This window comes from Streptomyces hyaluromycini (assembly GCF_002217755.1).
GTDB classification, from domain to species: Bacteria; Actinomycetota; Actinomycetes; order Streptomycetales; family Streptomycetaceae; genus Streptomyces; species Streptomyces hyaluromycini.
The window spans coordinates 115,344-173,014 of record NZ_BCFL01000023.1 but is presented as its reverse complement, the minus strand read 5'-3'; the positions used below and the strand labels follow the sequence as shown (position 1 = coordinate 173,014).

Sequence of the window (57,671 nt, the reverse complement as noted above, 5' to 3'; positions counted from 1 at the left end):
CTCGACCGTGGCCACCTCGACGGTGCGGTCGTCGCGACGCTCACGGGACTGCGCCAGCAGCAGCGCCTGGTCGTCCTCCAGTACCTTCGGCAGGACCTCGGACAGTACCCCGATCGGCGTCGGCTCCTTGCTTCCCGCTACGCGGCGGACCAGCACGACCGTACCGTTCTCCACGTCGCGTGGTCCGACCTCGACGCGTACGGGCACCCCTTTCAGCTCCCAGTCGACCGCGCGGCGGCCGAAGGGCGTGTCAACGCGGTCGTCGACGTGTACGCGGATGCCGGCCGTCCTCAGCCGGTCACCGATCTCGCGGACCGTGGCCAGGACCGCGTCGTCGTCCTTGACGGCCACGACGACCACCTGGACCGGGGCCAGGCGCGGCGGGATGCGCAGGCCGTCGTCGTCGCCGTGCATCATCACCAGCGCGCCGACAAGTCGGGTCGTGGAGCCCCAGGACGTCTGCCAGACGTACTCTTCACGGCCGTCCTTCGACAGGTACCGCGTCGCGAACGCCTTGGCGAAGTTCTGGCCCAGTTCGTGGCTGGTGGTCATCTGGAGGGCCTTGCCGTCGCCCATCATGCCCTCCAGGGTGAGCGTGTTGATCGCGCCGGCGAACCGCTCCCGGACCGTCTTGCGACCCGGTACGACATCCATGGCGAGGACGTTCTCCAAGAAGTCGGCGTACACCTCCCGGTGGATGCGTGCGGCGTAGTCCCGGGCGTCCTCGTAGGTGGCGTGTGCCGTGTGGCCTTCCTGCCACAGGAATTCCGTCGTACGAAGGAACACGCGCGGCCGGAGTTCCCAGCGGACCACGTTCGCCCACTGGTTGATCAGCAGCGGCAGGTCGCGGTAGCTCTGCACCCACTTGGAGAAGCAGTCGTTGACGATCGTCTCAGAGGTGGGGCGGACGACGACGGGCTCTTCCAGCTCCTTGCCGCCACCGTGGGTGACGACGGCCAGCTCGGGCGCGAAGCCCTCGACGTGCTCGGCCTCCTTGGTCAGGTACGACTGCGGGATGAAGAGCGGAAAGTACGCGTTCTGGGCGCCGGCCGCCTTGATCCGGGCGTCGAGTTCCTGCTGCATCCGTTCCCACAGGCCGTAGCCGTACGGTCGGATGACCATGGTGCCGCGCACCGGCCCGTTGTCGGCCAGTTCGGCCTTGCCGACCAGGTCCTGGTACCAGCGGGGGAAGTCGTCCGCCCGGGGGGTGAGAACGGGTGCCTTTGCCATGGCGCGCAGAGTAGAACGCGGCTCCACCGGGGCGCGAACCGATTACTTCCCACAGGTCAGGATGCCAGTCGGTCCAGTTCCTCACCGATGGCCTCGCGCAGTACGTCGTGCTGCGGGCCGAGGGCATGATGTCCGTCGCTCCATCGCTCGCGCGGATACAGCCACACCGGCATGCCCACGAGATCGGCCGGCTCCCAGCGGAACCGTGGCCACACATGCGCGTGCAGGAACGGATCGGTGTTCCCCAGGATCTCCAGATTGACTCGCAGAAAGGCCGGATCCAGCCGCTCACAGGCGCGTTCGACGGCCTCGCCCAGCTTGTCCATGTCGGACAGGAATGCCAGGCGCTTGTTCTTCGGAAGTTCCGACAGCCGATGCACCGAAGGATCGTCCACAAGGAGGACCGAGTAACCCGGAAGGAACTGGACGTCCCCGATCACCGCGAACCCGGCCTCCAGCCTTCGGAGCACGGTGGGATTCCCGCCGCGAAGCGCGCTGCCGATCCGGTCCTTCTGCCAGGCATCAGTCATGATCGACGACTCTACCGACCGCTGATCACCGACCGGGCGCGTTCCCGGACCGCCGGCTCGTGCTCGTCGTCCTTCCCCCAGCCCTGCGACCAGGCCGGCCACCGCCTCCGCCGGGGCGCGGCCCGGCCGTGCGAACGGACTGGCTCGCCGTCACTTGCCAGGCTGTACTCCACCTCGCCGCCGTGCCCGAAGCGTCTCCGGCAGCGCCTCGGGCGGCTCAGGAACCCCCTAGCCCCCTAGACCCCCCTAGACCGCGCTGCCGGCCTTCCAGTCCGCCCAGGACAGGTTCCAGCCGTTGAGGCCGTTGGAGGCCTCGACGGTCTTCTCGCCGGAGTTCTTGACGATCACCACGTCACCGATCATCGAGCTCTCGTAGAACTTGTAGCCCGCCACCGAGCTGTCGCTCGCGCCCTTGGCGTCGTGCAGGCCGACGCAGCCGTGGCTGGTGTTCTGGCTGCCGAAGACCGACGTCGACGCCCAGTAGTTGCCGTGCACGAAGGTGCCGGAGGTGGTCAGGCGCTGGGCGTGCGGGACGTCGGAGATGTCGTACTCGTCGCCGAGGCCGACCGTGGAGGACTCCATCCGGGTCTGCTTGAACCGCTCGCTGATCACCATGATCCCGGACCAGGTGGTGTGCTGGGCGTTGCCGCCGGAGACCGGGTAGGCGGCGTACGTGGCACCGTCCCGCTTCACGGTCATCTGCTTGGTCGACAGGTCGACGGTGCTGATCTGCTCGCGGCCGATGTGGAAGGTGACGTCCTTGGACTGCACGCCGTAGACGCCGTCCGAGCCCTCGACGTCCTTCAGCTTCAGGCTCAGCGTGATCTTGGTGCCCTTCGCCCAGTACGTCTCCGGGCGGAAGTCGAGGCGGGTGTCGCTGAACCAGTGCCCGACGATCTCGACCTCCGGCTCGGCGGTCACGGTGATCGCCTTCTGGACCGCCGCCCGGTCCTTGACCGCGTGCGTGAAGTTGATCGACACCGGCATGCCGACGCCGGACGTGGAGTCCGCCTCGGGCGTGAAGTAGCCGATGAACGTCTCGCCGGGGGACTTCGTGGTGAAGGTGGCCACCGTCTCGTCGGTCGCGCCCTGCGCCTTCGCCGTCACCGTGTACTTCGTGCCGGAGAACGGGTTCTTCGCCGACGTCCATTTCGTCTTCGCGCTGTCGAAGGTGCCCGACAGCGTCGCCCCGTCGTTGCCCGCGACGGTCACGGAGGCCAGCGTGCCGTCGGTCACCGTGACCTCGACCGGGGCGGTGAAGTCGGCCTTCTTCGTGCCGGAGACGGGACTGACCGTGATCGTCGCCTTCTTGGTCGCGGACTTCGCGGAGGCCGTGGCACCCTTGCCGCCGCCGGCGGCCGAGGCGTCCGCGGAGGAACTGCATCCGGCCAGCGCGGCCCCCGCGGGCACCGCGCCCAGAGCGGCGAGGATCCCGCGCCGGGACCACTTCCCCGACTGCCGTCCGGACCGGTTCGATATGTGCTGGACGCCCACGACACGCCTTCCTGACTTGTCCACCTGTGTCAGGGCATCCTGCGCTCGTTCTATGGGTGGTTCCTTTGAATCATGGGGGTGCACGCTGAGATTCCGATGAGGAGCGGGGAGGTCACCCTGCGGAGTCACGGTCAATTCCCTGCGGACCGGGGCGAGTCGGCCGGAACCCGGGTTGCCCCGCCCTCCGATCGTGAACAGAGTATGAACGCCCGACCGGCGGCCTGAGTTTCCGGTGAGTTCGCCCTCCCGGCCTGGCTTCCCCACCTGACCGATCGGAATAGTGAAGAACCAGCAAGCCGACCGCCGGAGGTATTCCGTGACCGACGTCCGCAAGCGGCACAACGTGGCCATCGTGGGAGCAGGCGCGGCGGGCACCCTCACCGCCGTCCAGCTCTGCGAGACGGCGCACCGCCGCCGGACTCCGCTCGACCTCTTCCTGATCGACCCGGCCCCGGAGGCGGGCCGGGGCACCGCCTACGCCACCCGTGACCCCCGGCACCGGCTCAACGTTCCCGTCGGCAACATGAGCGCCTACCCGGACGACCCCGGGCACTTCCTCCGCTGGCTCTGCCGGCACGGCGAACCCGCCGTCACCGGCGCCGACTTCGCCACCCGCTACCGCTACGGTGCCTACCTCGCCGACACCCTCGGCCAGGCCCTCGTCCGCGCCCACGGCACGGTCGCCGTACGCCGGCTGCGCACCCGCGCGGAGAGCTGTACCGGCACCCCCGACGGCCGGGTGGAACTCCGCCTCGCCGACGGGGGACCCCTGGCGGTGGACAGCGCGGTCCTGGCCACCGGCCCCGCCGGGGCGAGCGCCGGCTGGGCCCCGCCCGCCCTGCGCACCTCGCCCCGGTTCATCGCCACCCCGTGGGCGCCGGGCGCCGTGGACCCGGTACGGGACAGCCCCGAGGACGTCCTCCTGGTCGGCACCGGCCTGACCGCCGTCGACCTGGCCCTCACCCTCGACCGCCCCGGCCGCACCGTGCACGCACTCTCCCGCAGCGGACTGCTGCCCCAGCCGCACGCCCTCGGCCCGGCCGGCGCCATGCCCGCCCCCGACGGCCTCGACGGCCTCGACGACACCTCGCTGGGCCGGCTGCGCCGCGCGGTCTACCGCCAGGTGAGCCGCTCCGTGCGCACCCACGGCGACTGGCGGCCCGGCCTGGACAGCCTGCGCCCGCACACCGCCAGGCTGTGGCGCAGCCTCACCCCCGAGGAGCGCGAGGAGTTCCTGGCCCGCGAGGGCGCCCTGTGGAACACCCACCGCCACCGCATGGCCCCCGCCACCGCCGAACACGTCTCCCGCGCCCGCACCGCGCGGCGCCTGCACGTCCACACCGGCACGGTGGTGCGCGTCACGGAGGCCGAACAGGGCGCGCTCGCCGTCGAGTTGTCCGGCGACGCCACGCTGCCGGTGGGCTGGGTGGTCGACTGCACCGGGCCCGGCCGCCGCCTCGACGCCCCCCTGTGGCAGGACCTGTTCGCCTCCGGCACGGCGGTCCCGGGACCGCTCGCCATGGGCGCGGCCACCCGCGACGGACAGCTCCTCGACGCCGACGGCCGGGCCCGGCTGCCGCTGTTCACGCTGGGCGCCCCGCGCCGGGGCGAGCTCTGGGAGACCACGGCGATCCCCGAGATCCGCGTCCAGGCGGCCGAACTGGCCCACCGGCTGCTGCCGCTCCCGGAACGCCGGCGGGGCTCGCGGCGGCCGGTGGACGGCCACGGGCTGCCCCTCTCCACCCACGCCGAGGCGGCCGCCTCCTACCGCAGCGGCCTGGACCGGGTCCTCAAGGTGCGCTCCGGAGCCGAGGACGCCTTCGCCCGCGCGGTCGCCCTCGACCCCGGCTTCGCTCTCGGCCACGCGGCCCTCGCCCTGCTGGGCCACGAGTGTGCGGCCGCCGTCGACGTGCCGCGCGCCCTCGCCGACGCCCAGCGCAGCGCCCGCGAGCGCGCGGACGAACGCGAGCGGTCCTTCGTGGACGTGGTCACGCGCCGGGTGACCGGCGACGACGGGGACGAGGCGCTCGTACGGCATCTGCGGGAGCACCGGGGAGACGCGCTGGCGCTCGCGGCGGCCGTGCCGACCATCGCGTTCTCCGGGGTGAGCGATCTGCAGGACGACGACGCCCTCAGGCTGCTCGACCTGACCTCGCCCGCGTACGACGGACACTGGTTCCACACCTCGCTGCTGGCCTTCCTGCGCCAGGAGCAGGGGCGGCTGCACGAGGCCGGCGAACTCGCCCACCGGGCACTGGCCGCCGAGCCGGCCTCCGGGCACGCGGTGCATGCCCTGGCCCACGTCCACTACGAGTCCGGGGCGCACGAGGCGGGCCGGGACTGGCTCGACGGGTGGGTGTCCGGGCGCGGCCGGGGCGCGGTGCACCGGGCCCACTTCTCCTGGCACATCGCCCTGCACGAACTCGCCCTCGACGACCCGGCCGCCGTCCGCAAACGGTGGTTCGCGCAGCTCGCGCCGGGCCGGGTGGTGAGCGGGGTACGGGCTCTGGTCGACTCGGGGTCGTTGCTGTGGCGGGCGCGGGTGAGCGACAGCTGGCGGGGTGACTTCCCCGTCGCGGGGGTGCTGGAGGCGGTGGAACGCGACGTACTGGAGCGGCCGCAGACCGCGTTCACCGCCCTGCACGCGGCGGTCGCCCTCACCGCCGCCGGGGATCTGGCCGCGCTGCGCCGCCTGCGCGATCACGCCGCCGGCGCCGACGAGGTGCAGCGCGAGGTGGTGGCCCCGCTGTGCGAGGCGTTCGCCGCGCTCGTCGAGGAGCGCTTCCACGAGGCGGCCCGGGGGCTCGACGCGTTGCTGCCGGTGCTGCGCCGGGTCGGCGGCAGCGCGGCCCAGCGGGAGGTGGTGGAGGAGACCCTCCTGTACGCCCTGGTCTCGGACGGTCGTTGCGAGGCGGCACGGCGGCTGCTCGACGCCCGCCTCGACCGTACCGACGCCCCGCGCGACCGGCGGCTGCGTGCGGGGCTGCCCTCCTGAGCGGTCAGGAGGGGTGTGCGGCGGTCCGGGTCGGCCGGGAAGCGGCGCCGCTTCCCAGCCGACCCGGACGGGCCGACCCGGCCTGACCCGGACGGGCCGACCCGGCCTGACCCGGACGGGCCGGCCCCGCCGACCGGTGGGAACGGCCCGGGCGACGCCCGCTTCCACATGTGAGACGTGCACGTGTCACGGCGAAGTCCCGCCCGGATCAGTGCCGCGCCCCGCGCCGGCCGATGCCGTGGGCGGTGCCGCGGCCGATGTCCTGGGCGGTGCCGCGGCGGACTCCGGCCGAAGGCCCCTCAGCGTTCGGCGCCCTGGGTCTCCTGCAGCCGGGCGGCGACCGACCGGGTGTCCTGGGGGCCGTCGACGGGTTCCTGGGTGTTCTGCGGCCTGTCGGCGAGCTTGAGCCACACCACTCCGATGATGATGACGCCCAGCCACAGGGCCTGGACCGGGGTGAGAGCCTCGTCGAAGAAGACGGGGCTCAGCAGCGCCGCGCCGGCCGATCCGATGCCGGCCCAGACGGCATAGCCGATACCGACGTCGATGGCGCGCAGCGCGACGCTCAGCGCCCAGAGCGTCAGAAGGAAGAACACGACGGCGACCAGCGACCACGTCAGACGGGTGAAGCCGTGGCTTCCGCCGACGGAGAGCGCGTAGCCGACTTCGAACCCTCCGGCGAGGAGCAGCATGAGCCAGGAGTTGGCCGAGGAGCGGCCGGTGTTGGACATGGGGTGGGTCCTCTCGTGAAGATGGGGCGGGCGACGGCGGGGATCCTCAGGCGGCACCGCTGAGCTGCAGGCCGACGACGCCGGTGATGATGACGGCGATGCCGAGGGCCTTGCGCCAGTCCAGGCGCTGGCCGAAGAGCGCCGCTCCGAGCAGGGTGATGCCCACGCCGGCGACGGACGTCCAGATGGCGTAGCCGACACCGACGTTGAAGGTCAGCAGGGCCCTGCTGAGGAAGTAGGTCCCGATCGCACCGCTGAGCAGGGTCACGACGGTCCACTTGCGGTTCTTGAAGCCTTCGGCCTTGCCGGCCGCGATGGCCACGAGGATCTCGAAGACGTCTGCGATCGCGAGGTAGAGCCACTGCATGGGCGTTCCTTTCGTTCGACGGAGGCCGGCGGTACGGGGCCGGCCCTCCTCGGGGGTTCGCCGTGGCGCGTGCACGGCGGTGGGCACGGCCGGGCGGTGGTCCGCCGGGCGTGGGGTGGTCGCGCAGCCGGGCGCTGTGCAGCCGCTGCGGTGCGCGTGAAAGGGGTCAGCAGCCGTCGATGCCGCAGGCGGCACCGCGGGCGACGGCCTGCTCGGCCTGGGCGTCGAGCACGGCCTTGCGGATCTGGGCCGCGGAGGGGACCCCCTCGATGCGGTGGCATTCGCCGATGACGAGCGTGGGGACGACGGAGACCCGGTACGCCGCGGCGGTCCGCAGCGCCTCCTGGTGGGCCTCGGTGTAGGTCCCGGCCGTGAGCGCCGCGGTGAAAGCGGCTTCGTCCAGGCCCAGTTCGGACGCGACGGCGGTGAGGACGCCCAGCCGCCCGATGTCCCGGTTCTCCTGGAAGAAGGCCCGCAGCACACGCGGGGTGTATTCCGCGCCCCTGCCGTGCTCGGCCGCGTACCGGTAGCCCTCGAACGCCAGCCGGGTGTAGGGCTGCGGCGAGACGGTGGGCAGGGTGATGTCCACGTTCATCCGGCGGGCCATCGGGTAGACCGAACGCGCCCAGATCGCCGGCAGGTACTCGTCCTCCGGCCGCAGCGTCGGGGCCGGGTGGGGCCGCAGCTCGAACGGCATCCACTCGATCTCGACGTCCAGGTCGTGGGTGGCCTCGTGCATCGGGCCCTCGGCCAGCATGCAGAACGGGCAGACGTAGTCCGACCAGACCTTGATGCCGACCCTGCCGGTTTCCGTTCCGGTCACATCCGCCTCCGGTTGAGGGCGAGGAACTCTTCGAACGGCTGCGTCGCTTCGGGGATCCGCAGCGAGGTGACCTTGATCTGCCAGGCCGTCGGGTCCTCGGCGAAGACCGCGTACGACCCCGAGTAGTCGAAGCCGTACCGTGCGGCCGTCGTGCGGTCGGCCACGTGGACGATGTGGCCGACTCTGAAGTACAGCGAAGCCATGTAGCACAGGGCGCAGGGCTCACCGGAGGCGATCAGCGTGGCGCCGGCGGTGGCGTGCAGTCCGTACTTCGCGGCGGCCTCGCGCAGCGCGACCACCTCCGCATGCGCGGTGGGGTCGGCGTCCTCGTGCACCCGGTTGAAGCCGGTGCCGAGGATCCGGCCGTCGTTGACCACCACACCGGAGAACGGGATGCCGCCCTGGGTGACGTGCTCGCGGCTGATCCGCACCGCCTCGCGGGCGTACTCGGTCAGCTCGCTCTCTGAGATCTCGGAAGGGGACATCGTCGCTCCTCGACTCAGACCCTGGTCGAACGGAGCCGGACGCGCAGGGAGGACCACGGGCGGAGTAAGCCCTTGGAAGCGCTGGTGCTGGGCATGAGACCCTCGATACTTGTTTGTACGTGCATGTTATTTGCCGCTACAAGATCCGCTGGAAGAATCGGGCGGAGGACTGAAGCTTGCATGAACATGTATCTTGTTGTCAACGCGCCGCCTGAGAGGGAGCTGCCCATGACGACCACGATCTCCTATGCGTCGGCCGCCTCGTCCGACCAGGCCATGTGGGGGAGGGTCCTCGCCCTGCACGCGCACGTGGAGCGCCAGCTCACCCAGGCCCTGCAGCGCAGGCACGGCATAGGCCTCTCCGAGTTCCGTGCCCTGGAGTGTCTCGTGCAGGCCGAGGACGGCGAACTGCGCATGCAGGAACTCGCCGACAAGGTCGGGCTCGGGCAGAGCTCGGTGACGCGGCTGGTGGGGCGGCTCTTCGCGGCCGGCTTCGCCTTCCGGGACCTGTGTCCCGACGACAAACGCGGTGTCTACGCCGTCATCACCGACGAGGGCAGGCGGCGCTACACGGACGCGCGCGGCACCTACTCCGAGGTCCTGAGCGCGGCGTTGAACACCGCCGGTGCCGGCCCCGAGCTGGCCGGTACGGTCCAGGCGCTGCGCAGCGCGCTCTGACGACGCCGTCGTCCCGGCCGGCTCCGTCCGACGGGAAGCCCCTTGCCGAAAGCCGTCCTCCGGGACGGCTTTCGGCATTTCCGCACTCGGCGGGGTGTGCCCGGATGAACGCCCGGCTCCGTGCGGCGCGCTCTTTCTTAAGCGTGGTGACGCCTCGGTGAAAGCCGCTTCAACGGCCCGAAACACATAGTTCATCAAGCAAACTTGACGCTCTCATATGTCTATTGGCCGGTGATGTGCATCACTGATGACGGGCATATGTACATGCTTGACTCTGCATGCATCGCATGTACGGTTAGTCGCGGATCGATCACGGGGGAGTGATGCGGAGCCGGCCGAGCTGATGGCTGCCGGGCTCCGCGGGTTCTATGGCGCGACTCAAGCGCCGTCACCCCTCTTGTCATGTCGCTTTCGCATGGACTGGTGCACGAAGTGGGGGAAACTGTGCCATCACCACGCCTATTTGACGCACTCGCCGCGCACGCCCGGCGCCGGCCCGACCAGGTGGCCCTGATCCGGGGCGAGCGCCGGATGACGTACCGCCGGCTGGTCGGCCTCGCCGAGGAGCTGGCCGGCGCCCTGGACGGACTCGGGCTCGACCGGCGGCAGCCGCTCTGTGTGCCGGCGCACAAGACGCCCGAGACGATCGCCCTGCTCATCGGCGCCTTCCGGGCCGGCTACGCGGTTCTGGCGCCCTCGCCCGAACTGGGCCCCGCCGCCCGGGCGGCACTCGCCGCGCAGGCCCGGTGCTCCCGGACACTGACCGTCGACGACCGGGGAGTGATCGACACCGCCCCGGTCGCGCCGGACGAACAGGCGGCCCGGGACTTCGACACCGCGGACCCCGCCGCCGCGCCCCTGCTGCTCACCACCTCCGGCTCCACCGGCACCCCGAAGATCGTGCCCGTCCCGGGCGACGGCTTCGACCGGTTCGCGGACTGGGCGACCGGCCGGTTCCGCCTCACCGGGCAGGACACCCTGCTCAGTTACGCACCCCTCAACTTCGACCTCTCCCTGCTCGACGTGTGGACCGCGCTCCGGCTGGGCGCCCGGGCCGTTCTCGTCGAGCAGGAGTACAGCGCGGACGCGCGTCACCTGCAGGACCTGATCACCCGGCACGAGGTCACCCTCGTCCAGGGGGTGCCCATGCTGCACCGGCTGCTCGTCCAGGACGGTGCCGTGCATCCCGCGGTCCGCACAGTCGTCTTCACCGGGGACGCGCTGCCGGAGGCACTGCTGCGGCAGCTCGGCACGGCCTGCCCCGGCGCCCGCTTCCACAACGTCTTCGGGTGCACCGAGACCAACGACAGTTTCGCCTACGACGCCGACCCCGCGGCCGCCGGTGCGCAGACCCCCATCGGCCGGCCGCTGCCCGGAGTGCGGGCCCTGCTGCTGGACGGCCAGGGACGGGTCCTCGACGGTCCCGGCACCGGCGAACTCCTCGTGACCACACCGTTCCAGACCGCCGGCTACCTGCAACGCTCCCGCAACGAAGGGGTGTTCGTGGCCGCCCCCGACGGCGGCGGCGAGGTCTTCTACCGCACCGGCGACCTCGTCACCCGGGACGCCGACGGCCTGCACTGGCTGCAGGGGCGCACCGACTTCCAGGTCAAGGTCCGCGGGGTGCGGACCAACGTCCAGGAGGTCGAGAACGTCCTGGCGGCCCACCCCGAGGTCGCCGAGGCCGCCGTCGTGGCGATCCCCGACCCGGAGGCCGGCTACCGGCTGCACGCCCAGGTGACCCGGCGGCCCGGCACCTCGCTCACCTCGCTGAGGCTGCGCTCGCACAGCGCCGAGCGCCTGCCCCGCCATGCCATCCCCTCCTCCGTGCACGTGGGCGACGCCCCGCTGCCGCGCACGTCCACCGGAAAACCCGACCGCAACCTCATCAAGGCAGCACGACAGAAGGGAAAACCCGCATGACCTCCCTGGCGGACGAGATTCGCGGCTATGTGGTCGCCGAGTTCCTCGACGGAGAGGACACGGCGGACCTGACCGCCGAGTTCGACCTGATCGACAACGGCGTGGTCGACAGCCTGGGCGTGGTCCGGATCGTCTCGCACCTCTCCCGGACCTATGCGATCCCGATCGACGACATTCCGCTGACCCCGGACAACTTCCGCAGCATCGGCGCCATTTCGGCGTTCGTCGAGACCACGACGAAGACCGCCGCCTGAGCCGGTTTCCGGATTTCCGCGGAGAACCCGGAACGAACTCCGGAGCGCTCCAAAAAAAGCCCTCCGGACGAACCCCTCACACACCAGGAGACACGCATGATCGTCCGCAGCACCAGCGAGCTCGCCGCCGTCGAGTGGGGCAACGGCACCAGCCACCGCCTGCTCACCGAGTCCGACGGCATGGGCTTCACCGTGTGCGAGACGCTGGTCCGCAAGGGCACCACGAGCGCCCTGCAGTACCGCCGCCACCTCGAAGCCTGCTACTGCACGGGCGGTTCCGGCGAGGTCGTCACCGCGTCCGGTGAACGCTACAAGATCACCGAGGGCACCATATACGCCCTCAACGAGAACGACGCGCACTATCTCGTGGCCTCCGACTACGAGGACCTGAGACTCATATCCGTGTTCAGCCCGGCCCTGCGCGGCGACGAGAAGCACACGCTGTCTCCCGACGGCTTCTCCCAGTACTGAGTTCCGTGATCCGGGGCCCGCCCCGCCGGCCGCGGCGCGGGCCCCGGCCCCGACCAGCGACGTACCGGAAGGCAGCACACGTATGACACCCGCACCGTCCGCACCGCGGACCACCGGCACCGGCACGGACACCGGGCCGGACCCGTACACCCTCGTCGCCCCCTGGGCGGACGAGCTCAACCACGACGTCGAGGAGTGGGACGCCCGCGCGGAGTTCCCCTGGGAGAAGTGGAAGACGATCCAGCGCTCCGGGCTGCTCACCGTACCGTTCGAGACGCGGTACGGCGGCCGTGGCGGCACCCTGACCGACACGATGCGCGCCCTTGAGGGCCTCGGGCACACCTGCCGCGACGCCGGCCTCGGCTTCTCCGCCTCCACTCAGATCGTCAGCGTCGGCGTCCCGCTGCAGGCGTTCGGCTCCGAGGAGCTCAAGGACCGCTTCCTGCCCCCGATCGTCACCGGTGACCTGATCACCGCGCACGCCATCACCGAACCGGGCAACGGCTCCGACGCCCTGAACATCTCCACCACCGCGACCAGGGACGGTGACGACTACGTCATCGACGGCGGCAAGATGTTCATCACCAACGCCCCGATCGCCGACCTCTTCCTGCTGTACGTGCGCACCGGAAAGCCCGGCCCGTTCGGCCTGAGCGTCTTCCTCGTCGAGCGGGACACCCCCGGCCTCAGGGTCGGCGAGCCGCTCGGCAAGATGGGGCTGCGCACCTCCCCGCTGAGCGAGGTGACCTTCGAGCGGCTGCGCGTGCCCGCCACCCGGCGCATCGGCCAGGAGGGCGCCGGCTTCCTGGTCCTCGACCACGTGATGAAGCGGGAGATCCTCTTCTCCTTCTCCCTCACGCTCGGCGAGATGGAGCACCGGCTGGAGCGCGTCCTCAAGTACGCCAAGTCCCGCCGTCAGTTCGGCGAACCGATCGGCGCCTTCCAGGGCGTCTCCCACAAGATCGCGGACATGAAGATCGCGGTGGAGACCGCCCGCAAGTGGCTCACCGACACCGGCGCCAAGGTGGCGTCCGGCCAGGACGCCGCGATCGACGTCGCCGCCACCAAGACCGTGGTCAGCGAGGCCAACAAGCGCACCGCGCTCGACGCCGTCCAGATCTTCGGCGGCCAGGGCTATCTCACCGCCACCGGAATCGAGCGGGACGTCCGCAACGCGGTCGGCGGAACCATCTACTCCGGCACCAGCGAGATCCAGCGCAACCGCATCGCCTCCCTCCTGGGCCTGTGAGCCGGAAGCTGACGAAAGGGCCACCATGAACGCACTCACCCCGGACGACCTGCGCCGGCTCACCGCGCCCACCGAGTTCCTCGACTACGAGAGCGAGCCCGTCCAGACCTTCGTCGACGAGGCGGTCACCGACCGCGGCGCCGACAAGCGCCGGCTGGCCGTCGAGCTCTACCACGCCGTCCGCGACGACGTCTTCTACGAGGTGTACGGCGCCGACCTGTCCGAGCAGGGACTGCGGGCCAGCCACACCGCGGCCGCCCGCAAGGGCTTCTGCCTGCACAAGTCGGCGCTGTACGCGGCGGCCTGCCGGGCCGTGGGCATTCCCGCCCGCGTCCACTACGGCGACGTGCGCAACCACCTTGCCTCGGACCGGCTGCGCGCCCACATCGGCGGCGACGTCTTCTTCCACGGCCTCAACTCGGTCCACCTGGACGGCAGGTGGGTCAAGGCCACCCCGGTCTTCAACAAGATCCTGTGCCGGCTGTACGGCATGAAGCCGCTGGAGTTCGACGGCACCGCCGACAGCCTGCACCACCCCTTCGACGACCAGGGCCGCCAGAGCATGGAGTTCCTGACCGACCACGGCGGCTTCGACGACGTTCCCTACGAGTTCGTGATGGCGAACATGCGCCGCAAGCACCCCGGCTTCCTGAACGCCGACGGCACCGGCACGGTCCGCGGCGGCTCCCTGGCCGCCGAGGCATCCGCCTGATGCGGCCCGGCCACCCCGACGACCTCCACGACTACGACCTCCACGACTACGGCCTCTACGACGGGGAGACACGGAGATGAGCACCATCCGAGCCCAGCAGGACGGCTGGGAAGCACGGGCGCGCATCGGCCTGGTCGTACCGCACGCGGACGTCGGCCCGGAGTCGGAGTTCCAGGCGATCGCGCCCGAGGACGTGTTCGTGCACGGCTCGCGCGTCCACTTCGGCGCCATGCGGGCCGGCGGCGAGATGGACCCGAAGATCCCGCACGACCCGGTGCGGGCCTTCGTGGAGCCGCCGCACATCGACAACGCGGTGGAACTGCTGGCCGCCGCCCCGCTCGACGCGATCGCGCTGGGATTCACCAGCTCCGCCTACGTCCTCGGGGCGGCCGGCGAGAAGGACCTGTTCGCGCGGCTCGCCCGGGTCACCCGAGGACTGCCGCTCACCGGCACCACCACGGCGGCCGTGACCGGTTTCACCGCGCTCGGCGCCCGCCGGATCGCCCTCGTCAACCCGCCGTGGTTCGACGACCGGCTGTCCGGGCTCGGCGCCGACTACTTCACGGAACAGGGCTTCGAGGTCGTCCACCACGGCCCGTGCGGGCTGCCCAGCAACCAGAAGCTGATCACGCCCGGGGCCCTGTCCGAGTGGATCCGCACCACGGTCGCCGGGCACCGGCCCGACGCCGTCCTCGTGGCCGGCAACGGCATCCGCGCGGTGGGCGTCGTCGACGCCCTGGAACAGGAACTGGGCTTCGCGGTCCTGACCGCCAACCAGGTCCTGTTCTGGCACGCCCTGCACCTGGCCGGAGCGGCCGGAGCGGCCCACGGGATCACCGGGTACGGGCGGCTGTTCTCCGCCGAGCCGCGGGGCGGCGCGGCATGAGCCTGCTGGCGGCCGACGGGCACGTGGCCCTGTTCGTCACCGACGAGGGGGACGCCCGCCGGGTCCCCCTCGTCTGCTGGCGCGACGACGGCACCTCCGTCCACGGCATGGTCCTCTACCGGGGCGCCCTGCGCCGGGCCGAACACGTCCCCGGCTTCCGCCGCTACGCCCACCCCCTGGAGGACGACACGCCCGTGCCCCGCACGGGGGCGCCCGAACCGGCACCCATGTGACCGGGCCGCACACCCGTCTGTGATCATTCCGATGTCGTGGAGCGGGAACCTCCGGCCCCGGAATTCCCTCTCACGAGTCGAAACAGAGTGTTCACAGCGTGTGCATGGTCCTGGACGGACGGCTGCGATCACCATCGGTCCAGGACCATGTGCCGTCGTCACACCGGGGGATCCGTATGCCCAGCCGCCGCCGTTTCCTCACCGGGGCCGCCGCCGCGCCCGTCGCGCTCGCGGCGGTCGCGGGGTGCGAGGACGGGGACGGGGCACAGTCGGCCGCCGAGCAGCCCCGGCACACCGTCAAGCCCGCCGTGGCGGCCCCGGCCGCGCAGCACCCGTCCGGCCGGCTCAACTTCGTCGTGATCCTCGCCGACGACCTCGGCTACGGCGAACTCGGCTCCTACGGCCAGCAGCTGATGCACACCCCGCGTCTGGACACCCTCGCCGCCGAGGGGCTGCGCTTCACCCAGGCCTACGCGCCCGCCCCGGTGTGCGCGCCCTCGCGCTGCTCGCTGCTCACCGGCCTGCACGGCGGGCACGCGACCATCCGCACCAACCCCTGGGGACCCGGCGGCCAAGGCGCCCTCACCGACCGGGACTTCACGTTCGCGGAGGCACTCAGGGCGCTCGGCTACCGCACCGGCCTGATCGGCAAGTGGGGCTTCGGACCCAACATCCCGGGCATCACGCCGAGCCACCCCAACGCCCGTGGCTTCGAGGAGTTCTACGGCTACCTCACCCACCACCACGCCCACGACTACTTCCCCGAGTACCTGTGGCACAACGGCACCCGCGAGGAGATCCCGGCCAACAAGGGCGGCGCCCAGCAGGTCTACGCACCCGACCTCATGTCCGAGCGTGCCCTCGGCTTCCTCCACACCCACCGGGACGAGCCGTTCCTGCTCTACCTCGCCCCGACCCTGCCGCACGCGCCCAGCAAGGACCCGCACGTCGGCGAGTACGCCGACCGCCCCTGGACCGGTCCCAACGAGCGGCACGCCGCCCAGGTCACCAGCTTCGACACCCTCGTCGGCGACGTCACCGACAAGCTCACCGCGCTCGGCCTCGCCGACAACACGGTGGTCCTGATCACCAGCGACAACGGCCCGCACGAGGAGGCGGGCACCGACCCCGACCTTTTCGACGGCAACGGCCCGCTGCGCGGCTACAAGCGGAACCTGTACGAGGGCGGCATCCGCGTCCCGTTCATCGCCTGGTCCCCGCGGCATGTCAAGGCCGGCACCACGGACCGGCCCACCCCGCTCACCGACCTGCTGCCCACCCTCGCCGAGCTCGCGGGCGCGCCCGCCCCCGCGGACGTCGACGGCCTCTCCGTCGCCCCGCTCCTGCGCGGCTCCGCCGACACCGCCCGCCACGACAGCCTCTACTTCTACCGCAACCACGACGGCGTCACCGCCCGTCAGAACGCCGCGGACCACGGCCGCGGCGACCGGCTCGCCGAAGCCCTGCGGCAGGGCGACCTCAAGGCGGTCCGGTTCGCCCCCGGCCAGGACCGCCGCGCCCCGGACGACCAGTGGGACGTGGAGCTGTACGACCTCGCCCGGGACCCCGGCGAGGAGCACGACCTGGCCGCCGCCCGGCCGGCCCGGGCGGACGCGCTGGTGAAGCTGATGCACGCGTCGTGGGCACCGGTGTACCCGCGCAGGCCCTTCGGCGTGACTCTCGAAGTCAGCGGTGGGGGAACGGAGTTCACGGTCACCGCCACGCTCGCCAACGGTTCCGCGCGTCCCTGGAACGCCGCCCGGCTCGCCCTCGACACCCCGAGCGGCTGGACGGCCCACGCCCGGGACACGGCCACCGCGCCCCGCCTGGACCCCGGCGAACGCCTCACTGTCCACTGGCGCGTCAGCCGCCCCCAGGTCTCCACCGCGACGACCCTCACCTGCCGGGGCACCGCCCACCACGGGGACGACGAGGTCACCTACACGGCGACGGCGACGGTCAGCTGATCAGCGTCGGCCGCTCACCACGCACCCGCGCCGGTACCGCCCACCACTGGTCCGGGCGGTCCACGACCGGCGCGTCCGGACCGGTGTCGAGGTACCGGGCGAGGCGCAGCAGGTACGCCGCGATGCCGGCCGCGCCCTGCATCCAGGAGGTGCCCGGCGGCAGCAGCGGGGACTCGATGCGGTACTCCACGAACCGCCAGCGGGCGCCGGCCCCGTCCCTGACCGCCCGCTCCACCAGCGCGTCCCCCATCCGCACCGCGCCGCTCACCAGCGTGTCCGCCCTCGGCGTCCCCGCGGTGTCCTGCGCGGCGTCGAGGAGGACGTCCCCGACGCCCGCCGTCCCGCAGCAGCGGCCGTCGTTGTCCCAGAACCCGGGGCGCAGCCGCTCCGGGAGCCCGGAGGTGAGGATCGAGGTCAGGCAGCGCTGCCGCAACTCCTCGACGTCGTGCCCTGCCACCTCGGCGACGCCCGCGTGGCCGAGCGCCGCGAACAGGTGCGAGGTGCCCGCCGGGCCGTGGCACCAGGTGTACGTCACCGGCTCGACCTCCCGCTTCGACGGCGGGATGGTGTGCGGGACGACGAAACCGCCGTCCGCGAGCGAGCCCATGGCCAGCACATGGCGGGCCGCGTCCACGGCGGCCGCGACGAAGTCCTCGCGGTGCAGCGCCGCGCCCGCCACCGCCAGTGCGGCGCCCACTCCGGCGGCGCCGTGCGAGTAGTTCGGGCAGCGCCACTCCGTACTCGGCGAGATTCCCCAGTCCAGGCCCGCCTCCGTGCGGTCCGCCATCCGAAGCAGGGCCTCGCCGCCGGTGGTCGCGATCGCTTCCGCGTACTCGCCGCCCGCCCAGACGGCCGTCATGACCACGCCCGCGACGCCCATGATGATGTCGGTCAGAGGTGCGTCGGAGTCCGGTACGAAGGTGGTGGTCGTCGGCCAGCCCTCGGGGGTCGCCAGCTCGGCCAGCCGCCGCAGCACGACGGCCTCGCTGCCCGGGGCGAGGAGCCGCAGCGCCGTGGCGTGGCCCGCCAGGCCGATGTAGAGGGAGGGTTCGGCCACGAGGGGTGCCTGCGCCGACAGCCTGCTCACGATCCCGGCCGCCAGGGCCTGTTCCGGCCCGCTCCGTGTCCGGTACCGCGCGATCTCCGCCAGCGCCGGGGCCAGGCCCGCGATGCCCGAGTACAGCGAGTCCCGGTCCTCGGCGGGTGCGAGGTTTCCGGGCTCCTCCTCCGGCACCGACTCCGGCAGCCAGGGACCCCCGTCCTCCCGGACCTGCCCCAGCACCCACGCCCAGGCGGCCTCGCCCAGCTCTCTGTACACGTCACTCGTCGTCACCCGGACACGCTACCCGGCCCGGCCCGCCGTCCCGTCCGGCTGCCAGCCCAGCGCCCGGGAGATCCCGCGGGCCGCCAGCCGCACCGCCGGGACCAGCACCGGTACCTGGGCGTCGGCCTCGGGCACCACCACCGAGACGGCCGCGACCACCTGTCCGGTCGCCCCGCGCACCGGAGCCGCCACCGACAGCGCGTCGTCGGTGACCTGACGGCTGCTCACCGCTGCACCCGTACGCCGGACTTCGGCCAGCGAGCGCCGCAACCTGTCCGGATCCGTCACGGTGTACGGCGTGAAGGACGCCAGCGGGCCCGCGCAGTAGTCCTGTTGGAATTCGGGTGTCTCGTGGGCGAGCAGGGCGAGCCCCACTCCGGTCGCGTGCAGCGGCCAGCGGGCGCCCACCCGGATGTGCACGCCCACCGCCGAGCGTCCCGACAGCCACTCGATGTAGACGACCTCGGACCCGTCCCGCACCGCCAACTGCACGTTCTCGTGGGTCGCTTCGTACAAATCCTCCAGGTACGGCAACGCGATCTGACGCAGCGCCAGACCGCGCGGCGCGAGCGCGGCCAGCTCCCAGAGCCGCAGGCCCACGTGGTAAAGGCCGTCCGAGTCCCGTTCCAGCGCGCCCCATGCGGTGAGCGCCCCGACCAGCCGGTGCGCGGTGGTCAGGGAGAGCCCGGCCCGGCGGCTGATGCCGGACAGGCTCAGCGCCGGATGCCCGTGGTCGAAGGCGGCCAGCACCGCGAGCAGCCGGTCGGGCGCGGACCGGGCGGCCGCGGTCATGGCCGGTCGGCGGCGCGCAGCAGCAGGGCGTGGAGCGTGGCCCGCTCGGCGGGGTCGAGCGGGCCCAGCAACTCGTTCGTCACGCGCTGGCCCGCCTCGTCGGTGTCCCGCAGGAACCCCCGGCCGGTCTCGGTCAGGACGACGATCCGGCTGCGGCGGTCGTCGGGGGAGGGGCGCCGCTCGGCGAAGCCCAGCTTCTCCAGGTCGTCGACCAGGCCGACGATCGCGCTCGGGTCGTAGCCGAGCCGGGTGCTCAGCTCCCGCTGGAGCGAGCCCTCCGAGCCGGCGAGGAAACGCAGCACGGCGTAGTGGCGCAGCCGCAGCCCCGACTCCTGAAGGAACGTGTTGAAGAGCTGGCCCGAGCGCAGACCCAGGCGGTACAGCAGGTAGCCCGTGTCCGCGTGCAGCCCGCGCATCCACGGCTCGTCGGCGTCGATCGAGGTCGGGTTCTCGGTGTGCTGGCCGGTGATGGCGGTCTCCCTGGTACGGGCCACGGGGGCGGGGCGGGCTGTCGGACAGATTCCAGCATGAGGCACCCGTAGGTCGGCAACAACTATTGACGACAACAATTATTGCTCTTAGCTTCGATCACGAAAGCCGCAGGTGGCCCCCGGGGCCACCATCGTCGTCTGTGAAGGGACCGACCGTGCCCACCATCGATCTCACCGGCAAGGCCGCCGTCGTCACCGGCAGCGGCCGGGGCCTGGGCCTCGCCTATGCCCACGCCCTCGCCGCCCACGGCGCCTCAGTGGTCGTCAACGACGTGGACGAGGCCGTCGCCGACCAGGCCGTGAAGTCCATCGCCGAGGCCGGCGGCACCGCCGTGGCCGAGGTGGTCCCGGTCGGCACCGCCGAGGCCGCGGACCGGCTCGTGAGCAGGGCGGTCCACGACTTCGGCCGCCTCGACATCCTGGTCACCAACGCGGGCATCCTGCGCGACAAGGTGCTGTGGAAGATGACCGACGACGACTTCGACGCGGTGATCGCCACCCACCTCAAGGGCACCTTCACCTGCGCCCGCGCGGCCGCCGTCCGGATGCGCGAGCAGGGCGAGGGCGGCACCCTGATCCTGGTCGGCTCCCCGGCCGGCCAGCGCGGCAACTTCGGCCAGACCAACTACGCCGCCGCCAAGGCCGGCATCGCCGCCATGGCCCGCACCTGGTCGATGGAGCTGGGCCGGGCGGGCATCACCGTCAACGCGATCGTCCCGGTGGCCGCCACCGCGATGACCGAGACCATCCCGGCCTTCGCCCCGTACGTCGAGGCCATGAAGAACGGCGAGCCGCTCCCGGACCTCCTGCGCAAGGGCGAGGGCTTCGGCACCCCCGAGGACTGCGCGGCCCTGGTCCCCTTCCTGGCCTCCGAGGCCGCCCGCTCGATCACCGGCCAGGCCATCGGCATCGGCGGCGACAAGGTGGCACTCTGGTCGCATCCCCAGGAGATCAGGGCGGCCTACGCGGACGGCGGCTGGACCCCGGACACCCTGGCCGACGCCTTCCCCACCTCGGTCGGCGCCGAACTCCAGACGGTCGGCATCCCGGCGCCCAAGCTCCCGGAGGCGTGATGGACATCGAGGCTCTCACCGCGATCGACGTCCACACGCACGCCGAGGTCTCCTCCCGGGGGCACTCCTCCCTCGACGACGACCTGCACGCCGCCTCCGCCGCCTACTTCAAGGTCGAGGGCGCGCGGAAGCCGACGATCGAGGAGACGGCCGCCCACTACCGGGAGCGGAACATGGCCGCCGTGATCTTCACGGTGGACGCCGAGTCCGCGACCGGCACCGCGCCGGTACCGAACGAGGAGGTCGCCGAGGCCGCGGCCGCCAACTCCGACGTGCTGATCCCCTTCGCCTCCATCGACCCGTTCCGGGGGAAGGCCGGTGTCCGGCAGGCCCGCCGCCTGGTCGAGGAGTACGGGGTGAAGGGGTTCAAGTTCCACCCCAGCATCCAGGGCTTCTTCCCGAACGACCGCGCGGTGACGTACGGCCTCTACGAGGTGATCGAGGAGACCGGCACCGTCGCCCTCTTCCACACCGGCCAGACCGGCATCGGGGCCGGCGTCCCGGGCGGCGGCGGGATCCGGCTGAAGTACAGCAACCCGCTGCACGTGGACGACGTGGCGGCCGACTTCCCGCACCTGAAGATCATCCTGGCGCACCCGTCGTTCCCCTGGCAGGACGAGGCCCTCGCCGTCGCCACCCACAAGCCGGGCGTGCACATCGACCTGTCCGGCTGGTCGCCGAAGTACTTCCCGCCGCAGCTGGTGCAGTACGCCAACACGCTGCTCAAGGACAAGGTGCTGTTCGGCTCCGACTTCCCCGTCCTCACCCCCGACCGGTGGCTCGCCGACTTCGAGAAGCTGCCGATCAAGGACGAGGTCCGGCCGAAGATCCTCAAGGAGAACGCCGCCCGCCTGCTCGGGCTGACCAAGTCGTAAGGGGCCGCAGATGCGCAACGAGGGACTGGGGTCATGGCCCGCACGCCGGGCCCGCAAGACCCCGCACCGCACGGCACTGGTGTTCGGCGGGCAGCCGACCGACTACCGCACACTGCACGCACGCACCACCCGCCTGGCCCACGCCCTGCGCACCCGGGGCATCCGCCGCGGCGACCGCATCGCCTACCTCGGCCCGAACCACCCCGCCTACCTGGAGACCCTGTTCGCGGCCGGCACCCTCGGCGCGGTCTTCGTCCCGCTCAACACCCGCCTGGTAGGGCCCGAGATCGCCTACCAGCTCGCCGACTCCGGCGCGAAGGCCCTCCTCTACGGTCCCTCGCACGCCGGCCTGGTCGCCGGCCTGCCCGGCACCACCGACGTCCGGACGTACGTCGAAGTGGGCCCGGAGTACGAGGAGTTGCTGGCGGCCGCCGCCGACGACCCGATCGACGAACCCGTCGTGCCCGACGACACCTGCATCATCATGTACACCTCGGGGACGACCGGGCGCCCCAAGGGCGCGATGCTCACGCACGGCAACCTCACCTGGAACGCGCTCAACGTGCTGGTCGACACCGACCTGATCGCCGACGAACGCGCCCTGGTCTCGGCCCCGTTGTTCCACACGGCGGGCCTCAACATGCTCACCCTCCCGGTCCTCCTGAAGGGCGGCACCTGTGTCCTGGTGGAGGCCTTCGACCCGGAGGCCACCTTCGACCTGATCGAACAGCACCGGATCACCTTCATGTTCGGGGTCCCCACGATGTTCGACCAGGTGGCCCGCCACCCCCGCTGGCCGGACGCCGACCTGTCCTCCCTGCGCATCCTCACCTGCGGCGGTTCCCCGGTCCCGACTCCGCTGATCGCGGTCTACCAGGAACGGGGGCTGACCTTCCTGCAGGGCTACGGCATGACCGAGGCCGCACCCGGCGCCCTCTTCCTCGACGCCGAGCACGCGATCAGCAAGGCGGGCTCGGCCGGCGTACCGCACTTCTTCACCGACGTACGGGTGGTACGGCCCGACCTGACTCCGGTCGACGTCGGCGAGCCCGGCGAGATCATGGTCCGCGGACCCCATGTCATGCCCGGCTACTGGGGGTTGCCGGAGGAGACCGCGGCCTCCTTCGCGGACGGCTGGTTCCGCAGCGGGGACGCGGCCACGGTCGACGAGGACGGCTACGTCTTCGTCGTCGACCGCCTCAAGGACATGATCATCTCCGGGGGCGAGAACATCTACCCCGCCGAGATCGAGGACGTGCTCCTCGCCCACCCCGGCATCGTCGAGTGCGCGGTGATCGGCGTACCGGACGACAAGTGGGGCGAGGTGCCGCGTGCGGTGGTCGTGCCCCGCGAGGGTGTCGTCCTCGACCCCGACGAGGTGCTCGCCTCGCTGGCCGGGCGGCTCGCCAAGTACAAGGTCCCCAAGTCGGTGGTGCTCGCGGACGAACTCCCGCGCACCGCCTCCGGAAAGCTCCTCAAGGCCCGTGTGCGCAAGCGCTACGGCACTCCCGACTCCTAGCCAAGGAAACCCACATGACCGTCACCGTCAACGGCCTCGACGAACTGAAGAAGCTCGCGGGCAGCGACCTGGGCACCAGCGACTGGATCGAGGTCACCCAGGACCGCATCGACACCTTCGCCGACGCGACCGGCGACCACCAGTGGATCCACGTCGACCCGGAGCGGGCGGCCGCGGGCCCCTTCGGCGCCCCGATCGCCCACGGCTACCTCACCCTGTCGTTGTTCATCCCCCTGTTCACCGAGCTGCTGGACGTCCAGGGCGTTACCACGAAGGTCAACTACGGCCTGAACAAGGTGCGTTTCCCGGCCCCGGTGAAGGCCGGCTCCCGGATCCGGCTGGCCGGCCGGCTGGCGGAGGTCGAGGAGGTGCCGGGCGGCGTGCAGATCGTCGTCGACGGGACGATCGAGATCGACGGCGGCACCAAGCCCGCCGCCGTGCTGCAGAGCCTGTCGCGGTTCTACGCCTGACCGGTGAACCTCGCCGATCACTCTTCACCCGCTCGGGCGCAGCCACCTCACCCTTCACATACCCGGTGAGCTGCGGAAAGAAAGTGAGTGGGAAAATGCCCGCACCAACCGGCGGGCGTGGGGGTCCGGCTGGCTGTACCTTTCTCACAGTGACCTTCGTCGGATTTCCATGTCAGCGAAGGCCGCTGTCTCACACCTCACTTGATGCCCACTTAGGGAAAGCCGTGACCATTCCAGCAAGAACCACTGCAGTAACGACTGTAAAGTCGATGGTCGCCGCCGGGTCGCCCAAGGCCGCGCTGCGTCTTGACACTCCGTCCGACCCGAAGAGCGTCCGCGGAGTGCGCCGCGCCCTGGCGTCCACCCAGGCAGCCAGAGTGGCAGGGGTAACGTTCCAGTCCTCCATCTGAAGACGCGTCACTGAATCCGTCTGACCCTCCGTCATGGCCGGTCCCGTCATCCCGCTGCGCCAGCTGGTGCTCAAAGTGCACAGCCGGTGCGATCTCGCCTGCAGGCATTGCTATGTCTACGAGCACGCGGACCAGAGCTGGATGTCCCGGCCCAGGGTGATCGCCGAGGAGACCGTCTCCCGGACGGCACAGCGCCTGGCGGAGCACGCCGAGGCACATGGGCTCGCCTCCGTCCAGGTCATCCTGCACGGAGGCGAGCCGCTGCTGGCCGGTCCCGCCCGCTTACGGCTCGTCTGCGAACAACTGCGGACCGCTCTGCACGGTGTGAGCGAGCTCGATCTCCGTATCCACACCAACGGCCTCCAGCTCACCGAGCGTTATCTGGACCTGTTCGCCGAGTACCACGTCCGTGTCGGCATCTCACTCGACGGCGACCGTGCCGCCAACGACCGCTACCGCCTCTACCGCGACGGCCGCAGCAGTCACGACAAGGTGCTCGCCGCGATCGGCCGTCTCCGGCAGGACCGCTATCGCCACCTCTTCGCCGGCCTCCTGTGCACGGTCGACGTCCGCAACGATCCCGTCGCCGCCTACGACGCCCTGGCCCGGCTGCAGCCACCGCGCATCGACTTCCTCCTCCCGCACGCCACCTGGGACGCCCCGCCGCTGCGCCCCGAGGGCTCGGACACCCCGTACGCCGACTGGCTGCTCGCGGTCCACGACCGGTGGACCGAGCAGGGCTGCCCGATGCCGGTCCGGCTCTTCGACTCGGTGATCAGCACCCTCGGCGGCGGTCCCGCCCGGACCGAGTCACTGGGCCTGGAGTCGGCCGACGTCGTCGTGATCGAGACCGACGGCAGCTACGAACAGGCCGACTCCCTCAAGACCGCCTACGACGGTGCACCCGTCACCGGCAAGGACGTCGTCCATCACACCTTCGACGAGGTCTCCCGGCATCCCGGCATGGTCGCACGCCAGCACGGAATCGACGCCCTGTCCGCCCAGTGCCGCGAGTGCCCCGTGGTTCGCTCCTGCGGCGGCGGACTCTTCGCCCACCGCTACCGCGGCGACGGCAGCGGATTTGATAATCCGTCGGTTTTCTGTGCGGATCTGAAGCAGCTCATCGAGTCGCTGGGCGCCCGTACCGGAGTCGACGTCGGCCGCGCCGTCGACGGCTTCGACACCCTGGCGGACGGCTCCGACGACGGTACCGCGGTACGCGCCCTCGCCGAGGTCCGCCAGGGTGTCACCCTGGGCCTGCTGAAGGAACTCAACGCCGAGCCCGCCCGGCCCGCAGGGGAACTGTGGGAAGCCGCGTGGCAGCTCGCCCTCGACCTCCAGATGCGCGACGAGGCCCTGCTCGCCTCCTTCCTGTCGCACCCCTTCACCCGGCCCTGGGCGGTCCGCTGCCTCGACGACACCGCCTCCCCGGACCACCTGGCCTCCCTCGTGGCCGCCGTGGCCCTGCCCGTCGGCGCGGTGGACACCGTCGAGGTTCCGGTGGCCGCCGGATTCGTCAGTCTGCCGGGAGCCGGCCGGCTGCGCGTCGACACCGTCGACCGGACCGCCGCACTGACACCGGACGCCCTGCGGGGCATCCGCTGGGAGCCGGTACGACGGCTGCGGTTCGGGCGGTTCGACGTCGCCCTCGACGACATCGACCCGCACCGGGACTGCCTCGGCGTCCCGGTGCACTCCCGGTTGACGGACGACGAGGTCACGCCGTGGCATCAAGTCCTGTGCCAGGCAATCGAGTTGATTGCCGAGCGACTCCCCGGGGTCGCGGCCCAGATGGCAGCCGGGCTACGGGTGCTGACCCCGCTCGCCGCCCCGGCCGACCCGGCCGCCACCTCCGCCGGCGGCTTCGCGGCCCTCGGCCTGCACCTGCCCGAGGCCCCCGACCCGGCCCGCGTCGCCACCGACCTGGTGCGCGGTTTCCGGCTCGGCATCCTGGACGTCTTGCTCGACGAATGCGAGCTGTACGACGAAGCCGACACGCGGACCGGTGCCCTGCTGGCCGACACCTACGCCCGCGCCGCGACCGATGCCGTGGACACCATGGGCCGTCCGGCCGACCGCACCCGGGCGCAGTGGCGGAGGCTGGCGGGTGCCACCTCGCTGACCGCGCTCGGGCGGCGGTTCGTCGACGGCATCGGGCGGTCGCTGTGAGTGCCGGCGACGGCCACCGCGCGCTCGCCCGCGGCCTCGCGGAACTCGGTCTGCGCCCCGGGGCCACCGTCCTCGCCCATGCCTCCCTGCAGTGCGTCGGCGCCGGACCCGACACCGTCCTGGCCGCCCTGCTCGACACCCTCGGCCCTCACGGAACGGTCGTCGTACCGACGTTCACGGCCGGCAACTCCGACACCTCACCGTCGTACCGCAACCGCACCCGGGACATGACGGAACATCAACTGGACCTGCATCACACGCAGATGCCGGCCTTCGAGTGGGACCGGACGCCGTCCGAGGGTATGGGGCGGCTCGCCGAGGCCGTGCGGTGCAGTGCGGGGGCCGTGCGCAGTGCGCATCCGCAGACCTCCTTCGCGGCGCTCGGCATGCGGGCACGGCAGCTGACGAGCGGGCACGACGAGGAGTGCCATCTGGGGGAGCACTCGCCCCTCGCCCGGCTGGAACGGGCAGGGGCGCAGGTGCTGCTGCTCGGGGTGGGCTACGACGTGTGCAGCGCGTTCCATCTCGCCGAGTACCGGGTCGCCGAGCCGCCCCTGCGGGAGTACCGGTGCGTGGTGCTGCGGGACGGGGGGCGGACCTGGACGTCGTACAAGGACGTCGATCTCGACGACAGCGACTTCGCCGCCCTGGGCGCGGACTTCGAGGAACAGGTGCCGGTCGTCCGGCGCGGCGCGGTGGGCGCGGGGGAGGCACGGCTGTTCCCGCTCGCGGAGGCGGTGCGGTTCGCCGCCCACTGGCTGTCCGGAAATCGCCCGCACGGTGTTTCCCACGAGCCGTCACAAAACGCTGCGGGGTTCCTACACTGAGTGTCCGCGCCCCCGACGACGGAGGCGGGGATCGGGGGATCCTGTGGAGCCGATGGAACCGACGGGGGCGGACACCACCGTGCCCTACTTCTTTCTCAGTTACGCCCACCTGCCCCGGGACGGCTCCGACGAGACCGACCCGGACTTCTGGGTACACCGGCTTTTCCGGGATCTGTGCGAGCACATTCGGAACATGACCACGGTGCCCTCCGGCTCCGCCGGTTTCATGGATCGGACCATGCGGGCGGGGCAGGTCTGGAGCCAGGAGCTCGCGGATTCCCTGACGGCTTGCCGGGTGTTCGTCCCGCTGTACTCGCCGCGTTATTTCATCAGCCCCTGGTGCGGCCGGGAATGGACCGTGTTCGGGCAGCGTCCGACCCGGTACCGGAAGCAGGACCAACGCGGCCGGCCCAGCGCCGTCGTCCCCGCCCTGTGGGCGCCCGTCCCCGAACATCGCATGCCGGACTGCGCGAAGGAGATGCAGTACTTCGGCCCCGAACACACCGAGCGTTACCGGAGATTCGGACTGTACGGACTGGGAAAGCTCAGCTCGTTCCGCAGCGACTACCAGAAAGCCGTCCTGCACCTGGCCACCCGGATCGTCGAGGTGGGGGAGAACGTCGTCGTGGAGCGCGGCGACCCGACGGTGCTGGCCGCCGCGGACGACGCCTTCGCGCCCGGCCCGATGGTGCGTGCCGTGACCCGGCGCGGGCTGCGGATCAGCGTGGCGGCCGGGTCGCACACGCGGCTGCCCGAGGGCCCCAGCCCCGCCCGCTACGGCCCGACGCCACTGGAATGGCGGCCCTTCCACCCCGCCTGCCCGCATCCGATAGGCAAGCTGGCGTCGGACATCGCGGCCCGCCTCGAATTCCGGCCCGATGTCATGGAGTTCGACCACGAGCGCGCCGCCGCCGACGGCCCCGAGGTCCTGCTCCTCGACCGCTGGCTGCTGCGCGACCCCGAACACCGGGCCAGACTAGGGGAGTTCGATACAGCCGGTCGGGAGGCGACCGGACTCGTCGTCCCGTGGAACGAGACCGACTCCGACGCCACCGCTGAACACGAGGTGGCCGCGGAGGTCGAGGCCACCCTGCCGGAGCGCACCCGCCGGCAGCGGCAGGCCCGCCGGCCGGTGGTGATCGGCCCGGACCACCGGGCGCTCAGCCGGCACCTGCCGCGCGTCATGCAATGGGCGGCGGCCGAGTACCTGAAGAGGGCCACTCCCCGGACGCCGCCCGGGGAGAGCCCACCGCGCTTCCGGCTGAGGCCGGGGGGACAGCCATGACGGTCGACAGCGCCGACAGCACGGACATGGGCGGGGACGCCGGGGAGGGACACCGCGATGGGCCTTGAGGGGCAGGATGGCCGTGCAGGCCGGATCGTAACGTTCTACTCGTACAAGGGCGGAACCGGGCGAACGATGGCCCTCGCCAACACCGCCTGGGTGCTGGCCGCCAACGGCAAACGTGTGCTCGCCGTCGACTGGGACCTGGAGGCGCCCGGACTGCACCGCTTCTTCCACCCGTTCCTCGACCCGGCCACCGCCGGCGCCACCACCGGTGTCATCGACCTGCTCACCGACTACGCCTGGGCGGCCACCGACGACGGCGAGCAGCGCCCCGACGACTGGCACCGCGAGTACGCCCGCATCCAGCGGCACGCCGTCTCCGTGGAGTGGCCGTTCCCCGAGCCGGGCACCCTCGACCTGGTGTCCGCGGGGCGGCAGAACCGCGACTACTCGGCGATCGCCACCTCCTTCGAGTTCGACAACTTCTACGAACGGCTCGGCGGCGGCCTGTTCCTGGACGCGCTGCGCGAGGACATGCGGCGCAACTACGACTACGTTCTCGTCGACAGCCGCACCGGACTCTCCGACATCGCCGACATCTGCACCGCCCATCTGCCCGATCTGCTCGTCGACTGCTTCACCCTCAGCGACCAGAGCATCGACGGCGCGGCCGCGGTTGCCCGTGACATCCGCGACCGGTTCGACCAGCGCCGGATCCGCATCCTGCCCGTACCGATGCGGATCGACGAGGGCGAGAAGGAGAAGGCGGACGCGGGCCGCTCGCTCGCGCGCGCCAAGTTCGACGGATTCCCCTCCGGGATGACCGAGGACGAACTCGCCTCCTACTGGGGATCGGTGGAAGTGCCCTACCGCCCCTACTACGCCTATGAGGAGACTCTGGCGACCTTCGGGGACGAGGCCGGCAACCCGACCTCCCTGCTGTCCGCCTTCGAACGGCTGACCAGCGTGATCAGCGACCAGGCCGTCACCGCCCTGCCGCGCATGGACGACGGCGTACGCCTCGGCATCAAACGGAAGTTCACCCGCACCCGCTCCGCCCTCCCCGCCGATCTGCACCTCAGCTATGTGGCCGAGGACCGGATGTGGGCCGACTGGATTGCGGTGCTGCTGTCCCGGGCCGGGTTCCGGGTCATCCCCAAGTACGTCGGCGGCGAGGGCGACGGCGCCGAGAAGCCCGCCGACCGCACCGTCGTCGTGGTCTCCCCGGCCTACCAGCGTTCCGCGCGTGCCCGCCAGGTCTGGGAGACGGCCACCGGCAACGACCCCGCCGGGCGCCGTCAGGTCGTCGTGGTCCGGGTGGGCGACTTCCGTCCGGCGCCCGCGTTCAGCGAATGGGCGTCGGTCGACCTGGTGCGCACCAACGAGAAGAACGCCGCCTCCGCGCTGCTGCGGGCCCTCGGCAAACCGCCGCTGCCCGTCGGACTCTCCGATGACACGATCACGCCCGACGCCCGCTTCCCGGACACCGTCCCCAGGATCTGGAACGCCTCCCCGCGTAACGCGGCCTTCACCGGTCGCAGCGCCCTGCTGGAACGCATCCGTGACGACCTCGGCAGCAGCGGCTCCGCCTCCTCGGCGGCCTACGCGCTGTACGGCCTCGGCGGGGTGGGCAAGACCCAGATCGCGCTGGAGTACGTCCACCGGTTCGCCGCCGACTACGACCTGGTGTGGTGGATCCCCTCCGAGCAGAACGAGCTCATCGTCTCCGCGCTCGCCGACCTCGCCCCCAAACTGGGCCTGCGTGTCGGCGACGACGCGGCCCAGGTCGCCCAGGAGGTCCGCGACCATCTGCGCCAGTCGTCCTCGACGCTGCGCTGGCTGCTGGTCTTCGACAACGCCGACGAACCGCAGGAGGTCAGCCGTCACTTCCCCGGCGGCAGCGGCCACGTCCTGGTCACATCTCGCGACCAGACCTGGCTGCAGTACGGCGACGCCCTGGAGATCGACCCGTTCCTGCGCGAGGAGAGCATCGAGCACCTGCTGCGCCGGGCGGCGGACCTGACCGCGGATGACGCCGGCCGGGTTGCCGAGGCCGTCGGCGACCTGCCGCTGGCCCTGGAACAGGCGGGCGCGTGGCTCGCCGAGACCGGCACCCCGGTCGACGAATACCTGGTGGAACTCGGCGAACAGGCCGAGCGCGTCCTGTCGTTCGGCATGCCCGCCAACTATCCCGAACCCGTGGGCGCCACCTGGAACGTCTCCATCGAACGCCTCAAGGAACGTTCCCCGGCCGCCGTGCGTCTGTTGCAGCTGTGCGCGTTCTTCGCCGCCGAACCGGTCTCCATGAAGCTGCTCTATGGCGACGAGATGATTCGCGTCCTGGCCGCCGAGGACCCCTCCCTCCAGGAGAAGATGGTGCTCGGCCAGGTCATTCGGGAGATCGGCCGGTTCGCCCTCGCCAAGGTGGACCGCTCCGCGGGCTCTATCCAGGTGCACCGGCTGGTGCAGGCGGTGATTCGCTCCCAGCTCACCCCTGTGCAGCAGCTGGAGGCGCAGCACGTCGTGCATCGCATCCTCGCCGGCGCCCGGCCCTCCGGCGAGGAACCCATCGACGACCCGGAGAACCAGCCCACGTTCGCCGCGATCTGGCCGCACCTGGACGCCTCCGAGGCCAGCACCTGCGACGAGCCCGAGACCCGCCAGCTTCTCATGGACCGCGTCCGTTACCAGTGGAAACGCGGCGATCTGAACGCCGCCCTCACCTTCGCCCAGGGACTGCGCACCCTGTGGGAGGGGCAACTGCGGACCAGCCGCGAACGCGTCGCGGAGCTCACGGCGTCCGGCAGCCAGGCCGTCCGGCAGTCGGCCTACGACGGCCGGCCGCCGCGCTCCCTCGCCGAGGAGAAGCGCTATCTCGCCAACCTGCAGATCCAGCTGCTGCATCTGCGGTTCCACATCGCCAACGTCCTGCGCTCGCTCGGCAAGTACGTGGAGGCGGAGAAGCTGGGCTCCGCGACCCTGGCCAGTCAGCGCTCGCTGCTCAGCCCCGGGCATCCCCACATCCTCATGACCGCCAGCGGCTTGGCAACGGACCTCGGCAGCGTGGGCCGCTTCAAGGACGCCCTGGAGATGGCCACCGAGGCCTACCTCGGTTTCAAGGAGAGCTTCGGCGAGGACCATCCGCGCACCCTCAGTGCCAACAACAACCGTGCCGTGTGCCTGCGGCTGCTCGGCCGCTTCAACGAGGCACGCGACGTCGACCAGGAGATCTACGACCAGCGCCGCAACGACCTGGGCGCCCAGCACCCGCACACCCTCATCAGCATCACCAACCTGGGCCGCGACCTGCGCGAGACCGGCGAGTACGACACGTCGGTCTCACTGCTGCGCAGCGGCTACGAGTCGTACAAGGACCTGTTCGGAGAGGTGTATCCGGAGACCCTGCGCACCGCGAAGAGCCTCGCGGTCTCGCTGCGCAAAGCCGGGGTCGTCGAGGAGGCACGGACCCTGACCCTGCAGACCCGCGAGCACTACCGGCTGCGGGAGACCCCGCCGTCCACACCGGACGTGCTGGACTGCACCCTCAACTACGCGATCGACCTGTACGCGACCGGCGCCCGCGAGGAGGCCCTCGCGCAGGCCCAGGACATCGTGCGCCAGTACCGGAAAGCACCCGGTGAACAGCATCCGGCGACGCTGGCGGCCGTGAACAACTGCGGGATCTTCCTCCGCGGGTCCGGTGCGGCCGAACAGGCCCGCACGCTGCTGGAACGCAACCTCGAGACCCTGCGCAGGGTGCTCGGCGACGGCCACCCCTACACGCTGGCCTGCGGGGTGAACCTCGCCAACACGTTCGCGGAACTGGACGAGCTGCACCGGGCGGAGGAACTGGAGCGGCTCGCTGTCGCCGGTTTCCAGGCGGCCCTCGGGCACAAGCATCCGGACACCGTCGTCTCCCGGGCCAATCTGGCGGTGACCCTGCGCGCCCTGCGCCGGATCCCGGAGGCGGACCAGTTGCAGGAGAGCGCACAGGCGGAGCTGGAACGGCTGCTGGGGAAGGAGCACCCGCACGCCGTGACCGTGCGGGAGGGCAAGCGGATCCACCGGGACCTGGAGCCGCCCCTCGTGTGAGTCCTCAGCCGCGGTCGGCGGCCAGTCGGCTGCGTCCGCCCAGCAGCCAGGTCACGACGTCCGGCAGTACCCGCAGCGACGCGAAGTGCGCCGCCCGCGGGTGCAGCACGGCCCGGCCGCCGGGAATGCGTTCGGCCAGCCACCGGGTGTGACTGACAGGTGCGAACACGTCCTGTTCGCCGTGCCACAGGAGGACGGGCATGGAGATGTCGGCGAGTGAGAAGCCCCAGGGAGCACAGAAGGACAGCGCGTCGTCGACCCAGCCGTCGGCGGAAACGCTGAGCGCCTCACGGTAGTTGCGCAGCAGCATGGCCCTGATGCCCGCGTCGGCCACCACCCGCAGGTCCGACTCCGTGAGCTCCCGCCGGAGTTGGGCGAGCAGCTTGCGCGGGTCGGTGCGGATGTCGATCGATCGCTTGCGCAGGCTGTCCGCGAGCTGCTCGGGGCCGGCGAGCACCTGGAGGTACTCGTGGACGTTGGAGGCCGCCATGCCCGCGAACCAGTCCAAGCCGTCCGCGTCACGCGGGGCGAGGCTCACCAGCACGGCGACCCGGGTCACCCGGTCGGGCAGCAGGGCCGCACAGGCCAGGGCGTGCGGACCGCCGCCGGAGCTGCCGACCACGGCGAACCGCTCGATGCTCAGGGCGTTCGCGATGGCGGCGACGTCCTTGGACACATGGGCGATCTGTCGGCCGGGCAGCCGGTCGGAACGGCCGTAGCCGGGGCGGTCGTAGGTGACCAGTCGGACCCGCTGGTGGTACAGCAGCATCGGCCGTGGCGCTGGGCCGAGCCGGCTGCCCGGTGTGCCGTGCAACAGGAAGACCGGCGACCCCTGGGGATCGCCGGACACCTCCACTTCCAACCGCCGCCCGTCATCGGTGTACACCTCGGTACGCATCCGCGGCCTCCTCGAAGCCCCCGTCCACTGCGGTATGCCCTGTTGTTGTGCAGCGGTCATTCCCCAGAGTGACCCAGATCATCCGGGTCCGTAGGGTTTTGGTGATACCGCGGTGACGCGGGCGGCGGAGCCAGGTGACACCTTGTCTGATGTCGCGTCAGGAACCCACCACGTCCACGAAGACGGGGTTGGAATAGAACCACGTGTCCGCCCACGGGTCGCCGTTGCCCGGCTCGTGCGGGACCGGGCCGTGCGGGTCGATCGCCGCGCCCAGATAGCCCGTTCCGTTGCGGTTGCCGTCGCTGCCGCGCAGCCGGACGTAGAAGGACTCGTCGCCCGCGGTGAGCGGGATGCGCAGGGTGTAGGTGCCCCGGCGGCCGGACACCTCCTTCGACTGCACGACCTTGGTGTCCGGCGCCTGCCAGGTGTCGCGGTCGGCGACCGGGCCGCGCACCGCGCCCCGGATGACGTCGACGTGCGCCAACTGGGGCAGGATTCCCTGGGCGTTGACCCGGGACGCGGTCGTCACCGTCACGTTGAGGGTGATCCGCTCGCCCTTGCGGACGCGCAGCCGGCCACCCAGCGTGACCCCGGCGCCGTGGTCGCAGTCCCGCGTCAGCCGCACGTCCAGGCCGTCGAGCAGGTGCCCGTGGTCCAGCCAGACCCGGCCCGCGCGCAGGCCCGCCATCACCGCGCGGTAGCCGTACCGGGTGACGCCGACGTGGGTCCGGCTGAACTCGCCGGGCCAGAAGTCGCTGCCGGGCTGCGGCGTGTCGGTGTTCACCGGGTCGGGCAGCCTGCCGGTGTTGTCGAAGTTCTGCCCCGCCGGCCAGTCGCCGTTCTTCCAGGTGTCGAAGACCGTGCGGTGGTTGTCGGAGTTGGTGGTGATGGTGAACAGGCGACCCTCGGAGAGCATCGCGTCCCAGAGGCCGCCGACCGTCGCCGTCGCCCAGTCGAAGCCGCCGTACGTCAGGTAGGCGTCCGCCGGGTAGCCGGCCCAGGACTGCGCGGAGGGCTTGTTCTCGTACTCGCCGCGGATCGAGGTGGCCCCGCGCCAGCCGGGGATCGCGGCACCCTGGGCGCCGGGCGCGCCCTCCATGCCGATCATGATCTCGGCGGCCTCCTCGTTCCCGCCACCCCACCCTGCGTCCCGCCAGTTGCGCATCTCGTGCGGGGAGTCGATGCCGAGCCGCAGCGGGTGGTTGGCGAGGACGAGGACGTCGTCGACGTAGCCGCTGCGGCGCTGCTCGGCCAGCCACTGGATGGCCTTGACGGCGTGCGCCTCGTTGCGGGCGGTGTCGGCGGCACCCACCGAGCCCTCGGTGTAGCCCAGGAGCTTGCCGTCGTAGGCCAGCTCGAACTGCGTGAGCAGGTCGGTCTCGTGCGGGCCGGGCGCGGCGAACACCGTGCAGTGCTCGGCGGCCGGGATGTACCACTCCAGGCCCTGGAAGATCAGCTGGCGCGGGTTCTCGGCACGGGCCTTGAGGATCTCCGCGTGCTCCAGCTTCGCGCCGTAGTAGGCGTGCCCGAAGTTGGAGTGCTCGTTGAACACCATCCAGTCCAGGCCGTACTTGGCGGCGGCCTGGGCCTGCTGGGAGAACGTGTACTTGGCGTCGTGGCTGTACACGGAGTGGACGTGGTGGTCGCCGACCAGGTAGGCGAGGCGCGGGTCCTCGCCGCCCAGGCCCCGCTGGGAGGAGGCGAACGCGGGGGTCGCCGCCGACCCGAGCGCGAACGCGGCGCCGAAGAGGCCCGCGCGGCGCAGGAGTCCGCGCCTCGACATGCCCTGGGCGTCGAGGTCGGCGGGGGAGACGGCAGGGTCGGCCCAGGTGGGCAGCTGCTGCTCGGTCATGAAGATGATCCTCGTAACGGGGGTCAGTGGGTCATGAAGGAGGAGACGGGCAGGGCCCGGGAGACGATCCGGACGTCGCCGAGGCGGCCGTACAGGATCTGGTCGATCTTGTCGGCGTACTCGTAGCCGCCGAGCAGCCACGGCTTGCCGGACGAGGCGATGCCGACCGCGGCGGCGTGCGGGTTGCGGGCCACCGGGCAGCCCTGCACGTACATCGTGGTGTGCTTGCCGTCGTTGACGACGGCGAGGTGCCACCAGATCTCCGGGTCGGTCTCGTCGCCCCAGTTGGTGGCCAGCTGCTGCTGGTTGAGCGGGTGGACGGCCCACTGCGGGCCCGGGCCGTCGGAGATGGAGAGCGTGGCGAGCGGCTCGTCCGGGTCGTCGGTGACGGTGCCGACCGAGCCGTTGCGGCCGGTGCGGCTGACCAGTCCGGACCAGGCGTTGTGCGAGGAGTTCCAGTCGGCGGGCAGCCGGTAGAACGCCTCGATGGTGTAACCGTCCTTGAACGTCGCCGAGTTGAGCGGGGCGCCGTCCACCGTCCGCAGGTACGCGCCCTTCAGCGGCGACTTGAAGCCGGTGAACTCCAGGCTGCCGTGGCCGGGCTGGTCCGGGTGGTGGTCCGCCGACCAGCCGAGGGTGCCGCCGCCCACCGAGACCACGGTGAGGTCGTTGCCGTTGCCGGACAGGTCGCGGACCGTGCCGGAGACCGCCGAGTCGAACCGCCAGTAGGCGGCCGTGCCCCGGACCAGCAGCTGCGACGCGGGCCGCGCCGGACGGACCGGCACCGGGTCGAAGCCTTCGAAGCGGGCCGCGAAGTCGATGCCGACGGAGAAGCGGTCCTCGTCGCCGCTCAGCTCCATCTCCTGCCGCTCCAGCTCGTTCAGGCCCTTCTTGGCCCGGCCGAGGATCCACGGCGAGACCGTCTCCACGTCGATGACGTCGCGGTCCAGGTCGAAGTGGTAGAGGCGGATCATCGCCGCGCCGCCGAAGTACCGGTTCTGGTAGTTCGTCAGGTGCAGGTGCACGTCGTTGCCGGCCGCGTTCTTGCGGGTCGCGCGGCGGGCCGGCCAGAAGTGGCCGTTCAGGGTGAGGAAGATCTGGTCGTGCTCGTTGATCAGCTGGTCCCACAGCTGCTGCCCGTACGACGACAACTCGTCGTCGTCCACGACCAGTTCGTGCGTGGTGAGGATGACCGGCGCCTTCGGGTGGGCGGCGATGACGTCCTTCGCCCAGGCGTACCCCTTGGCCGACAGCCGCCAGTCCAGCGCCAGCACGAGCCAGTCCCGCCCGGCCGCCCGGAACAGGTGGTAGGTGTTGTAGCCGTCCGAAGAGGCCCCGCCGAACGTCGGCTTGCCCTTGAAACGCTGCGGGCCGAAGGCGTCCAGGTACGGCGTGGCACCGCGCTGGTCGTCCGTGGACGACCGGATGTCGTGGTTGCCGGCCAGCACGCTGTAGCCGACCCCGCGCCGGTCCAGGATCCCGAACGCCTTGCTGATCGCTGCGAATTCCTCCGCGGCGCCGTTCTGGGTGAGGTCGCCGAGGTGGGACAGGAAGACGATGTTCTCGTCGGACTCGCCGCCCTGCTCCAGCAGATACCGCAGCGACGCCTCGATGGGCGCCGGGTTGATGCTCGGCCCGTCGAAGAGGTACTGGGTGTCGGGCATCACCGCGAGGGTGAAGCGCCGGCTCTCCGGGTCGGGCCGCCGGCCGGAGCCGGAGGACGCCTCGGCGACGGCCGGCAGCGCGACCCCGGCGGTGGCGGCGGCGCCGAGGAGCGCGGTGGCCCGCAGGAAGTTGCGTCGTCCGGCTCCGGCCTGCGAGGCCTCGCCCTGAGGGTGGTCATGCGAAGTACACACGTGTGCTCCGTGAGTAAGCGGAAGTGACGGCGAAGGGCGTGGGGGGATCTCGGCAGACGGATCTCGGCAGATGGTTCTCACAGGACGCGCAGGGTCCAGCTCCAGCGGTGGAGGCCCGGTGCGACGAGGTAGGAGGGGAAGGTGTCGGGACCGCACGACGCCGTACCGAGGCCCCGGTGCGCGGCGTCGATGTGGACCACGCAGCCGGCCCGCGGCACGAGTTCGTCGTGGTGCGTGACGGCGGTGAGGTCCTCGGCGCGGTAGCGGCTGACGGAGACCTGGCGGGGCCCGTCCAGCTCGACCGCGAGTCCGGTGGCGTCCGGCGCGGACAGCGTGAACCGCCGTACGCCGTGCCGGCCACCGCTCTCCTGGGGCCGCAGGTAGGGGGTGAACAACTCGTCCACGGGGAGCGAATGGTGGCCGACCGGGGCTCCGGCGGCACGGTCCGGGTACGACTCCCAGGGACCCTGACCGAACCACTCCAGCAGATCGAGCCCGGCCACCGTCTCGAAGACCGAGCCGACCCGGGCCACGTCCGCGAACTCCTCCGGCAGCTCGGCCGACTCGTCGACCCGGACACCGCCCTCGACCGGCGTGAACTCCTGCCGGTGGCGTACGACTCCGACCGTGCCTGCGTACTCCGCGAGCACGGTCACCCCGTCGCCGTTCCGGCGAACCGAGACCACCTTGCGCACCAGCTGGTCCAGGCCCCAGGCCCGCCAGCGCACCGCCATCCCGCCCAGCTCGTCGTTGTCGGTGGGCGCCCGCCACAGCGACAGCGCCGGCGCGGCCGTCAGCAGCGGATGCAGCAGCAGCCCCTCGCCGTCCACCTCGACGGCCGGGCCCGCCGGCACCGGCGGCCCGAGCGGGTCCGCGGCCCGGAGCCTGATCTGCGGCGCGCAGACCTCCGTACCGGCCGGCGCCCACGCCTGGCCCTCGGCGACCGTCACCCGCAGCGTCAGCCACGCCTCACCGCCGTCCGCCGGCACCTCGAACGGCAGCGGTACGGCCGCCGTCTCGCCGGGGCACAGCTCGGGCAGCTCGGCCGGACCGGTCAGGGTACGGCCGTCGGCCAGCGCCAGCTCCCAGGTGCCCGTCAGCCAGTCGAAGCCCCGGAAGTGCTGGTGGTTGGCGAGCACGATGCCCTCGTGCCGGAAGCACCGGATGCGGACCGGGGCCGCGATCTCCCGGTGCTCGTACATCGCGGGCTTGGGGGTGCGGTCGGGGAAGACGATCCCGTCCGCGACGAACGCCCCGTCGTGCAGGGCCTCGCCGAAGTCGCCGCCGTACGCCCAGCGGTGGCCGGGCGCGGTGACACCGTTGTCGTACAGTCCGGCGCCCGCGCGCCCGACCGGTCTTCCGTCGCTCACCCGCTGGAGAATTCCGTGGTCCCAGAACTCCCAGATGAACCCGCCCTGAAGCCCCGGAGTTGACTCGATGGCGGCCCAGTGGTCGGCCAGCGTGCCGTTGCTGTTGCCCATCGCGTGGGAGTACTCGCACTGGATCAGCGGCTTGGTCTGCTCCCCGGACAGGGCGTGGGCGACGCAGTCCTCCAGCGGTGCGTACATCGGGCAGGCGATGTCGGAGGCCACGTCCGGGTCCGCCCAGCCGCGCTTGGCCGCCCCTTCGTACTGGAGGGGCCGGGTCGGGTCGTGCCGCCGCACCCAGCCGGCCGCCGCGTCGTGGTTCGCCCCGTAGTCGGACTCGTTGCCCAGCGACCAGATGATGACGCAGGGGTGGTTCTTGTCGCGCAGCACCATGCGCGAGACCCGGTCCACGAAGGCGTTCAGGTGGCGCGGGTCGTCGGCGATCTCGTGGGCGTGGTCGTGGGACTCGATGTCCGCCTCGTCGACGACGTAGAAGCCGAGTTCGTCGGCGAGGTCGTACAGGGCCGGGTCGTTCGGGTAGTGGGAGGTGCGGATCGCGTTGAACCCGAACCGCTTCAGCACCACCAGGTCCGCGCGCATGTCGTCGTACGACACCGTCCGCCCGGTCAGCGGGTGGAAGTCGTGCCGGTTCACGCCCCGGACGAAGACCCGCTCGCCGTTGACGAGGAGATCCCGGCCGACGATCTCGACGTCCCGGAAGCCGACGCGGTGGTACGACGTGTCGGCGACCGTGCCGTCCGCGCGGTGCAGCCGGACGGTCAGCCCGTACAGCTCGGGCTGCTCCGCGTTCCAGGTGCGCACGTCGGACACGACGGCGTGGATGCGGGCCTCGCCGAGGAAGTCGGAGACCCGGTCGTCCTCGGTGTTGAGCCGGTCGAACTCGGCGTCCTGCGCGAGCGGTTCGCCGTCGAGCTCGCCGGTGACGTACCAGCCGCCGGGCAGCGCCCGGTCGCCCGCCGCGTTCCGCACCTGGCAGTCCACCCGCAACTCGCCGTCCCGCCGCGCCCGTACGGTCAGGTCCGCGAGATACAGGGGATCGGTGGCGTACAGGAGCACGGACCGGGTGATCCCGCCGTGCCACCACTGGTCCTGGTCCTCGATGTGCGAGGCGTCCGACCACTTGACGACGGTGAGCCGCAGGACCGACCGCCCGCCGGGGCGGACGAACCCGGTCAGGTCGAACTCGGCCGCCAGGTGGGAGTCCTTGGAGACGCCCACCGGCCGGCCGTCGACGTGTACGAGGAGCACGCTCTCCGCCGCGCCCACCTGGAGCACGATCCGCCGCCCGGCCCACTCGGCGGGGACGTCCAGCTCCCGCTCGTGGACCCCGGTCGGGTTGGCCGCGGGGGAGTCCGGCGGGAACTCGCGGAACGGCATGGTGACGTTCGTGTACTGCGGCAGGTCGTCGGTGTCCTGCATCGTCCAGGTGCCGGGGACGTGCGCCGTGGACCAGGAGCCGCCGACCGGCGCGTCCGGAGCCGGCAGCAACCGGAAGCGCCAGTCGCCGTCCAGGGGGAGTGCTCCGGTGCGCCGGTCGACGGCGTTCATGGGGAGCCGTCCCCAGGAGGTCACCTCGGGTGCCTCCCAGGGGCGGAGGGCGATCAGGGGATCGGCGGGCCGGGGCCCGGGGATCGACGGACCGTTCATCGGCGGGTGGCTCACTTTTCTGCTGACGTGGGTGACGGGGCGGCGGGCCTGGGCAGGACGCGTCCTGCCCAGCCCCAGGCGGGGTCGACGGGGATGCCGAGCCGGTCCAGGACGGTCGGGGCGATGTCGATGAGGCGGGGGGTGTCGAGCAGGGTGCCGGCGGGCGCGCCGGGTTCGGCGAGGATCACGAAGACCTCCCGTTCGGCACGCGTGTCGCCGCCGTGGCCGCCGGTGTCGAGGTGCCCGTGGTCGGTGGTGACCAGTACGGTCCACCGCTCGCCGGAGCGCCGGGCGGCGATCGCCGCGAGCAGCCGCCCGAGATGGGCGTCCTGGGTGCGGAGGGCCTGGTCGTAGGCGGGGGAGAGCGGGCCGGTGGCGTGACCGGCCTCGTCGGTGGCGCCGAAGTACACGAACACCAGGTCCGGGTCGTGCTCGGTGAGCCAGCGGACGGCGGTGCGGGCGACAAGGTCGTCCGCGGTCGCGTAGCCGTCGGTCTCGCCGTCGTAATGGACCCGCCGCCCGATGGCGGGACCGAGGGTGCCGCGGTGGACCAGCTCCGGCCAGGACACCACGGCCGCGGTGCGCAGACCGGGACGGGCGGTGGCCGCGCGGCTGAGGAAGTCGGGGTGGCGGGTGTAGTCGGCGCCGGCGAAGTCGTTGCCGGTGACCCCGTGCCGGTCGGGCCACACCCCGGTCAGCACGCTCGACCAGCCGGGGCCGGAGTCGGTGTAGGCCATGCTGCTGGACGGCCCGTCCTCGGCCTGGCCGTCCGCCTCGCCGTACGGCAGCAGGCTGGTGCCGTGGGCGCCCGCGGTCATGAGGCCGTGCAGGACGGGCGCGTGGGCACCCGAGCGAAGCGAGACGGGGGGTCCCCCCGGCCGAAGGCTGGGGGAGGGGCAGCCGGTCGTGACGCAGCCCGTCCATGCCGACCACGAGCACCTTGCTGCGCGGGGCGCCGTCCCGGCCCGGGGGCACGGCACGGCGCCGGGTGAACGGCAGACGGGCGGAGGGCCCCGCACCCTCCGGCGACTGCGTCCGCTCGGCGTCGGCGTCGGTATCGGTCACCGGACCCCTCCTCTGTCTCGCGCGTGCCGCGCGGGCCGGACCGGCCCGCGCGGGTCAGGTGCCCTGTACCGCGCCTTCGGTGGCGCCCGCGATGAAGCCGCGGGCGAAGACGGCGAAGACCAGCACCAGCGGGAGGGACGCCATGAGCACACCGGCCATGACCATGCTGTAGTCGGTGGTGTGGCCGACGTTGAGCTGGGCCAGCTCCACCTGGAGGGTCACGTGGTCGGGGTTGGTGAGCACGATGAGCGGCCAGACGTAGTCGTTCCAGGCCCCGACGAAGGCGTAGATGGCGAGGAAGGACAGCGCGGGCCTGATCATCGGCAGCGCGATGTTCCAGTACTGGCGGAAGAACCCGGCGCCGTCGATGCGCGCGGCGTCGAGGAGTTCGTCGGGCACGCCGTTCTCGATGTACTGGCGCAGCCAGAAGATGCCGAAGGCGTTGGCCAGGGCGGGCGGGATCAGCGCCTTGAGCATGCCGACCCAGCCGATGTTCGACATGAGGATGAACTGCGGCAGGATCGCCAGCTGCAGCGGCAGCATCATGAACAGCAGCAGCGTGCCGAAGAGCACCTTGCGCCCGGGGAAGTCGAACTTGGCGAAGGTGAAGGCCGCCAGCGAGTCGATGAACAGCACCAGGACGGTGGTGACGGTCGCGACGACGATCGTGTTGAGCATCGACCCGAAGAAGTCGATGGTGTTCAGCACGTGCCGGATGTTCTCCAGCAGGTGGGAGCCGAAGGTGAACTTCGGCGGGCTCTTGTAGATGTCCTGGGTGGTGTTGGTGGCCATGATGATCGTCCACAGGAACGGGAAGACCGAGAGCAGGACGGCCGCCATGAGGACGATGTGCGCGGTCAGGCCCTTGGGGCGGCGCAGCCGCCTCGCGCGCGGGGCCGGCCGTGTCGGGTCGGCTGTGGTCACGGCTTCCTCCCTCGTTGGGTGATGCGCCAGTTGACGGCGACGAGGACGATGATCAGCAGGAAGAAGGCCCACACGATGGCCGCGCCGTAGCCGTAGTCGTTGTTGAGGAAGGCCGACTGGTAGAAGTACAGCAGCGTGGTCAGACCGGCCTGTCCCGGGCCGCCGAGGTTCGCGTTGGCGGCGTTGCTGGCGAACAGGACCTGGGGTTCGCTGAAGCTCTGCAGACCGTTGATCGTCGAGATGATGACGGTGAACAGGATGATCGGCCGCATGATCGGGACGGTGATCTGGAAGAACGTGCGGACCGGGCCGGCGCCGTCCACCTTCGCCGCCTCGTAGATCGAGGTGGGGATCGCCTGGAGACCGGCCAGGTAGATGATCATGTTGTAGCCGGTCCACATCCAGGTCATCAGCAGCGAGATGACCACCTTGATCAGCCACGGGTTGCTCAGCCACGGCACCGGTGAGATGCCGACCGTGCCCAGGATCGCGTTGACCAGGCCGAAGTTGTTGCTGAACACCGCGCCGAAGAAGATCGCCACTGCGACGATCGAGGTGACGTTCGGCAGGTAGAGGGCGATGCGGTAGAAGCCCTTGAAGCGGCGCACCGAGTGCAGCAGCGTCGCCAGCGCCAGGGCGCCGAAGAGGGTGGGCACGGTGGACAGCACCCAGATCACCAGGGTGTTGCGGATCGACAGCCAGAAGACCGGGTCGTCCCACAGGAACGTGAACTGCTGCAGGCCCACGAACTGCATGTCGCCGAGGCCGTCCCAGCGCTGGAAGGCCAGGTACAGCGAGTAGAAGACGGGGAAGAAGGAGAAGACGGCGAAGATCAGGTAGAAGGGCGAGATCGCCAGGTACTGCCGCCAGTACGACAGCGGCCCGCGCCGCCTGGGCCGGACGGTGGTGCCGGCGGGCGTGGCGCGCCGCGGGCGGAACCGGGCCGGGCCCGGCCCGCCGCGGTGCCGGGGCACCGCGGCGGGACCGGTGACCGGAGGTGACGTCACCTCAGCTCACCCCCTGCCGCCGGGCGATCTGCTTGGCCTGGCTGACCGCGTCGTTCCAGGCGTCGTCGGGCTTCTTGCCCTTGGCCTCGATGTTGGTCAGCTCCGTCATGTACGGGGCCATGACGGCCGCGTCGGCCGGCGCCTCGTAGCTGTCCGGTATGGCCTTGGCGGCCGGGCCGAAGACCTCGATGATCTTCTGCCCGCCGAAGAAGGCGTCCGGGCCCGTCATGGCCGGCATGGCGTACGCGGCCGGGGCGGCCGGGAAGATGGCGGCGTCGGTGAAGCCGCGGGCGTCGTTGGCGGGGCTGAGGATCCAGCTGATGATCTTGAAGGCTTCCTCGGGGTTCCGGCACTGCTTGGGCAGGGCCAGGTAGGAGCCGCCCTGGTTGGCCGGTCCGCCGGGCATCGCGCACACCCGCCACTTGCCCTTGGTGGCCGGAGCCGCCTGCTCGATGTCCAGGGCGTGCCAGGCCGCGCCGAGCTCGGTGGTCAGGCTCTTGCCGATGGCGGCGTTCCAGCTGTTGTCGTTGATCTTGGCGTCGAGGCCCAGCGTGTAGGGCCGGACCGCGGTGGTCCACGCGGTGCGGATGTGGTCCTGGTCGCCGATGAAGTGGTTGTTCTTGTCGATGAACCGCTCGGTGCCCTGGCCGACGGCCATGGAGAACACCGAGCCGATGTTGTTGACCAGGAAGGTGCCGGAGACCTTCTTCTTCAGCTCCGTGCCGAGCGTGAAGTAGTCCTCCCACGTCGTGGCCAGGGCCGCGACCTTGGCAGGGTCGGTGGGCAGCCCGGCCTTGGCGAACAGGTCCTCGCGGTAGAAGAGCGCGGTGGGGCCGATGTCGATCGGGAAGCCGATCTGCTTGCCGTCGGAGGTCTGGGCGAGCTTGGTCTTCCAGCCCAGGTACTGCGAGGAGAGCTTCTTGAAGCCCAGGTCGTTCAGGTCGAGGAAGCGGGAGGCGTTGGGCAGGAAGGACGCGATGTCCTCGCCCTTGATGCCGGTGATGTCGGGCACGGAGGAGCCGCCCGCGGCGAGGGTGGTGGTGAGCTTCTGCTTGAAGTCGCCGCCGATGGACGAGGCGGTCAGCGTGACCGCGCTGCTGAAGTGGGTTTTCGCCTCCGCGACCACCTTGTCGCTGAGCGCACCGCCCCAGTACCACAGGGTGAGGTTCTTGCCGTTCTTGGTGCCGCCCGAGCCGGAGCCGCCGCATGCGACGGTCAGGCCGGACGCGGCCGCGGTGAGCGCGGCGGCCTGGAGGAAGCCTCTACGTGAAAGGTCCACGGGTCACTCCTGTTGTTCCTGTTCGTGGTACTGAGGGGCGTTGGTGCTGTGGATCGTGGGGGCTGTGGGGCGTTGGGCTGCGTGCGGGTGCGGGTGCGGGTGCGGGTGCGGGTCGGTGCGGCCGGGCAGGTATGTGCGGGTGCGGGTCAGTGCGGCCGGGCGGGCGGGGTGACCGGGGCGTGGTGCACCGGGGGGCCCACGTCCGCCGGCAGGCGGTCGGCGAGGAAGCCGTAGGTCTTCTTCAGGCCGGGGTCGGTCAGTGAGTGCCACCAGCGGTCGACGCCGTACCAGCCGGGGGCCGCGAGGGCGCCGCCGTGGTGCTGGACCGACAGGCCGGCCGCGAGGACCGCGAACCGCAGCCGTTCCGCCAGCGGCCAGCCGCCGAGGGAGGCCGCGACGAAGCTCGCCCCGAAGACGTCCCCGGCCCCGGTGGCGTCCAGGACGTCGACGGGGAGGGCCGGGACGTCGGCGTACTCGCCGGTGGTCTGGTCGACGGCCACCGCGCCGTCCCCGCCCCGGGTGACGACCGCCACCGGCACCAGCTCCGCGAGCGTGCCGAGCGCCGCGACCGCGCTGTCGGTGCGGGTGTAGGCCATCGCCTCGGTCTCGTTCGGGAGGAAGGCGTGGCACAGGGCGAGCTGGTCGAGGAGGTCGCGGGACCACTCCTGGGTGGGGTCCCAGCCGACGTCGGCGTAGACGTGGGTGCCGTTCGCGGCGGCCTTGGCGATCCACTCGCGCGGCTCGGCCTCGATGTGCACGAGCGCCGTGCGCGCCTCGGGCGGGTCGCCCATCAGGGCGTCCTGCGAGTACGGGGGTTCCTGGCCGTGGGTGACGAGGGCCCGGTCGTGGCCGGCGGCGAGCGAGACGGTGACGGGGGTGGGCCAGCCGTCCGCGGTGCGGGAGAGCGAGAGGTCGATGTCCTCCTGGTCGCACAGGACGTCCCGGCAGTACTCGCCGTAGAAGTCGTCCCCGAAGACCGTGGCCAGCGAGGTGCGCAGACCGAAGCGGGCCGCGGCCACCGCGAGGTTCGCGATGCCGCCGGGGCCGCAGCCCATGCCGGCCGTCCAGATCTCCTCGCCCGGTGTCGGAGCCTTTCCCAGCCCCGTGAGGACGAGGTCGTAGAAGAGCAGCCCGGTCAGCAGCACATCGGGCCTGTCGTCGTCCACGCGCACACCCTCTCGTCAAAACTCGTCAATTTCGATGGTCGGAATCGTGCGCCGCTCTGCGAGATTGGTCAATACCCGAGCAGAACTGAGCATGGATTTGATTGAAGATGACGAGTAGTGTTCGCCACGTGCTGGCAGAACGACGACACCAACTCATCCTGCGGGCCCTGCGCGCCGGTGGCCCCGCCTCTGTGACCGACCTCTCCGAGCAGCTGGACGTGAGCCCGGCCACGATCCGGCGCGACCTGGTCAAGCTGGAGGAGGACGGGCTGCTCACACGTGTCCACGGCGGCGCGGTCGTGGAGGAGGGCGACGAGCCCTTCGCCGAGGTGGCCGAGGTGCGGGTGGCCGAGAAGGACGCGATAGCCGCGTGCGCGGCGGCGCTGGTCAAGGACGGCCAGTCGGTGCTGCTCGACATCGGCACCACCGCGTTCCGGCTCGCCCGCCAGCTGCACGGCCGCCGGCTCACCGTGATCACCAGCAACCTGGTGGTCTACGAGGAGCTCGCCGACGACGAGGGCATCGAGCTGGTGCTGCTCGGCGGCATGCTCCGCCGCGAGTACCGCTCCCTGGTCGGTTTCCTCACCGAGGACAACCTGCGCCAGCTGCACGCCGACTGGCTGTTCCTCGGGACCAGCGGAGTGCGCCCCGGCGGGCAGGTGATGGACACGACGGTCGTGGAGGTGCCGGTCAAGCGCGCCATGATCGGGGCGAGCGACAAGGTCGTGCTGCTCGCCGACGCCGCCAAGTTCCCGGGCACGGGCATGGCGAAGGTCTGCGGTCCCGGGGACCTGGACATGGTGGTGACCAACGCGCCGGTGGATCCGGCGACCCGAGCCGCCCTGGAGGAGGCCGGTGTCGAGGTGGTCCTGGCAGGAAAGGCTCAAGCGTGAAACTGACGATTCTGGGCGGCGGCGGGTTCCGCGTGCCGCTCGTGTACGGCGCACTGCTGACGGACCGGGCCGAGGGGCGGGTCACCGAGGTCGTGCTGCACGATCTCGACGCGGGCCGGCTGTCCGCGGTCGCCCGGGTCCTGGCCGAACAGGCGGCCGCCGTCCCCGACGCCCCCGCCGTGACCGCCACGACCGACCTGGACGAGGCCCTGCGCGGCGCCGACTTCGTCTTCTCGGCGATCCGGGTCGGCGGCCTGGAGGGCAGGGCGGAGGACGAGCGGGTGGCCCTGGCGCAGGGCGTCCTCGGCCAGGAGACGGTCGGCGCCGGAGGCATCGCCTACGGGCTGCGGACCGTGCCCGTCGCCGTCGACATCGCCCGGCGGGTGGCCCGGCTCGCCCCCGACGCCTGGGTCATCAACTTCACCAACCCCGCGGGCCTGGTCACCGAGGCCATGTCCCGGCACCTCGGCGACCGCGTCATCGGCATCTGCGACTCCCCGGTCGGCCTCGGCCGCCGGATCGCCCGGGTGCTCGGCGCGGCGAACCCGCGCGAGGCCTGGATCGACTACGTCGGCCTCAACCACCTCGGCTGGGTCCGCGGCCTGCACATCGCCGGACGCGACGAGCTCCCGCGCCTGCTCGCCGACCCCGACCTGCTCGGCTCCTTCGAGGAGGGCAAGCTCTTCGGGGTCGACTGGCTCCAGTCCCTCGGCGCCATCCCCAACGAATACCTGCACTACTACTACTTCAACCGCGAGGCCGTCCGCGCCTACCAGCAGGCCGAGAAGACCCGCGGTGCCTTCCTGCGCGACCAGCAGGCGCACTTCTACGAGGCGGTCGCCGAGCCGGGTGCGAAGGCCCTGGACGTCTGGGACCGCACCCGCGCCGAGCGCGAGGCCACCTACATGTCCGAGAACCGGGAGACGGCCGGCGCCGGCGAACGCGACGCCGACGACCTGTCCGGCGGCTACGAGAAGGTCGCCCTGGCCCTGATGCGGGCCATCGCCCGCGACGAGCGCACCACCCTGATCCTCAACGTGCGCAACCGCGGCACCCTCTCGGTGCTCGACGGCGAGGCCGTCATCGAGGTGCCCTGCCTGGTCGACGCCAACGGCGCCCACCCGGTCGCCGTCGCCCCGCTGCCCGACCACGCCACCGGCCTCGTCTGCGCGGTCAAGGCGGTCGAGCGCGAGGTGCTCGCCGCCGCCGAGTCCGGCTCCCGTACGACGGCCGTGAAGGCGTTCGCGCTGCACCCGCTGGTCGACTCGGTGAACGTGGCCCGACGGCTGGTGGAGGGGTACACCGAGGTCCACCCGGGCCTCGCGTATCTTAAGTGACCAGCCGCCCGGAAAGCGCTTTCCGAACCTCTTCTGGAGACTTCCCATGCACGACGAACGCCGCCGGATCGAGGAGCGCGTAGAGCGCCTCCACAACCAGCGCATCAAGCCCGCGATCTACGCGGCCACCGTCCCCTTCGAGGTGTCCGCCTGGCAGGCCCCGGGGGAGCCGGTGCCCTTCGAGGAGGCCGCGGCCGCCGCCTACGAGCCGTTCGCCATGGACACCCCGTGGGGCCCGCCCTGGGGCACCACCTGGTTCCGGATGCGCGGCCAGGTGCCCGCGGAGTTCGCGGGCCGCCGCGTCGAGGCGGTCATCGATCTCGGCTTCACGGGCGACTGGCCGGGCAACCAGGCCGAGGCCCTGGTCCACCTCACCGACGGGACCCCGCTGAAGGCGGTCAACCCGCTCAACCAGTACGTACGGATCGCGAACCCGGCGACCGGCGGCGAGGTGATCGACTACCTCGTCGAGGCCGCCTCCAACCCGGACATCCTCGCCAACGACTTCGCCGAGCCCACGCTCCTGGGCGACGTGCTGACGGCCGGCGACAAGCCGCTCTACATCTTCAGGCGCGCCGACATCGCCGTCCTCGACGAGGAGGTCTGGCACCTCGACCTCGACGTCCAGGTGCTGAAGGAGCTGATGCTGGAGCTCGGCGAGCACGACCCGCGCCGCCACGAGATCATGCACGCCCTCGACCACGCGATGGACCTGCTGGACCTGGACGACATCTCCGGGTCGGCCGCGGACGTCCGGGCCGCCCTGCAGCCGGCGCTGGCCAAGCCCGCGCACGCCAGCGCCCACCGCATCTCCGGCGTCGGCCACGCGCACATCGACTCGGCCTGGCTCTGGCCGATCCGCGAGACCAAGCGCAAGACCTCCCGGACCTTCTCCAACGTCACCTCCCTTGCAGAGGAGTACGAGGAGTTCGTCTTCGCCTGCTCGCAGGCCCAGCAGTACGAGTGGGTGCGCGACAACTACCCGCAGGTCTGGGCCCGGATCCAGGAGTCGGTCAAGAAGGGCCAGTGGGCGCCGGTCGGCGGCATGTGGGTGGAGGCCGACGGCAACCTGCCCGGCGGCGAGGCGGTCGCCCGCCAGTTCATCCACGGCAAGCGGTTCTTCATCGAGAACTTCGGCATCGAGACCAAGGGCGTCTGGCTGCCCGACTCCTTCGGCTACAACGCGGCCTACCCGCAGCTCGCCAAGCTGGCCGGCAACGAGTGGTTCCTCACCCAGAAGATCTCCTGGAACCAGACCAACAAGTTCCCCCACCACACCTTCTGGTGGGAGGGCATCGACGGCACCCGCATCTTCACGCACTTCCCGCCCGTCGACACCTACAACGCCCGCTTCAGCGGCGAGGAGATGTCCCGCGCGGTCCGCAACTACGCCGAGAAGGGCGGCGCCACCCGCTCGCTGGCCCCCTTCGGCTGGGGCGACGGCGGTGGCGGCCCCACCCGCGAGATCATGGAGCGGGCCCGCCGCCTGAAGGACCTGGAGGGCTCCCCGCGCGTCGAGGTCGAGCACCCGGACGCGTTCTTCGCCAAGGCCCGCGCCGAGTACGAGGACGCCCCGGTCTGGGTCGGCGAGCTCTACCTGGAGCTGCACCGCGCCACCTACACCTCGCAGGCCCGCACCAAGCAGGGCAACCGGCGCAGCGAGCACAAGCTGCGCGAGGCCGAGCTGTGGGCCACGACGGCCGCGCTGCACGCGCCCGGCTACCGCTACCCGCACGAGAAGCTCGACCGGCTCTGGAAGACGGTCCTGCTCCACCAGTTCCACGACATCCTGCCCGGCTCCTCCATCGCCTGGGTGCACCGCGAGGCCGAGGCCGAGTACGCCCGCGTCGCCGCGGAGCTGGAGACGCTGACCACCGAGGCGGTCACCGCGCTGGGCGGCGGCACCGCCCGCGTCTTCAACACCAGCCCCTACGACCGCGCCGAGGTCGTCCGGGACGCCGCGGGCACCCCGGTCTACGTCGAGGTCCCGGCGAGCGGCAGCGCGCCGCTGACGGGCGCCGCCGAGGCCCCGCAGCCGGTGACCGTCGACGGCCGGGTCATCGACAACGGACTGGTCCGGGTGGAGATCGCCGCGGACGGCACCCTGTCGTCCGTGTACGACCACCGGGCGAACCGCGAGGTCCTCGCCGGCCAGGGCAACCTGCTCCGGCTGCACACCGACCTCCCGAACTACTGGGACGCCTGGGACGTCGACAAGCACTACAAGAACCGCTACACGGACCTGCTCGACCCCTCGGAGATCACGGTCGCCGACGCGGACCCGCTGCTCGGCTCGGTCCGCATCACGCGTCCGTTCGGCAACGGCTCGACGATCACCCAGACGGTCACCGTCCGGGCCGGCAGCCCCCGGATCGACTTCGAGACGGACATCGACTGGCACGAGGCCGAGAAGTTCCTCAAGGCCGGCTTCCCGGTGGACATCCGCGCCGCGCACTCCTCCGCCGAGATCCAGTTCGGCCACGTGCAGCGGCCCACGCACACCAACACCACGTGGGAGGCGGCCCGCTTCGAGGTCTCCGGCCACCGCTGGGTGCACCTCGCCGAGCCCGGCTACGGCGTCGCCGTCGTCAACGACTCGACCTACGGCCACGACGTCTCCCGCACGGTCCGCGAGGACGGCGGTACGACCACCACGGTCCGCCTCTCCCTGGTGCGCGCCCCGCGCGTCCCGGACCCGGGCGCCGACCAGGGCCGCCACCGCATCACCTACTCCCTGCTCCCGGGCGCGAGCATCGAGGACGCGGTCGCGGCGGGCTACGCCCTCAACCTCCCGCTCCGGGTGGCCGACGCGGCGGGCGAGCCGCGGCCGGTCGTCTCGGTGGACGGCGCGGGCGTGACCGTCGAGGCGGTCAAGCTCGCCGACGACGCCTCCGGCGATGTCGTGGTCCGGCTCTACGAGTCCCGGGGCGGCCGCGCCCAGGGCGTCCTGCGCACCGGCTTCCCGCTGGCCGGCGCCCAGGTGACCGACCTCCTTGAGCGCCCCCTGGAGGACGCCACCGCCGACGGCGACAGCGTCTCCGTCGAACTGCGCCCCTTCCAGATCCTCACCCTCCGGTTGCAGAGGAGCTGACCGGATGGCCATGCAACCCTGGTTCGCCGACGCCAAGCTGGGGATCTTCGTGCACTGGGGCATCTACGCCGTCGACGGGGTCCAGGAATCCTGGTCCTTCTACGACGACATCGTGCCGCACGAGCGGTACATGTCCCAGCTGGACCGCTTCACCGGCGCCCGGTACGACCCGAAGGCGTGGGCGGACCTGTTCGCCCGCGCCGGCGCGAAGTACGCCGTGCTGACGAGCCGTCACCACGACGGTGTGGCCCTGTGGGACACCGCGTACGGCGACCTCAACCTCGGCCGGGACTACCTCGGCCCCTACGCCGAGGCGCTGCGCGAGCAGGGCCTCAAGGTCGGCCTCTACTACTCGCACTCCGACTGGAACCACCCCGACTACGCCTCCACACGCAAGCCGGGCCGCCCCCCGGAGCTGGAGGACAACCGTTACTCGGAAGTCGCGGCCGAGTACGAGGACCTCGACGCCTGGGAACGCTTCATCGCCTACCGCGACGGCCAGATACGGGAGCTGGCCTCCCGCTACCGGCCGGACCTGCTGTGGTTCGACGGGGAGTGGGACCGCAGCGAGGAGCAGTGGCGGATCCCCGAACTCGCCGCGCTCATCAGGTCGTACGTCCCGGACGTCGTCTTCAACGCGCGCATGCTCGGCGAGGGCGACTACGCGACGCCCGAGCAGGGCGCCCCCGTCGTGCCGCCGGACGGCCCCTGGGAACTGTGCCTGACGATCAACGACTCGTGGGGGTACCAGCACCACGACCACAACCACAAGTCCCTCGCCCAGCTGATCCGCTACTTCACCGAGACCATCGGGGGCGGCGGCAACCTGCTGCTCGACGTCGGCCCCATGGAGGACGGCACCATCCCGCAGCCGCAGGTCGAGCGGCTCGAAGGGCTGGGGGAGTGGATCCGCCGGCACGCGGCGGCGGTGTACGGGACCGTGCGCGGCCTGCCGGCCGGGCACCACTACGGCCCGAGCACCCGCTCCGCCGACCGGCGCACCCTCTACCTCACCCTGTTCGACGTCCCGCGCGCCGAGATCGGCGTCCGGGGGCTGGCGACCAAGGTGAACAGGATCACCGTCCTTGGCACCGGCACCGAACTCGGCCACCGGGTGACCGGCGGGCTGCACGAGGCGGTCGGCGTGCTGTGGATCGACCCGCCGGCCGCGGCCGACCTCGACCCGTACGCCACGGTCCTCGCCGTGGAACTGGACGGCGAACTGGAGCTGTACCGCGGATCCGGCCGGTTCTGAGGCGGTTCACGCCTTAAGTCGGAATTTCTCATATGAAGAATTAAGAGAACGGTAAGTAGGCAGGTCACGGCGGTCTTTCCGGTCGCCGTGACCCTGCTGGTTCGCCTCTTGGACACCTTGAGTTCGCCTGAAACCCCTGGGATGCGGGACGGTAGGGACGACAGAAAGGCATCACCGTGCGAGACCCGCGAATGTCAGCGATCGCCAAGGGGCTCAAGCGCCGGGGCCGGCTCATGGCGCAGGCGGTGAGCCCCCCGCGCAAGACCCTGGACGCCATCCCGACCCAGCGCCCGGCCCCGCGGCCGCAGGAGGCCTGCGACGGCTATACGGCCCCGCTCGCCCCGCGCCTGGTGGCGTCCCCGGCCTTCGTGCTGTCGTCGGTGCGCTCCGGGTCCACCCTGCTGAGGGTCCTGCTGAACAGCCACAGCCGCATCCGCGCCCCGCACGAGATGCACCTGCGCACGGTCCACGTCCGCATGTCCCGGGAGTTCACCGCGGACGCCATGAAGGAGCTCGCCCTCGACCGCGAGGAGCTGGAGCACGTGCTGTGGGACCGGGTGCTGCACCTGGAGCTCAGCCGCAGCGGCAAGGACGTCATCGTCGACAAGACCCCGCCGAACACCCTCATCTGGCCCCGGCTGCACCGATGTTGGCCCGACGCCCGCTTCGTCGTGCTGTTGCGCCACCCCGGCGCCGTCATCCAGTCCCTGACCAGCCGCCGCGCCGAACCCGACCACGAGGCGATCCGCGCCGAGGTCCTGGGCTACGCGGAGAAGCTCGAAGAAGCCCGCCAGAGCCTCGCCGGCGCCCATGTGATCACGTACGAGGACCTCACCGCCGACCCGGAGCGGGTCACCCGCGGCCTGTGCGAATACCTCGGCGTTCCGTGGGAGAGCGGCATGCTCGACTACGGCAAGCAGGACCACGGCACGTTCAAGCCGAAGCTCGGCGACTGGAGCAAGGAGATCAAGTCCGGCCGCATCCAGGCCGCCCGCCAGGCCGACCCGACCGCCGAACTCCCGCCCCGGCTCGCGGAGATAGCGAAGGCGTGGGGATACCCGGTCTAGGCATCCCCACGCCGTCGGTCCCGATGCTCAGCCGGTGAAGCCGGCCGTGATCGAGGTGAACTGCCAGTCGCTCTGGCTGATCCCGGAGCAGTTGCTCACCACTCCGCCGCCCGCGCAGCCGCGGTCCCGGTTCGCCGCCCAGAACGCGAGCCGGGCGATGTGGTGCGAGTTCCCCCAGTCACGGATCTGCGTCCAGATCGCCGGAGTGGTGTTCTCCTGCTGGTCGGACAGGCCGTTCATGCCGGAGATCCCGATGTGCGCGTAGGCCGTCGCGTCGTCCCAGCCGAACGTGGACTTCAGCTTGGTCTTCAGCCCCTCGGCCGCGGCCACGGTGTTGCCGTACATGTCGGAGCCGCCGCCGAAGTCGAACGGCATGATCGTGAAGACGTCGATGTCCGCGCCGATCGACTGAGCCTGTTCGATCAGCCGGTTGCCGTAGTACGTCGGTCCGGTGGTGGAGGTGCCGAAGGTGACGATCGTCTTCAGGCCGGCGTTGTTGGCCTTGACCGTCTTCAGGGCGGTCAGGATCTTCGCCTGCACGGCCTCGTTCTCGAACTCGTCGGTGTTCTCGATGTCCATGTCGACCGACTTGAGACCGTAGGCGTCGATCACCTTCTGGATCGCCCCCGCCAGCGCGCTCGCGGAGGAGCAGTTGGCGCCGAGCTTGCTGCCCTGCCAGCCGCCGAAGGACGGGGTGACGTCGCCGCCGGCCGCCCGGATCTGGTTGATCGCGGTCTGGTCGGCGCCGCCGGTCAGCGCCCGGCTGCCGTCCCAGGCCGGGGTGCAGCCGCCGGAGTCCAGCACGAAGGCCATGGTGAAGTTCTTGATGCCGGTCGCGCTCATCACCGTGGCCGGGTTCGGCGGATCCCCCCAGCCCTCGTAGAGGTAGGGCGCGGCCTGCTTGAAGCCGGTCCCGCCGCCGCTGCCCGCGCTCGTGGTCACGGACACGGAGTTGGAGGCGGCCGACACGTTCCCGGCCGCGTCCCGCGCCTTCACCGTGAACGTGTACGCCGTACTGGCCGCCAGCCCGCTCACCGTGCCGGAGGTCCCGGAGACGCTCGTCGCCAGGGTCGACCCGCGGTAGATGTCGTACGCCGTCACCCCGACGTTGTCCGTCGAGGCCGACCACGACAGCGACACGCTGGACGAGGTCTTCCCGGTGGAGGTGAGGTTCGTGGGCGCGGTGGGCGCCTGCGTGTCGGAGCTGCCGCCGGGCCCGTCGAGGCTGATGTCGTCGGCGTAGTACGTCCCCTGGGCGTACCACCCGTGGACATAGATCTGGGCGCTGGTCTGCGAGGCCCCGGTGGTGAAGGAGACGGTCAGCTGGCTGTACTGGGACGCCGAAGTCGTCCAGGTGGAGGCGCCGCCGGTCACCCCGAGATAGACGTACGAGCCGCGGACCCAGCCGCTCAGCGAGTACGTCGTGTTGGGCTGCACGGCGACGGTCTGCGTGCACTGGGCGGTGTCACTGGCGCTCGCGGCCCCCGCGAGCGCCTTGGAGCCGCCGTGCACGGGGGAGGACACGACCGAGCCGAGGTTCCCGGTGCAGGACCACGGGGAGAGGCTCCCCGACTCGAAGCCGGGGTTGGAGAGGATGTTGGCCGCCTGCGCGGTACCGGGCAGCGCGATGGCCCCGGCGAGCGCGAGGGCGGCGGACCCGAGCAGGGCGAATATCCGACGTCTGGAACGTCTGAGCGAGTTGCGCACGCGATCTCCCTGAAGGAATGGGGGTGTTCGGGAGTTGCACAAAGGTGCAAGGAGGTGCGCAACAAAGTTGGTATGGACCAATCCTCCTGTCAAGAAGACGAACGTGAATTGGTCCATACCGGTGAGCTGAGAAACCCAGGGGCGCGGGGAACTGCGCGAGAAACCACGACGGCGCCGCACCCGGCCGACAAGCTAGAGCGGCATCACCGCAGCCGCAGCGTCGACAGACTCCACTTCCATGGGCATCGCCGGCGCCAACACCACGTCGGCCTCCTCCCGTGCCACCGGCCCGCTCGGCAGCACGTGCCGCGGCCCCGAAACCACCGCGTAGTCCTGCCCCAGGAACGGCGGCTCGATCACCCCGGGGTCCTCGCCCAGCGCCAACTGCACGGCAGCCCACGGCGCGTTGACCCCGCAGAGCGACAGCTGGTGCAACCCGCCCGCCGGCCGCGTGTTGACATCGAGCAGCACGGGCTGGTCGCCGTACATCCGGAACTGGATGTTGGACAGGTAGTGCAGCCCGAAGCCCTCGGCGATGATCCGCGCCGGCTTCAGCCACTGCTCGTCGAGGGTGAACCCGCGCCGGCGGCCCTTCTTGGTGCGGCCCACCGCCAGCCGGACCCGGTTGTCGGGCCCGGTGAGGCAGTCGACCGACACCTCCGGCTCCTCAAGACGCGGCATCACCAGCCAGTCCACCGGCTGGTCGGCGCGGCGCAGCGCGTCCACGACCAGGTCGAGCTGGACGTACGGCCCCGGGAACCCGCTGAGGTGAAAGAGCGAGAAGGGGGCGCGTGTGATCACCCGGAAACCCACGCCGCCCGCACCGGCGGCCGGCTTGAAGCAGGCCCTGTGTCCGCCGGCCTCCAACTCCTCGACCGCGGCGACGAGTTCGTCCGCCGTGCGGACCCGCGACCAGGGCGGAACCGGGACGCCCACCGAGCTCACCGCCTCGTACGCGGTCGCCTTGTCCTCGAAGACGGCGGTCGCCTCGGGCGTCGGCGCCAGCAGGGCCGTGCCGACCGACTCGAAGTCGGCCCGGTGGGCCACGATCGCCGACTGGTGCAGCCGGGGCACGAAGACATCGATGCCACGGCGCTGGCACTGGTCGAGGGCGTACTCGACGTAGGCGGCCGGGGACAGGCCCTCCGGCTCCAGGTCGGCGGTGTCGGCGGCGGCCAGCACGGGGGAGTCGGCGTCACCGTGCGTCGCATGGATCTCGACCGCCCGGTCGCTGGGATTTCTCCGCAGCTGATCCATGAAGAACACGTTCTCCGCGTACGTGCGGTTGAGCCAGACGCGTACGCGAGAGCGCATTAAAGCCGCCTTTCGGGGTTTTCGGGCAGGGGTCAGCGGGCCCGTGCCCGGGCAGGGTGGTTGGAGGGACACCAAACCGCCCTGGACGAAGGGAAGTTCGTGGCGGTGGTGTTGGGGGGATCATACGGCTTTCAAGGGGCCCCGCGTGCAACGCGAGTGTTACGGATTTCCCCGTACTGTCCACGCGCGTTTTCCTGCACCGACCGCGCCGGTTTCCTTGACGGCCCGGAACCGGCCGGGAGCCGGCCGGGAGCCGGTGCGAAAACGTCCCGGGACCGGCTCGGGACCGGCCGGGTGACGGCCGGCGGGCCGTTGGACAGGTGGTCTTGTTCCCGGCCCCCGAAGTGTGTTGTGGTGGGGACCGACGACATGATCGGAAGGGGTACGGGGTGGAGTCCACGGCCGGTGCCGGGCAGTTGCTGGCCATCAGTGACCTGCACATCTCGTATCCGGAGAACCGCGAGCTCGTCGAGAAGATGCGTCCGGAAACGGACGAGGACTGGCTGATCGTCGCCGGCGACGTCGCGGAGACCGTCGCCGACATCCGCTGGACGCTGGAGACCCTTGCGGGCCGCTTCCGCAAGGTGCTGTGGGCGCCCGGCAACCACGACCTGTGGACCCACCCCAAGGACCCGGTCACCCTGCGCGGAGTCGCCCGCTACGAGCACCTCGTCGACCTCTGCCGGGAACTGGGCGTGGTCACCCCCGAGGACCCGTACCCGGTCTGGGAGGGCCCGGGCGGCCCGGTCGTCGTGGCACCGCTGTTCCTGCTGTACGACTACTCCTTCCTGCCGGCCGGCTGCGCCACCAAGGAGGAGGGCCTCGCCTACGCGCACGGCACCGGCGTCGTCTGCAACGACGAGTACCTGCTGCACCCCGACCCCTACCCGACCCGCGAGGACTGGTGCCGGGCCCGGATCGAGGCCACCGAGCGCCGGCTCGCCGAGCTGCCGCAGGACCTGCCGACGGTGCTGGCGGGGCACTATCCGCTGGACCGGCACCCCACCGACGTGCTCTGGTACCCGGAGTTCGCCATGTGGTGCGGCACCACCCGCACCGCCGACTGGCACCGCCGGTTCCGGGTCGCGGCCATGGTCTACGGCCATCTGCACATCCCCCGGACCACCTGGCTCGACGGGGTCCGCTTCGAAGAGGTCTCCGTGGGATACCCCCGCGAGTGGCGCAAGCGTTCCGGGGAGCCGGGCCGGCTGCGCCGCATTCTGCCGATGGAGGTCGGAACCGGTGATCGAGGAGCTGCTTCCGGACTCGGTGGTGGCCGTGGAGATGCTCGGTGACGAGTCGATCCGCGAGGCCCCGCTCTACCCCGAGGAGGCGGCGCTGGTCGCCCGGGCCGTGCCCAAGCGCCGCCGCGAGTTCGCCGCCGTGCGCGCCTGCGCCCGCAGCGCCATGGAGAAGCTCGGAGTCCCGCCGCAGCCCGTCGTGAGCGGCGAGCGCGGCGCCCCGCGCTGGCCGGAGGGGCTGGCCGGCAGCATGACCCACTGCGAGGGCTACTGCGCCGCCGCCCTGGTCCGCGCCGCCGACCTGGCCTCCCTCGGTATCGACGCCG

46 protein-coding genes (2 of these 46 cut by a window edge) are annotated in these 57,671 nt (G+C 71.3%); 25 read left to right on the top strand and 21 right to left on the bottom strand.

Annotated elements, in window-relative coordinates:
* The 3 genes from proS to SSP29_RS29770 all read right to left on the bottom strand — a co-directional run.
* Positions 1 to 1,230: the 5' portion of a proline--tRNA ligase gene (gene proS / locus SSP29_RS29780; RefSeq protein WP_089103927.1), read on the bottom strand. It extends 183 nt beyond the left edge of the window; the window shows 1,230 of its 1,413 coding nt (coding positions 1-1,230); it begins with the start codon at positions 1,228 to 1,230; its stop codon lies off the left edge, out of view.
* 56 nt (positions 1,231 to 1,286) lie between these two features.
* Positions 1,287 to 1,760 carry an HIT family protein gene (locus tag SSP29_RS29775; protein ID WP_089103926.1) on the bottom strand — a complete coding sequence of 158 codons (474 nt, stop codon included), beginning with the start codon at positions 1,758 to 1,760 and terminating at the stop codon, positions 1,287 to 1,289.
* Positions 1,761 to 2,006: 246 nt separating this feature from the next.
* Positions 2,007 to 3,254, bottom strand: a complete 1,248-nt coding sequence (locus tag SSP29_RS29770) for a L,D-transpeptidase (RefSeq protein ID WP_089103925.1) — start codon at positions 3,252 to 3,254, stop codon at positions 2,007 to 2,009.
* A gap of 316 nt (positions 3,255 to 3,570) precedes the next feature.
* Here SSP29_RS29770 and SSP29_RS29765 point away from each other — a divergent pair, with 316 nt between their 5' ends.
* Entirely contained in the window at positions 3,571 to 6,249 is a 2,679-nt protein-coding gene (locus SSP29_RS29765) for an FAD/NAD(P)-binding protein (protein ID WP_245883278.1), read from the top strand.
* 299 nt (positions 6,250 to 6,548) lie between these two features.
* Here the strand turns inward: SSP29_RS29765 and SSP29_RS29760 are convergent, their stop codons facing one another.
* The 4 genes from SSP29_RS29760 to SSP29_RS29745 all read right to left on the bottom strand — a co-directional run bounded on the left by SSP29_RS29760 (position 6,549) and on the right by SSP29_RS29745 (position 8,655).
* A complete protein-coding gene (locus SSP29_RS29760; RefSeq protein WP_089103924.1) occupies positions 6,549 to 6,980 on the bottom strand; it encodes a DMT family transporter in 432 nt (143 codons plus the stop codon).
* 46 nt (positions 6,981 to 7,026) lie between these two features.
* Positions 7,027 to 7,347, bottom strand: a complete 321-nt coding sequence (locus SSP29_RS29755) for a DMT family transporter (RefSeq protein WP_089103923.1) — start codon at positions 7,345 to 7,347, stop codon at positions 7,027 to 7,029.
* A gap of 166 nt (positions 7,348 to 7,513) precedes the next feature.
* A complete protein-coding gene (locus SSP29_RS29750) occupies positions 7,514 to 8,170 on the bottom strand; it encodes a DsbA family oxidoreductase (protein WP_150135166.1) in 657 nt (218 codons plus the stop codon).
* Positions 8,167 to 8,655 carry a nucleoside deaminase gene (locus tag SSP29_RS29745; RefSeq protein WP_089103922.1) on the bottom strand — a complete coding sequence of 163 codons (489 nt, stop codon included), beginning with the start codon at positions 8,653 to 8,655 and terminating at the stop codon, positions 8,167 to 8,169. Before SSP29_RS29745 ends, SSP29_RS29750 begins: the two co-directional genes overlap by 4 nt.
* Before the next feature lie 228 nt (positions 8,656 to 8,883).
* On the opposite strand from SSP29_RS29745, the gene SSP29_RS29740 reads away from it, so the two are divergent.
* From SSP29_RS29740 to SSP29_RS29700, 9 genes are all read left to right on the top strand, one after another.
* Positions 8,884 to 9,333 carry a MarR family winged helix-turn-helix transcriptional regulator gene (locus SSP29_RS29740; RefSeq protein WP_089103921.1) on the top strand — a complete coding sequence of 150 codons (450 nt, stop codon included), beginning with the start codon at positions 8,884 to 8,886 and terminating at the stop codon, positions 9,331 to 9,333.
* A gap of 444 nt (positions 9,334 to 9,777) precedes the next feature.
* On the top strand, positions 9,778 to 11,256 hold the full coding sequence (locus SSP29_RS29735) for an AMP-binding protein (RefSeq protein WP_089103920.1): 1,479 nt from the start codon (positions 9,778 to 9,780) through the stop codon (positions 11,254 to 11,256).
* On the top strand, positions 11,253 to 11,510 hold the full coding sequence (locus SSP29_RS29730; RefSeq protein WP_089103919.1) for an acyl carrier protein: 258 nt from the start codon (positions 11,253 to 11,255) through the stop codon (positions 11,508 to 11,510). The genes SSP29_RS29735 and SSP29_RS29730 overlap by 4 nt, the downstream gene beginning before the upstream one ends.
* 96 nt (positions 11,511 to 11,606) lie before the next feature.
* Complete coding sequence (locus tag SSP29_RS29725; protein WP_089103918.1) at positions 11,607 to 11,981, top strand: ectoine synthase; 375 nt, start codon at positions 11,607 to 11,609, stop codon at positions 11,979 to 11,981.
* An 82-nt stretch (positions 11,982 to 12,063) separates the two neighbouring features.
* On the top strand, positions 12,064 to 13,230 hold the full coding sequence (locus SSP29_RS29720) for an acyl-CoA dehydrogenase family protein (RefSeq protein ID WP_089103917.1): 1,167 nt from the start codon (positions 12,064 to 12,066) through the stop codon (positions 13,228 to 13,230).
* A 25-nt stretch (positions 13,231 to 13,255) separates the two neighbouring features.
* The gene (locus SSP29_RS29715; protein ID WP_089103916.1) at positions 13,256 to 13,942 is read left to right on the top strand and encodes a transglutaminase-like domain-containing protein; all 687 of its coding nucleotides are present in this window, start codon (positions 13,256 to 13,258) and stop codon (positions 13,940 to 13,942) included.
* Positions 13,943 to 14,018: 76 nt separating this feature from the next.
* Positions 14,019 to 14,828, top strand: a complete 810-nt coding sequence (locus SSP29_RS29710) for a maleate cis-trans isomerase family protein (protein WP_089103915.1) — start codon at positions 14,019 to 14,021, stop codon at positions 14,826 to 14,828.
* On the top strand, positions 14,825 to 15,061 hold the full coding sequence (locus SSP29_RS29705; RefSeq protein ID WP_089103914.1) for a DUF6253 family protein: 237 nt from the start codon (positions 14,825 to 14,827) through the stop codon (positions 15,059 to 15,061). Before SSP29_RS29710 ends, SSP29_RS29705 begins: the two co-directional genes overlap by 4 nt.
* 176 nt (positions 15,062 to 15,237) lie before the next feature.
* On the top strand, positions 15,238 to 17,028 hold the full coding sequence (locus SSP29_RS29700) for a sulfatase-like hydrolase/transferase (protein WP_089103913.1): 1,791 nt from the start codon (positions 15,238 to 15,240) through the stop codon (positions 17,026 to 17,028).
* On the opposite strand, the gene SSP29_RS29695 is transcribed toward SSP29_RS29700, so the two are convergent.
* From SSP29_RS29695 to SSP29_RS29685, 3 genes are read right to left on the bottom strand one after another with little or no spacing between them, the layout of a single operon-like run.
* Positions 17,021 to 18,361: a lanthionine synthetase LanC family protein gene (locus SSP29_RS29695; RefSeq protein ID WP_150135162.1), complete on the bottom strand. Its 1,341-nt coding sequence runs from the start codon at positions 18,359 to 18,361 to the stop codon at positions 17,021 to 17,023. The genes SSP29_RS29700 and SSP29_RS29695 overlap by 8 nt on opposite strands.
* A gap of 9 nt (positions 18,362 to 18,370) precedes the next feature.
* The gene (locus SSP29_RS29690; RefSeq protein WP_089103912.1) at positions 18,371 to 19,144 is read right to left on the bottom strand and encodes an IclR family transcriptional regulator; all 774 of its coding nucleotides are present in this window, start codon (positions 19,142 to 19,144) and stop codon (positions 18,371 to 18,373) included.
* Positions 19,141 to 19,560: a MarR family winged helix-turn-helix transcriptional regulator gene (locus SSP29_RS29685; RefSeq protein WP_089104129.1), complete on the bottom strand. Its 420-nt coding sequence runs from the start codon at positions 19,558 to 19,560 to the stop codon at positions 19,141 to 19,143. The genes SSP29_RS29690 and SSP29_RS29685 overlap by 4 nt, the downstream gene beginning before the upstream one ends.
* A 230-nt stretch (positions 19,561 to 19,790) precedes the next feature.
* Between SSP29_RS29685 and SSP29_RS29680 the strand changes: the two genes are divergently transcribed.
* From SSP29_RS29680 to fxsT, 8 genes are all read left to right on the top strand, one after another.
* A complete protein-coding gene (locus tag SSP29_RS29680) occupies positions 19,791 to 20,708 on the top strand; it encodes an SDR family NAD(P)-dependent oxidoreductase (protein ID WP_089104128.1) in 918 nt (305 codons plus the stop codon).
* Entirely contained in the window at positions 20,708 to 21,583 is an 876-nt protein-coding gene (locus tag SSP29_RS29675) for an amidohydrolase family protein (protein ID WP_089103911.1), read from the top strand. The genes SSP29_RS29680 and SSP29_RS29675 overlap by 1 nt, the downstream gene beginning before the upstream one ends.
* A 10-nt stretch (positions 21,584 to 21,593) precedes the next feature.
* Positions 21,594 to 23,102: an acyl-CoA synthetase gene (locus SSP29_RS29670; protein ID WP_089103910.1), complete on the top strand. Its 1,509-nt coding sequence runs from the start codon at positions 21,594 to 21,596 to the stop codon at positions 23,100 to 23,102.
* Positions 23,103 to 23,116: 14 nt separating this feature from the next.
* Positions 23,117 to 23,572 carry a MaoC family dehydratase gene (locus SSP29_RS29665; protein WP_089103909.1) on the top strand — a complete coding sequence of 152 codons (456 nt, stop codon included), beginning with the start codon at positions 23,117 to 23,119 and terminating at the stop codon, positions 23,570 to 23,572.
* A gap of 443 nt (positions 23,573 to 24,015) precedes the next feature.
* Positions 24,016 to 26,151 carry an FxsB family cyclophane-forming radical SAM/SPASM peptide maturase gene (locus tag SSP29_RS60980; RefSeq protein WP_089103908.1) on the top strand — a complete coding sequence of 712 codons (2,136 nt, stop codon included), beginning with the start codon at positions 24,016 to 24,018 and terminating at the stop codon, positions 26,149 to 26,151.
* Entirely contained in the window at positions 26,148 to 26,978 is an 831-nt protein-coding gene (locus SSP29_RS29655) for an AAC(3) family N-acetyltransferase (RefSeq protein ID WP_089103907.1), read from the top strand. Before SSP29_RS60980 ends, SSP29_RS29655 begins: the two co-directional genes overlap by 4 nt.
* A 52-nt stretch (positions 26,979 to 27,030) precedes the next feature.
* Positions 27,031 to 28,263 carry a TIR-like protein FxsC gene (locus tag SSP29_RS29650; RefSeq protein WP_145968964.1) on the top strand — a complete coding sequence of 411 codons (1,233 nt, stop codon included), beginning with the start codon at positions 27,031 to 27,033 and terminating at the stop codon, positions 28,261 to 28,263.
* A gap of 57 nt (positions 28,264 to 28,320) precedes the next feature.
* Entirely contained in the window at positions 28,321 to 32,358 is a 4,038-nt protein-coding gene (gene fxsT / locus SSP29_RS29645; RefSeq protein WP_150135158.1) for an FxSxx-COOH system tetratricopeptide repeat protein, read from the top strand.
* A 4-nt stretch (positions 32,359 to 32,362) separates the two neighbouring features.
* Here the strand turns inward: fxsT and SSP29_RS29640 are convergent, their stop codons facing one another.
* From SSP29_RS29640 to SSP29_RS29600, 9 genes are all read right to left on the bottom strand, one after another.
* Positions 32,363 to 33,256 carry an alpha/beta fold hydrolase gene (locus SSP29_RS29640; protein ID WP_089103904.1) on the bottom strand — a complete coding sequence of 298 codons (894 nt, stop codon included), beginning with the start codon at positions 33,254 to 33,256 and terminating at the stop codon, positions 32,363 to 32,365.
* A gap of 157 nt (positions 33,257 to 33,413) precedes the next feature.
* On the bottom strand, positions 33,414 to 35,108 hold the full coding sequence (locus tag SSP29_RS29635) for a PHP domain-containing protein (RefSeq protein ID WP_089103903.1): 1,695 nt from the start codon (positions 35,106 to 35,108) through the stop codon (positions 33,414 to 33,416).
* A 23-nt stretch (positions 35,109 to 35,131) separates the two neighbouring features.
* The gene (locus SSP29_RS29630; RefSeq protein ID WP_089103902.1) at positions 35,132 to 36,964 is read right to left on the bottom strand and encodes a LamG-like jellyroll fold domain-containing protein; all 1,833 of its coding nucleotides are present in this window, start codon (positions 36,962 to 36,964) and stop codon (positions 35,132 to 35,134) included.
* A 77-nt stretch (positions 36,965 to 37,041) separates the two neighbouring features.
* On the bottom strand, positions 37,042 to 39,999 hold the full coding sequence (locus SSP29_RS29625) for a glycoside hydrolase family 2 TIM barrel-domain containing protein (protein WP_089103901.1): 2,958 nt from the start codon (positions 39,997 to 39,999) through the stop codon (positions 37,042 to 37,044).
* A gap of 11 nt (positions 40,000 to 40,010) precedes the next feature.
* Complete coding sequence (locus SSP29_RS29620; RefSeq protein ID WP_150135156.1) at positions 40,011 to 40,817, bottom strand: alkaline phosphatase family protein; 807 nt, start codon at positions 40,815 to 40,817, stop codon at positions 40,011 to 40,013.
* Between the two features lie 301 nt (positions 40,818 to 41,118).
* On the bottom strand, positions 41,119 to 41,988 hold the full coding sequence (locus SSP29_RS29615; protein WP_089103900.1) for a carbohydrate ABC transporter permease: 870 nt from the start codon (positions 41,986 to 41,988) through the stop codon (positions 41,119 to 41,121).
* Complete coding sequence (locus tag SSP29_RS29610; protein WP_174856024.1) at positions 41,985 to 42,962, bottom strand: carbohydrate ABC transporter permease; 978 nt, start codon at positions 42,960 to 42,962, stop codon at positions 41,985 to 41,987. Before SSP29_RS29610 ends, SSP29_RS29615 begins: the two co-directional genes overlap by 4 nt.
* Before the next feature lie 34 nt (positions 42,963 to 42,996).
* Entirely contained in the window at positions 42,997 to 44,274 is a 1,278-nt protein-coding gene (locus tag SSP29_RS29605) for an ABC transporter substrate-binding protein (RefSeq protein ID WP_089103899.1), read from the bottom strand.
* Positions 44,275 to 44,420: 146 nt separating this feature from the next.
* Complete coding sequence (locus SSP29_RS29600; RefSeq protein ID WP_089104126.1) at positions 44,421 to 45,440, bottom strand: carbohydrate kinase family protein; 1,020 nt, start codon at positions 45,438 to 45,440, stop codon at positions 44,421 to 44,423.
* 128 nt (positions 45,441 to 45,568) lie between these two features.
* Here SSP29_RS29600 and SSP29_RS29595 point away from each other — a divergent pair, with 128 nt between their 5' ends.
* The 5 genes from SSP29_RS29595 to SSP29_RS29575 all read left to right on the top strand — a co-directional run bounded on the left by SSP29_RS29595 (position 45,569) and on the right by SSP29_RS29575 (position 53,083).
* The gene (locus tag SSP29_RS29595; protein ID WP_089103898.1) at positions 45,569 to 46,333 is read left to right on the top strand and encodes a DeoR/GlpR family DNA-binding transcription regulator; all 765 of its coding nucleotides are present in this window, start codon (positions 45,569 to 45,571) and stop codon (positions 46,331 to 46,333) included.
* Positions 46,330 to 47,670: a 6-phospho-beta-glucosidase gene (locus SSP29_RS29590; protein ID WP_089103897.1), complete on the top strand. Its 1,341-nt coding sequence runs from the start codon at positions 46,330 to 46,332 to the stop codon at positions 47,668 to 47,670. Before SSP29_RS29595 ends, SSP29_RS29590 begins: the two co-directional genes overlap by 4 nt.
* Before the next feature lie 46 nt (positions 47,671 to 47,716).
* Positions 47,717 to 50,761 carry an alpha-mannosidase gene (locus tag SSP29_RS29585; protein WP_089103896.1) on the top strand — a complete coding sequence of 1,015 codons (3,045 nt, stop codon included), beginning with the start codon at positions 47,717 to 47,719 and terminating at the stop codon, positions 50,759 to 50,761.
* Between the two features lie 4 nt (positions 50,762 to 50,765).
* Complete coding sequence (locus tag SSP29_RS29580; RefSeq protein WP_089103895.1) at positions 50,766 to 52,016, top strand: alpha-L-fucosidase; 1,251 nt, start codon at positions 50,766 to 50,768, stop codon at positions 52,014 to 52,016.
* A gap of 191 nt (positions 52,017 to 52,207) precedes the next feature.
* Positions 52,208 to 53,083: a sulfotransferase family protein gene (locus tag SSP29_RS29575; RefSeq protein WP_089103894.1), complete on the top strand. Its 876-nt coding sequence runs from the start codon at positions 52,208 to 52,210 to the stop codon at positions 53,081 to 53,083.
* A 27-nt stretch (positions 53,084 to 53,110) separates the two neighbouring features.
* On the opposite strand, the gene SSP29_RS29570 is transcribed toward SSP29_RS29575, so the two are convergent.
* Together SSP29_RS29570 and SSP29_RS29565 are read right to left on the bottom strand one after the other, a co-directional pair.
* Positions 53,111 to 54,790, bottom strand: a complete 1,680-nt coding sequence (locus SSP29_RS29570; protein ID WP_089103893.1) for a carbohydrate binding domain-containing protein — start codon at positions 54,788 to 54,790, stop codon at positions 53,111 to 53,113.
* 192 nt (positions 54,791 to 54,982) lie between these two features.
* Entirely contained in the window at positions 54,983 to 56,104 is a 1,122-nt protein-coding gene (locus SSP29_RS29565; protein WP_089103892.1) for an ATP-grasp domain-containing protein, read from the bottom strand.
* Between the two features lie 389 nt (positions 56,105 to 56,493).
* Here SSP29_RS29565 and SSP29_RS29560 point away from each other — a divergent pair, with 389 nt between their 5' ends.
* Together SSP29_RS29560 and SSP29_RS29555 are read left to right on the top strand one after the other, a co-directional pair.
* Complete coding sequence (locus SSP29_RS29560) at positions 56,494 to 57,399, top strand: metallophosphoesterase family protein (protein ID WP_089103891.1); 906 nt, start codon at positions 56,494 to 56,496, stop codon at positions 57,397 to 57,399.
* A protein-coding gene (locus SSP29_RS29555) for a 4'-phosphopantetheinyl transferase family protein (protein ID WP_089103890.1) crosses the window boundary here: on the top strand, positions 57,347 to 57,671 show its 5' portion. 356 nt of this gene lie beyond the right edge of the window; the window shows 325 of its 681 coding nt (coding positions 1-325); the start codon lies at positions 57,347 to 57,349; its stop codon lies off the right edge, out of view. Before SSP29_RS29560 ends, SSP29_RS29555 begins: the two co-directional genes overlap by 53 nt.

What these genes read in the sequence shown, in the direction of transcription:
- SSP29_RS29620 (WP_150135156.1), bottom strand. Translation starts at nt 40,817, where the DNA reads ATGACCGCGGGCGCCCACGGCACCAGCCTGCTGCCGTACGGCGAGGCG.
- SSP29_RS29640 (WP_089103904.1), bottom strand. Translation starts at nt 33,256, where the DNA reads ATGCGTACCGAGGTGTACACCGATGACGGGCGGCGGTTGGAAGTGGAG.
- SSP29_RS29575 (WP_089103894.1), top strand. Translation starts at nt 52,208, where the DNA reads ATGTCAGCGATCGCCAAGGGGCTCAAGCGCCGGGGCCGGCTCATGGCG.
- SSP29_RS29635 (WP_089103903.1), bottom strand. Translation starts at nt 35,108, where the DNA reads ATGACCGAGCAGCAGCTGCCCACCTGGGCCGACCCTGCCGTCTCCCCC.
- SSP29_RS29585 (WP_089103896.1), top strand. Translation starts at nt 47,717, where the DNA reads ATGCACGACGAACGCCGCCGGATCGAGGAGCGCGTAGAGCGCCTCCAC.
- SSP29_RS29740 (WP_089103921.1), top strand. Translation starts at nt 8,884, where the DNA reads ATGACGACCACGATCTCCTATGCGTCGGCCGCCTCGTCCGACCAGGCC.
- SSP29_RS29715 (WP_089103916.1), top strand. Translation starts at nt 13,256, where the DNA reads ATGAACGCACTCACCCCGGACGACCTGCGCCGGCTCACCGCGCCCACC.
- SSP29_RS29710 (WP_089103915.1), top strand. Translation starts at nt 14,019, where the DNA reads ATGAGCACCATCCGAGCCCAGCAGGACGGCTGGGAAGCACGGGCGCGC.
- SSP29_RS29625 (WP_089103901.1), bottom strand. Translation starts at nt 39,999, where the DNA reads ATGAACGGTCCGTCGATCCCCGGGCCCCGGCCCGCCGATCCCCTGATC.
- SSP29_RS29700 (WP_089103913.1), top strand. Translation starts at nt 15,238, where the DNA reads ATGCCCAGCCGCCGCCGTTTCCTCACCGGGGCCGCCGCCGCGCCCGTC.
- SSP29_RS29745 (WP_089103922.1), bottom strand. Translation starts at nt 8,655, where the DNA reads ATGTCCCCTTCCGAGATCTCAGAGAGCGAGCTGACCGAGTACGCCCGC.
- SSP29_RS29565 (WP_089103892.1), bottom strand. Translation starts at nt 56,104, where the DNA reads ATGCGCTCTCGCGTACGCGTCTGGCTCAACCGCACGTACGCGGAGAAC.
- SSP29_RS29670 (WP_089103910.1), top strand. Translation starts at nt 21,594, where the DNA reads ATGCGCAACGAGGGACTGGGGTCATGGCCCGCACGCCGGGCCCGCAAG.
- SSP29_RS60980 (WP_089103908.1), top strand. Translation starts at nt 24,016, where the DNA reads ATGGCCGGTCCCGTCATCCCGCTGCGCCAGCTGGTGCTCAAAGTGCAC.
- SSP29_RS29705 (WP_089103914.1), top strand. Translation starts at nt 14,825, where the DNA reads ATGAGCCTGCTGGCGGCCGACGGGCACGTGGCCCTGTTCGTCACCGAC.
- SSP29_RS29760 (WP_089103924.1), bottom strand. Translation starts at nt 6,980, where the DNA reads ATGTCCAACACCGGCCGCTCCTCGGCCAACTCCTGGCTCATGCTGCTC.
- fxsT (WP_150135158.1), top strand. Translation starts at nt 28,321, where the DNA reads ATGGGCCTTGAGGGGCAGGATGGCCGTGCAGGCCGGATCGTAACGTTC.
- SSP29_RS29775 (WP_089103926.1), bottom strand. Translation starts at nt 1,760, where the DNA reads ATGACTGATGCCTGGCAGAAGGACCGGATCGGCAGCGCGCTTCGCGGC.
- SSP29_RS29730 (WP_089103919.1), top strand. Translation starts at nt 11,253, where the DNA reads ATGACCTCCCTGGCGGACGAGATTCGCGGCTATGTGGTCGCCGAGTTC.
- SSP29_RS29690 (WP_089103912.1), bottom strand. Translation starts at nt 19,144, where the DNA reads ATGACCGCGGCCGCCCGGTCCGCGCCCGACCGGCTGCTCGCGGTGCTG.
- SSP29_RS29665 (WP_089103909.1), top strand. Translation starts at nt 23,117, where the DNA reads ATGACCGTCACCGTCAACGGCCTCGACGAACTGAAGAAGCTCGCGGGC.
- SSP29_RS29675 (WP_089103911.1), top strand. Translation starts at nt 20,708, where the DNA reads ATGGACATCGAGGCTCTCACCGCGATCGACGTCCACACGCACGCCGAG.
- SSP29_RS29685 (WP_089104129.1), bottom strand. Translation starts at nt 19,560, where the DNA reads ATGCGCGGGCTGCACGCGGACACGGGCTACCTGCTGTACCGCCTGGGT.
- SSP29_RS29755 (WP_089103923.1), bottom strand. Translation starts at nt 7,347, where the DNA reads ATGCAGTGGCTCTACCTCGCGATCGCAGACGTCTTCGAGATCCTCGTG.
- SSP29_RS29580 (WP_089103895.1), top strand. Translation starts at nt 50,766, where the DNA reads ATGGCCATGCAACCCTGGTTCGCCGACGCCAAGCTGGGGATCTTCGTG.
- SSP29_RS29650 (WP_145968964.1), top strand. Translation starts at nt 27,031, where the DNA reads ATGGAACCGACGGGGGCGGACACCACCGTGCCCTACTTCTTTCTCAGT.
- SSP29_RS29725 (WP_089103918.1), top strand. Translation starts at nt 11,607, where the DNA reads ATGATCGTCCGCAGCACCAGCGAGCTCGCCGCCGTCGAGTGGGGCAAC.
- SSP29_RS29720 (WP_089103917.1), top strand. Translation starts at nt 12,064, where the DNA reads ATGACACCCGCACCGTCCGCACCGCGGACCACCGGCACCGGCACGGAC.